The sequence below is a fragment of the Dyadobacter sp. 3J3 genome, assembly GCF_009801115.1.
Taxonomy (GTDB): Bacteria; Bacteroidota; Bacteroidia; order Cytophagales; family Spirosomataceae; genus Dyadobacter.
The window spans coordinates 115,343-170,205 of record NZ_VTOL01000005.1; the positions used below are offsets into that span (position 1 = coordinate 115,343).

45 protein-coding genes, 6 tRNA genes and 1 pseudogene (1 of these 52 cut by a window edge) are annotated in these 54,863 nt (G+C 40.7%); 43 read left to right on the forward strand and 9 right to left on the reverse strand.

Annotated elements, in window-relative coordinates; all coding sequences use genetic code 11:
• The 9 genes from FZF08_RS12395 to FZF08_RS12435 all read left to right on the forward strand — a co-directional run.
• Positions 1–530, forward strand: the 3' portion of a protein-coding gene (locus tag FZF08_RS12395) for a heme A synthase (protein ID WP_159469203.1). It extends 499 nt beyond the left edge of the window; only the last 530 of its 1,029 coding nucleotides appear in the window; its start codon lies off the left edge, out of view; its stop codon occupies positions 528–530.
• Between the two features lie 19 nt (positions 531–549).
• Positions 550–1,437 (forward strand): heme o synthase, encoded by an 888-nt coding sequence (cyoE, locus tag FZF08_RS12400; RefSeq protein WP_159469205.1) that lies wholly within the window; start codon positions 550–552, stop codon positions 1,435–1,437.
• 17 nt (positions 1,438–1,454) lie between these two features.
• Positions 1,455–2,042: a cytochrome c oxidase subunit 3 gene (locus FZF08_RS12405; protein WP_159469207.1), complete on the forward strand. Its 588-nt coding sequence runs from the start codon at positions 1,455–1,457 to the stop codon at positions 2,040–2,042.
• 13 nt (positions 2,043–2,055) lie between these two features.
• A complete protein-coding gene (locus FZF08_RS12410; protein WP_159469209.1) occupies positions 2,056–2,826 on the forward strand; it encodes a cytochrome c oxidase subunit 3 in 771 nt (256 codons plus the stop codon).
• 30 nt (positions 2,827–2,856) lie between these two features.
• Positions 2,857–3,186: a cytochrome C oxidase subunit IV family protein gene (locus tag FZF08_RS12415; RefSeq protein WP_159469211.1), complete on the forward strand. Its 330-nt coding sequence runs from the start codon at positions 2,857–2,859 to the stop codon at positions 3,184–3,186.
• A 10-nt stretch (positions 3,187–3,196) separates the two neighbouring features.
• Entirely contained in the window at positions 3,197–3,847 is a 651-nt protein-coding gene (locus FZF08_RS12420) for a hypothetical protein (protein WP_159469213.1), read from the forward strand.
• 2 nt (positions 3,848–3,849) lie between these two features.
• Positions 3,850–4,389 carry a DUF420 domain-containing protein gene (locus FZF08_RS12425; protein ID WP_159469215.1) on the forward strand — a complete coding sequence of 180 codons (540 nt, stop codon included), beginning with the start codon at positions 3,850–3,852 and terminating at the stop codon, positions 4,387–4,389.
• On the forward strand, positions 4,386–4,673 hold the full coding sequence (locus FZF08_RS12430; protein WP_159469217.1) for a hypothetical protein: 288 nt from the start codon (positions 4,386–4,388) through the stop codon (positions 4,671–4,673). The genes FZF08_RS12425 and FZF08_RS12430 overlap by 4 nt, the downstream gene beginning before the upstream one ends.
• A 159-nt stretch (positions 4,674–4,832) precedes the next feature.
• Positions 4,833–7,358, forward strand: a complete 2,526-nt coding sequence (locus FZF08_RS12435) for a glycosyl hydrolase (protein WP_159469219.1) — start codon at positions 4,833–4,835, stop codon at positions 7,356–7,358.
• Between the two features lie 801 nt (positions 7,359–8,159).
• Here the strand turns inward: FZF08_RS12435 and murI are convergent.
• On the reverse strand, positions 8,160–8,969 hold the full coding sequence (gene murI, locus FZF08_RS12440; protein ID WP_159469221.1) for a glutamate racemase: 810 nt from the start codon (positions 8,967–8,969) through the stop codon (positions 8,160–8,162).
• Positions 8,970–9,234: 265 nt separating this feature from the next.
• Here murI and FZF08_RS12445 point away from each other — a divergent pair, with 265 nt between their 5' ends.
• The 18 genes from FZF08_RS12445 to FZF08_RS12530 all read left to right on the forward strand — a co-directional run bounded on the left by FZF08_RS12445 (position 9,235) and on the right by FZF08_RS12530 (position 27,320).
• Positions 9,235–9,825, forward strand: coding sequence for an RNA polymerase sigma factor (locus FZF08_RS12445; protein WP_159469223.1), 591 nt, complete (start codon positions 9,235–9,237; stop codon positions 9,823–9,825).
• Positions 9,806–10,627 (forward strand): hypothetical protein, encoded by an 822-nt coding sequence (locus FZF08_RS12450; protein WP_159469225.1) that lies wholly within the window; start codon positions 9,806–9,808, stop codon positions 10,625–10,627. Before FZF08_RS12445 ends, FZF08_RS12450 begins: the two co-directional genes overlap by 20 nt.
• 17 nt (positions 10,628–10,644) lie before the next feature.
• The gene (locus FZF08_RS12455) at positions 10,645–11,763 is read left to right on the forward strand and encodes an outer membrane beta-barrel protein (RefSeq protein ID WP_159469227.1); all 1,119 of its coding nucleotides are present in this window, start codon (positions 10,645–10,647) and stop codon (positions 11,761–11,763) included.
• A gap of 164 nt (positions 11,764–11,927) precedes the next feature.
• Positions 11,928–12,010 (forward strand) — tRNA-Tyr (locus tag FZF08_RS12460).
• A gap of 58 nt (positions 12,011–12,068) precedes the next feature.
• A tRNA-Gly gene (locus FZF08_RS12465) sits at positions 12,069–12,141 on the forward strand.
• Positions 12,142–12,282: 141 nt separating this feature from the next.
• A tRNA-Thr gene (locus FZF08_RS12470) sits at positions 12,283–12,354 on the forward strand.
• Positions 12,355–12,533: 179 nt separating this feature from the next.
• On the forward strand, positions 12,534–13,721 hold the full coding sequence (gene tuf, locus FZF08_RS12475) for an elongation factor Tu (protein WP_159469229.1): 1,188 nt from the start codon (positions 12,534–12,536) through the stop codon (positions 13,719–13,721).
• A 106-nt stretch (positions 13,722–13,827) separates the two neighbouring features.
• Positions 13,828–13,898 (forward strand) — tRNA-Trp (locus tag FZF08_RS12480).
• An 18-nt stretch (positions 13,899–13,916) separates the two neighbouring features.
• Positions 13,917–14,108 (forward strand): preprotein translocase subunit SecE, encoded by a 192-nt coding sequence (gene secE, locus FZF08_RS12485; RefSeq protein ID WP_090340809.1) that lies wholly within the window; start codon positions 13,917–13,919, stop codon positions 14,106–14,108.
• Between the two features lie 31 nt (positions 14,109–14,139).
• Entirely contained in the window at positions 14,140–14,694 is a 555-nt protein-coding gene (gene nusG / locus FZF08_RS12490) for a transcription termination/antitermination protein NusG (protein WP_159469231.1), read from the forward strand.
• 79 nt (positions 14,695–14,773) lie between these two features.
• The gene (rplK, locus tag FZF08_RS12495; RefSeq protein ID WP_090339956.1) at positions 14,774–15,223 is read left to right on the forward strand and encodes a 50S ribosomal protein L11; all 450 of its coding nucleotides are present in this window, start codon (positions 14,774–14,776) and stop codon (positions 15,221–15,223) included.
• A gap of 33 nt (positions 15,224–15,256) precedes the next feature.
• Positions 15,257–15,955 (forward strand): 50S ribosomal protein L1, encoded by a 699-nt coding sequence (gene rplA / locus FZF08_RS12500; RefSeq protein ID WP_159469234.1) that lies wholly within the window; start codon positions 15,257–15,259, stop codon positions 15,953–15,955.
• A 1-nt stretch (position 15,956) separates the two neighbouring features.
• Positions 15,957–16,487 (forward strand): 50S ribosomal protein L10, encoded by a 531-nt coding sequence (gene rplJ, locus FZF08_RS12505; protein WP_159469236.1) that lies wholly within the window; start codon positions 15,957–15,959, stop codon positions 16,485–16,487.
• A 95-nt stretch (positions 16,488–16,582) separates the two neighbouring features.
• The gene (gene rplL, locus FZF08_RS12510) at positions 16,583–16,963 is read left to right on the forward strand and encodes a 50S ribosomal protein L7/L12 (protein ID WP_159469238.1); all 381 of its coding nucleotides are present in this window, start codon (positions 16,583–16,585) and stop codon (positions 16,961–16,963) included.
• 334 nt (positions 16,964–17,297) lie between these two features.
• Positions 17,298–21,161 (forward strand): DNA-directed RNA polymerase subunit beta, encoded by a 3,864-nt coding sequence (gene rpoB, locus FZF08_RS12515; RefSeq protein ID WP_159469240.1) that lies wholly within the window; start codon positions 17,298–17,300, stop codon positions 21,159–21,161.
• A gap of 93 nt (positions 21,162–21,254) precedes the next feature.
• Positions 21,255–25,577, forward strand: a complete 4,323-nt coding sequence (gene rpoC, locus FZF08_RS12520) for a DNA-directed RNA polymerase subunit beta' (protein ID WP_159469243.1) — start codon at positions 21,255–21,257, stop codon at positions 25,575–25,577.
• 154 nt (positions 25,578–25,731) lie between these two features.
• On the forward strand, positions 25,732–26,061 hold the full coding sequence (locus FZF08_RS12525) for a DUF3467 domain-containing protein (protein WP_159469245.1): 330 nt from the start codon (positions 25,732–25,734) through the stop codon (positions 26,059–26,061).
• A 176-nt stretch (positions 26,062–26,237) separates the two neighbouring features.
• On the forward strand, positions 26,238–27,320 hold the full coding sequence (locus FZF08_RS12530) for a glutaminyl-peptide cyclotransferase (protein ID WP_159469247.1): 1,083 nt from the start codon (positions 26,238–26,240) through the stop codon (positions 27,318–27,320).
• Here the strand turns inward: FZF08_RS12530 and nfi are convergent.
• A complete protein-coding gene (gene nfi, locus FZF08_RS12535; protein ID WP_200837073.1) occupies positions 27,312–28,028 on the reverse strand; it encodes a deoxyribonuclease V in 717 nt (238 codons plus the stop codon). The genes FZF08_RS12530 and nfi overlap by 9 nt on opposite strands.
• A 207-nt stretch (positions 28,029–28,235) precedes the next feature.
• Between nfi and FZF08_RS12540 the strand changes: the two genes are divergently transcribed.
• The 8 genes from FZF08_RS12540 (at position 28,236) to FZF08_RS12575 (ending at position 36,583) form a co-directional block, all read left to right on the forward strand.
• Entirely contained in the window at positions 28,236–29,801 is a 1,566-nt protein-coding gene (locus FZF08_RS12540; protein WP_159469249.1) for a glycoside hydrolase family 43 protein, read from the forward strand.
• Positions 29,802–30,065: 264 nt separating this feature from the next.
• A complete protein-coding gene (locus FZF08_RS12545) occupies positions 30,066–30,641 on the forward strand; it encodes a TetR/AcrR family transcriptional regulator (RefSeq protein ID WP_159469251.1) in 576 nt (191 codons plus the stop codon).
• Positions 30,642–30,697: 56 nt separating this feature from the next.
• Complete coding sequence (locus tag FZF08_RS12550; protein ID WP_159469252.1) at positions 30,698–31,060, forward strand: DoxX family protein; 363 nt, start codon at positions 30,698–30,700, stop codon at positions 31,058–31,060.
• A gap of 206 nt (positions 31,061–31,266) precedes the next feature.
• Positions 31,267–31,662, forward strand: coding sequence for a DUF2958 domain-containing protein (locus FZF08_RS12555; RefSeq protein WP_229216509.1), 396 nt, complete (start codon positions 31,267–31,269; stop codon positions 31,660–31,662).
• 166 nt (positions 31,663–31,828) lie between these two features.
• Entirely contained in the window at positions 31,829–33,793 is a 1,965-nt protein-coding gene (locus FZF08_RS12560; protein ID WP_159469256.1) for a gliding motility-associated C-terminal domain-containing protein, read from the forward strand.
• Between the two features lie 138 nt (positions 33,794–33,931).
• Positions 33,932–35,278, forward strand: coding sequence for a DNA phosphorothioation system sulfurtransferase DndC (dndC, locus tag FZF08_RS12565; protein ID WP_159469258.1), 1,347 nt, complete (start codon positions 33,932–33,934; stop codon positions 35,276–35,278).
• 43 nt (positions 35,279–35,321) lie between these two features.
• Entirely contained in the window at positions 35,322–36,287 is a 966-nt protein-coding gene (locus tag FZF08_RS12570; RefSeq protein ID WP_159469260.1) for an HNH endonuclease, read from the forward strand.
• A gap of 35 nt (positions 36,288–36,322) precedes the next feature.
• Positions 36,323–36,583: a hypothetical protein gene (locus FZF08_RS12575; protein ID WP_159469262.1), complete on the forward strand. Its 261-nt coding sequence runs from the start codon at positions 36,323–36,325 to the stop codon at positions 36,581–36,583.
• Between the two features lie 5 nt (positions 36,584–36,588).
• Here FZF08_RS12575 and FZF08_RS12580 read toward each other — a convergent pair whose 3' ends face one another.
• From FZF08_RS12580 to FZF08_RS12600, 5 genes are all read right to left on the reverse strand, one after another.
• Positions 36,589–37,734, reverse strand: a complete 1,146-nt coding sequence (locus FZF08_RS12580; protein WP_159469740.1) for a cysteine desulfurase family protein — start codon at positions 37,732–37,734, stop codon at positions 36,589–36,591.
• Between the two features lie 100 nt (positions 37,735–37,834).
• A tRNA-Pro gene (locus FZF08_RS12585) sits at positions 37,835–37,908 on the reverse strand.
• Positions 37,909–37,966: 58 nt separating this feature from the next.
• Positions 37,967–38,040, reverse strand: a tRNA-Arg gene (locus tag FZF08_RS12590).
• 90 nt (positions 38,041–38,130) lie between these two features.
• The gene (locus FZF08_RS12595) at positions 38,131–38,916 is read right to left on the reverse strand and encodes an enoyl-CoA hydratase/isomerase family protein (RefSeq protein WP_159469264.1); all 786 of its coding nucleotides are present in this window, start codon (positions 38,914–38,916) and stop codon (positions 38,131–38,133) included.
• A 253-nt stretch (positions 38,917–39,169) separates the two neighbouring features.
• A complete protein-coding gene (locus tag FZF08_RS12600) occupies positions 39,170–39,829 on the reverse strand; it encodes a hypothetical protein (RefSeq protein WP_229216510.1) in 660 nt (219 codons plus the stop codon).
• Between the two features lie 167 nt (positions 39,830–39,996).
• Here FZF08_RS12600 and asnS point away from each other — a divergent pair, with 167 nt between their 5' ends.
• A complete protein-coding gene (gene asnS, locus FZF08_RS12605) occupies positions 39,997–41,433 on the forward strand; it encodes an asparagine--tRNA ligase (RefSeq protein WP_159469266.1) in 1,437 nt (478 codons plus the stop codon).
• 16 nt (positions 41,434–41,449) lie between these two features.
• Here the strand turns inward: asnS and FZF08_RS12610 are convergent, their stop codons facing one another.
• Positions 41,450–42,172 carry a class I SAM-dependent methyltransferase gene (locus FZF08_RS12610; RefSeq protein WP_159469268.1) on the reverse strand — a complete coding sequence of 241 codons (723 nt, stop codon included), beginning with the start codon at positions 42,170–42,172 and terminating at the stop codon, positions 41,450–41,452.
• 257 nt (positions 42,173–42,429) lie between these two features.
• Here FZF08_RS12610 and FZF08_RS12615 point away from each other — a divergent pair, with 257 nt between their 5' ends.
• The 3 genes from FZF08_RS12615 (at position 42,430) to FZF08_RS12625 (ending at position 47,402) form a co-directional block, all read left to right on the forward strand.
• On the forward strand, positions 42,430–43,650 hold the full coding sequence (locus FZF08_RS12615) for a serine hydrolase (protein WP_159469270.1): 1,221 nt from the start codon (positions 42,430–42,432) through the stop codon (positions 43,648–43,650).
• Positions 43,651–43,711: 61 nt separating this feature from the next.
• Positions 43,712–45,676 carry an NADH-quinone oxidoreductase subunit L gene (nuoL, locus tag FZF08_RS12620; RefSeq protein WP_159469272.1) on the forward strand — a complete coding sequence of 655 codons (1,965 nt, stop codon included), beginning with the start codon at positions 43,712–43,714 and terminating at the stop codon, positions 45,674–45,676.
• A 58-nt stretch (positions 45,677–45,734) separates the two neighbouring features.
• On the forward strand, positions 45,735–47,402 hold the full coding sequence (locus tag FZF08_RS12625; protein ID WP_159469274.1) for a NuoM family protein: 1,668 nt from the start codon (positions 45,735–45,737) through the stop codon (positions 47,400–47,402).
• Positions 47,403–47,488: 86 nt separating this feature from the next.
• Here FZF08_RS12625 and FZF08_RS12630 read toward each other — a convergent pair whose 3' ends face one another.
• Positions 47,489–47,893: a hypothetical protein gene (locus FZF08_RS12630; protein ID WP_159469276.1), complete on the reverse strand. Its 405-nt coding sequence runs from the start codon at positions 47,891–47,893 to the stop codon at positions 47,489–47,491.
• A 275-nt stretch (positions 47,894–48,168) separates the two neighbouring features.
• Here FZF08_RS12630 and FZF08_RS12635 point away from each other — a divergent pair, with 275 nt between their 5' ends.
• The 4 genes and pseudogenes from FZF08_RS12635 to FZF08_RS12650 form a co-directional block, all read left to right on the forward strand.
• Positions 48,169–49,284: an acyltransferase family protein gene (locus FZF08_RS12635; protein ID WP_159469278.1), complete on the forward strand. Its 1,116-nt coding sequence runs from the start codon at positions 48,169–48,171 to the stop codon at positions 49,282–49,284.
• Positions 49,285–49,627: 343 nt separating this feature from the next.
• Positions 49,628–50,335, forward strand: a complete 708-nt coding sequence (locus FZF08_RS12640; RefSeq protein ID WP_159469280.1) for an ATP-binding cassette domain-containing protein — start codon at positions 49,628–49,630, stop codon at positions 50,333–50,335.
• 235 nt (positions 50,336–50,570) lie between these two features.
• On the forward strand, positions 50,571–53,624 hold the full coding sequence (locus tag FZF08_RS12645) for a glycoside hydrolase family 3 N-terminal domain-containing protein (RefSeq protein WP_159469282.1): 3,054 nt from the start codon (positions 50,571–50,573) through the stop codon (positions 53,622–53,624).
• 80 nt (positions 53,625–53,704) lie between these two features.
• Positions 53,705–54,863 (forward strand): annotated as a pseudogene (locus FZF08_RS12650) (hypothetical protein); the annotation flags it as partial.

Here is a 54,863-nt window from a genome sequence, read left to right on the forward strand (position 1 = left end):
TTTTAATCTATCTGTTTATAAGGTCTTCCTATTCGGCAGAAAAAGATGGAAAGAATATTGCAAATAAAGGGCTGATTGATAAAGTAACCATCTTGGTTCTCGTACTGTCTCTAATCCAGATTTTATTAGGAACACAGGTTCGTGAGACAATGGATGAAGTGATTCGCACATTAGGATATTCGGAAAGGGCAGGCTGGATCGGAGCGTTAGGGGTACCTTTTTATATTCATCGTTCTTTCTCCATACTGGTACTTATTTCTAATGTGTTCTGGATAAACAAAATCAATCATTCGATTGCAGGGGAATCCAGAATCAAGCAATTGGGAAAAGGTTGTTTGGCTATCCTGGGACTTGAAATAGTAACAGGAATAGTAATGGCTTACTTAGGAGTTCCGCCATTTGCACAACCTGTCCATTTAACGTTAGCGATTATCATGATAGGATTGCAGTTCATGATGTGGTTATTGATGAATGCAGACCAGTTGGCTTGGAGCAGAGATATTGTTAAATTGAGTAATGATTTAGTGTAGTTGGAAATTGAGCAGCATAATGACATCAGCACAAGAAAGTTTAAATTTGAAAGTAGGAGATAAAGTGAAAGCTTTGTTTGAATTGTTGAAATTCAGACTGGCATTTTTGATCGCTTTTTCAGGTGCGATGGGTTACAGTTTGGGAGCCAGCAGTGTAAGCTGGGTTAAAATCGTTCTTTTCTGTATTGCTTCTATTGGAATTACTGGTGCGGCGAATATCATTAACCAGATTCTTGAAATAGATCTGGATAAAATGATGAAAAGGACAGAAAATCGTCCATTACCAAGTGGCAGGGTTACTGTTGAACAGGCTATTATTTGGGCTGTTTTTCTTGGTGTTTCTTCACTTTTTATTTTCGTTGTTTATTTCAATTTGATAAGTGGATTACTAGCGCTTTTATCGTTAGTATTATATGGTTTTGTTTACACTCCTTTGAAACGGGTCGGTCCGATTGCCGTTTTTGTAGGAGCTTTTCCGGGAGCATTTCCTCCAATGATTGGCTGGGTAGCGGCTACAAATCATTTTGGCCTTGAACCCGGGATTTTATTTGCGATCCAGTTTTTCTGGCAGTTCCCGCATTTTTGGGCTATTGCCTGGGTTTTGGATGACGATTACAAACGTGCAGGTTTTAAGTTATTACCAGCAAACGGTTTGAAAGATGCAGATACAACGATGCAAATTATGATTTACACGTTATTTTTGCTTCCAATAGGTTGGTTGCCTTATCAGTTGGGTATGACTGGAATCAATTCAGCTTTTGTAGCAACAGTCTTCGGTGTTTTGTTCCTTGCCCAGACCTTTCATTTAATGAGAAAGTGTTCTGATAAGACAGCGCGTCAATTGATGTTCGGTTCCTTTGTATATTTGCCTATTGTTCAGATTGCGTTTTTGTTGGATAAATTGTGATATCGTATTAAAGGGAAATGGAAAATATTCAGCAGTTAAAAGTAGATAAAGAGCCTCAGGAGACGCTGGCCATGGATCCAATGAAGTTCATTCTTTGGTTGTTTTTGGTAAGTATTATCATGCTCTTTGCATCACAGACCAGCGCTTACCTCGTTCGTAGAGCAGAAGGTAATTGGTTGGAATTTGAGATGCCTAAGATATTTTGGTACAGTTCAGCTGTTTTGGTCGTAAGTAGTCTCGCTATGCAGTGGGCTTATTTTGCAGCAAAAAAAGATGATTTCAAGACTTTGAAAATAGCAATTTCTGTTACTTTTGCACTTGGAATAGCATTCTTGTATATGCAGTTTGAAGGATGGAAAGATCTGGTTGCTGCGAACGTTTATTTCGTAGGAAACCCTTCTGGTTCGTTTTTTTATGTATTTACAGGATTACACGGATTTCACGTTATTAGCGGGCTTATTGTACTGCTTTTTGCATGGAGAGCAGTATTTCGTTTCAAAGTGCATTCTAAGAGTTTGAGACAAATACAGATTTGTGCTACATATTGGCATTTTCTGGATTTACTATGGTTATACCTTTTTGTTTTTTTATTGACTTTTAATTGATAATTTTTCACCAATGGCTGCACATGTAACAACACCTGGCACGGTACAACCCAAAATGTGGATGGGCGGGATCGAGCCTATGAAAGCGAGTTACGGGAAATTGATGATGTGGTTTTTCCTCATCTCAGATACTTTTACTTTCTCCGCCTTGCTGGTGGCTTATGGAACGGCGCGTTTCAGTTTTCCTTCTTTCGCAGGAAAGGCAGCGGATTTTACTTTCTCTGATCTGTACTGGCCGATACCTGAAAAGGTATATGAATCCGTACCTTTCTTGCACGGTATTTCTTTGCCATTGGTTTTTGTAGGGATTATGACATTTATTCTTATTGCAAGTAGTGTTACCATGGTACTTGCAGTAGAAGCCGGACATCGTATGGACCGTGCAAATGTTGAAAAATATATGCTTTGGACAATTCTGGGAGGATTTACTTTCCTTGGTTGCCAGGCTTGGGAGTGGAGTCACTTTATACATGGAACAGAGGCTGGTTCAATGATGAAGATTTTTGAAAACGGTTCTTATGTCGAGAAAGTAATATATGGAGCAAATCTTACGCAGAACCAGTATGGTCCTCCTGCATTTGCCGATTTCTTCTTCTTCATCACCGGGTTTCACGGAACGCACGTATTTAGTGGAGTTATTTTGAATATTCTTATTTTCTTCCGTTCTGCCACAGGTTTCTATGACAAACGCGGAAGTTATGAAATGGTTGAGAAAGTTGGTCTTTACTGGCACTTTGTAGACCTTGTTTGGGTATTTGTATTTACGTTCTTTTATCTGGTTTAATCAACAGGAGCTTATTTAATTTTAAATCATATGTCAGAAGTACATCATATACACGAGCAGGATCCTCACGCAGGTGCAGAACAGCGTAAAGCAATCTGGAAAACATTCTGGATTCTTCTTGTCCTAACATCTCTTGAATTTATTATTGCCTTTACAGTTCCTCACGGAGTGCTGAAAGTGTCAGTTTTCATTGTAATGACAATTGTCAAGGCATTTTATATTGTAGGTGAATTTATGCACCTTAAACATGAAGCAAAAACGTTGATTTGGACAATACTTGTTCCTATCATTTTTATTGCCTGGTTGATACTGGCACTGCTTCTTGAAGGACATGCTATTTTTGAAGCAGTGTTCAATTAGATAAAACATTATGATAAACTTCCGTAAAGCCGGGTTACTGATAGTCACATTAGTAATTCCGGCTTTGGTCTTTACTTTTTTAAAGTTCTTTGCAACGAATCATTACGATCTTCAGCACTACTTCCCGGTTACAGATTCTTCCGGAAAAGTGGAGGTGAATAATGGTGATACATTGTTTTACAAAGTGCCGGTGATTCATTTGAAGAACACAAGTGGACAATTGGTATCCGAGGAGTTTGGAAACGGGAAAGTAACCGTAGTGGGATATTTACCTGAGAATTGTCTGAACACATGTGAAATCGTCCTCGCACAAGTTGAACGTGTTTTTGCTCTGAAAGAAACAATTCCCTATTTGAATGTGGTAACGCTGTCGGATAAATGGGCCGGTAAAAAGGATACTTATCCGGAAGAAATCAATACAAAAGGATGGAAAGTGTTGACTGGATCAGACGATGAATTGAAAAAGGTCTGGGATTCTGAGTTGAGATTATTAACTGAAATACCAGGTTCTAAAACTAATTCTCTTGAAACGAAGTTAGTACTTATAGACGCTGAAGGATATATTAGAGGGTATTATAATGCGTCAGATTCGGAGGAAACCAACAGGTTGATGGCCGAGATTAAGATTTTGGATTACGAGAAAAAGGAAAATTATAAATAGTTATGGCAACTGTTTTGCTTGAAGAAAATAAGAAATACAGGAAGATAATCAATATCCTGGCTATTGCCATCCCGGTTGCGGTAGCCGTTTTGATCGGTATTCGTCAAAAGATTGATTTGGGTTCCTGGACAAAGATTTTGCCTCATGTCATTGGCATGTTGAACACAGCAACGGCTATTCTTTTGCTGTTAGGGTTCTACTTTATTAAAGTCAATAACCGTAGTGCGCATCGTTTAGTTATGACGTTGGCATTTATTCTGGGCGCAATTTTTCTGGTTTGTTATATTCTCTATCACATTTCAAACGAGTCAACACCGTTTGGGGGTTCAGGATTTATCAGACCGATTTATTATTTCCTCTTGATTTCACATATCGTATTGTCCGTTGTGGTCGTTTGGTTTGTGTTAAGAGCCGTATATTTTGGTTATAGTAATCAGCTCGCAGAACATCGTAAAGCCGTAAAATGGGCATTTCCCATTTGGTTATATGTGAGTGTGAGCGGTGTCATTGTTTATTTACTTATCAGTCCTTATTACACATGAAAAAGTTTCTCGTGATTTTTGGATGTTTTGTAGCTTTTCTTATTCTTACAATTCCTTCTTCAATGGCACAATGTGCAATGTGCAGAGGAACCGTTGAAAGCTCTATGGGAAACGGCAGGAATAATGTTGGTGTAGGGTTAAATACCGGTATTATGTATTTGTTCATGATGCCTTATTTACTGGTTGCAGTGATTGGATATATGTGGTACCGAAACAGCAAAAAGGCTCAGCAGGAACGTCAGTTTATCAATTCAAGAGTGAGTCAGGCGCTAAATCATCAATAAAAGATATTAAATTTAGGAAAGGCGGAATCGTTACTGATTTCGCCTTTTTTTATGAAGTATCGTACCGCAGTTTTGGTTTAAAATAATTTTTTCTGAAAAACCTGCGTAGCGGTAGGTGTAGAAATCAAGGTTATAGTCTTTACAGGTAAACAGACTTTTATGCGGTTATTTATTTTAGGGGGTTTACTTTTTTTTAGCCTGGCAGGTAATGCCCAAAGCATCTCTACGGCCAAGCCCTGGAATTATTGGTGGTGGATGGGAAGTGCGGTTACCAGGGAAGATATTAGTGCCCAACTTGAACAATTTGCCAAATCTGGTTTGGGTGGAGTTCACATTATTCCTATCTATGGAGTAAAAGGATATGAATCTGAATTTATTCCTTTTTTAACAGATCACTGGCTGGATGTAATGCAACATACCGTTTCCGAAGGTAAACGACTTGGACTTGGCGTTGATATGACCACTGGAACGGGTTGGCCATTTGGCGGTCCTAATGTCAGTAAACAAATGGGTGCCAAAACCATAAGTTTCAAGGATAATAAATGGGTGGTGGTACCAACCAAGCAAGAAGTAAAACGACCAGCTCCCGGCGGTGAGGGATTAGTTTTTGATCCATTCCATCCAACAGCTATGTCAAATTATCTTCTGAGATTTGAAGCTGCCTTTGCGCATGCCAAAGAAAAACCGCGGTCTATGTACATGGATTCTTATGAAGCTTATGGCGCTAATTGGACAGACGATTTTTTGAAGGAATTTAAATCCCGCAGAGGTTATGCGCTTCAGGATACTCCGGAGCTTTTAACGGATAGTTCGGGGAAACCGGAATCTGTTTTAGTAAAAATAGATTATCATCAGACTTTAGCTGAATTATTACGTGAGCGTTATGCGCATGTCTGGACACAATGGAGCAAAGAAAAAGGATTTCTTACAAGATATCAGGCCCATGGTTCCCCTGGCAATTTGCTCGACCTCTATGACGAAGCGGATATTCCGGAAACTGAATCTTTTGGTACAAGTCGATTTCCAATTCCCGGATTGAGGATTGATCCGGATTATTCAGTCGCGCAATTTGGTACTCCAAATCCGCTGGCGATGAAATTTGCGTCGTCCGCCGCAGATTTTTCAGGTAAAAAACTTGTAAGTTCTGAAACAGGCACCTGGCTTGCTAACCATTTCAAAGTATCGCTATCGCAGGTAAAACCACAGATTGATGAACTGTTCACGGCCGGAATAAATCATATTTTTTATCATGGAACAACTTATTCACCTACTGCGGAATCTTATCCGGGATGGTTATTTTATGCTTCTACCAACTTTGGGCCTTCCTCACATTTTGCTGAGCACTTTTATTTATTAAATCAATACGTAGAGCGCTGTCAGACTTTGTTGCAGGAAAGCAAACCGGACAATGATATCCTGGTTTATTTTCCCATCCATGATTTGTGGTCGACTCCGGCCAAATCTGCGGGCGGTGTACATTTATTGGAAGTTCACCATGTTGATCGTTGGCTTTTACAATTACCCTTTGGCCAGCTGACTACAAAACTTTGGCAGGAAGGTTACACTTTTGATTATGTTTCAGACAGGCAATTGATGCGTTTAACCGTTGATAAAGATGGAAATCTTACCTCGGGCTCGTCTGTTTATAAAACGATTCTCATTCCTCCATCCACTTACATGCCGGATGAAACACTTTCCCAGCTTTTAAAACTGGCAAAGGATGGCGCTAAAATTGTATTTGATGACCATGTACCAGCCAAAGTAACGGGCTATAATATTAATGAATCAAGACAAAAATCTTTTGATAGCAAACTAGAAGAACTAACAAATCAAAAGCAAAACGTGCTGGTAGATAAAGATTGGGAATCCGCTTTGGCCAAACAAGGTGTTATTCAGGAAAAGTTTGCGAAGCTTGGTTTAACTTTTATTAGAAAATCACAAGGCGGTAAACCCTTATATTTCATCGCTAACGTTGGAAATACATTTCAGGAAGGGTGGATTAGTCTAGGAAAAATAACGGGTATTGTCGAGCAGTATAATCCGGTAACGGATGTGTCTGTTAATGTGCCTTATCGTAACGAAAATAGCGTTAACGAAATTTTTCTATCGTTGAAGCCGGGGCAATCCTGTTTTTTAAGAGAAGCGACAAATAGTATTGAAGCGGTTCCTGTTTTTATTTCAACAAAACAACATCAGGTAACAGGAAGTTGGAAAATTGACTTTTTAAAAGGCCGGCCATCGATTCCGGCTTCGGGAAAACTTCTTAAACCCGCTTCATGGGTTACGCTTTCGGATACTGCGCGTTATTTTTCAGGAACCGCTCGTTACACGGTTTCTTTTGATTTAACAGCTGATATTATCGCTTCAAAAATGATAACGCTTGATTTGGGAGATGTCAGGGAAGTCGCTGCTGTGAAACTGAATGGGAAAGATATTGGGATTGCTTGGTCAATTCCTTTTCAGTTGAAAATTATTCCTGAGTATTTAAGAGAAAAAGGGAATAAGCTTGAAATAGAAGTTACCAATCTTTCAGCAAATTATATGCGATTGCGAGATAAAAAAGCGCCGGACTGGAAGAAGTTTTATGATATTAATATTGTTGATATCACTTATAAAAAATTCGATGCAGCGGGATGGCAGCCAATGCCATCTGGTTTATTAGGACCTGTTCGGTTTCTATATTGAAAATTTTTGAAATAACATGTTTTAGTAATAAATCGGGAGGCTCCTATGGAGCCAGGATTTGGTAAGCATAGTTTCTTGCTATAAACAGGATGCCACGCTGTGGCGGGCATAGAAACACAATAGGCATAAATCAATTTAATTCTGCCTATTGTTTCAAAGCAATAAACCCTGCTCCATCGGAGCATCCTGTTTATAGAAATGGAATTAACAGGGAGACGTTGTGGCGGCCATTGAAGTACAATAGACAGACGTTTAATTTAACATATCAATTGTCTTCAAGCGATAATTCTTGTCCATCGGAGCATCCTGTTTATAGAAATGGACTTCTAAACATTAACGAGGACTCCATCGGAGTCTCCTGAGTTTCTGAAATGATTACTCCCAAAGTGGATAATGTTCGGGTTGAATCCACCAAATAATAAAGCTGAGACTTTTCAAAAGAGATGGTTTGCCAAATCTCGGGAGGCTCCGATGCAGCCAGGATTTGGTAAGCATAGTTTCTTGCTATAAACAGGAAGCCACGCTGTGGCGGGCATATAAACACAATAGGCATAAATCAATTTAATTCTACCCATTGTTTCAAAGCAATAAACCCTGCTCCATCGGAGCATCCTGTTTATAGAAATGGAATTAACAGGAAGACGTTGTGGCGGCCATTGAAGTACAATAGACAGACGTTTAATTTAACATATCAATTGTCTTCAAGCGATAATTCTTGTCCATCGGAGCATCCTGTTTATAGAAATGGACTTCTGAACATTAACGAGGACTCCATCGGAGTCACCTGAGTTTCTGAAATAATTATTCCCAAAGTGGATAATGTTCCAGCTGGATTTTTTGTCCGAAGAATATATTGGTCGACTGTTCGAAGGAAAGGGTATAATCGGAAACATAAAATTGGCGCTTTCCTGTGCCTTTTTCATTTACAAGATAATGTTGTTCCAGCCACGCTCTGAGGGAATGTGCAACAATTTCAGATGTATCCAGAATCTCGACATCATTTTCATAGTATTTACAAATCTGGTTTTTGATCAGAGGATAATGCGTACAACCTAGAATTAAGGCTTCAATACCTTCCAAAGTAGGATCTGAAAGGTAGCTGTCGATAATACTTTCACTGATGTTATTGTCGAAAAATCCTTCTTCGATCATCGGTGCTAATAACGGCGTTGCCAATGATTTTAGATGTATGTTTTTATCCAGGGCATCTACTTTCTTTTTATAAACATTGGACAAAACGGTTTGTTTGGTACCAATAAGTCCAATCGTTTTCCCATCGTAATGTTCTTTGATATAGTCAACAACAGGATCAATTACGTTGAGTACTTTCGCTTTGCTTCCAACATATTCCCTTACAAGTTCAAAAGCTGCGGCAGAGGCAGAGTTACATGCAATGAGAATCAATTTACAATTCTGCTGCAAAAGCATATTGCAGATTTTAATTGAATAGGCCTGAATGGATGCTGTGGATTTGTCCCCATAAGGCAAATGAGCGGTATCTCCGAAATAAATAGTATTTTCATTCGGCAAAAGTCGCGTCACTGCGCTGGCAACAGTCATACCGCCAATACCGCTGTCAAATATTCCTATGGGAGCTGAAGAGTCAAACATTTTGGTTAATCAGATTGGTACTATAATGCCATAAAGCTAAATGAACGGTTTAAATATTCTTCTTGAAATGAAAAAATATTATTTTTTGGAATAAACACCAGAAACTTTAAATATTTAACTACTTGGTTATTAGTCAAATATAATTGTCAGTAATTGAATTGACATACTGAAAACAGAAAATCTGGCAAATATTTGTAGAAACCTTTCAAAGCGATGCAACCTCAGCTATATCTTTTGACATCTTACCATTGAAACAATATTAAGAATGGGTCGAATTTTATCATTTTTCAATCAGGAGGCACAGCTCGTTAAAGCCCTGAGGCATGGGGATGCCAAGGCGCAGAGACAGGTGTACGAAAAATATGGTCCGCGCATGTTGGGCGTATGCTTCCGGTATGTAGGTGATGAAATGACTGCTGAGGATGTGATGGTTGAGGGATTTCTAAAAGTGTTTGGTAAAATTGACCAATTCAACAGCGAAGGAAGTTTTGAGGGGTGGATGAGGAGGATTATGGTGAATGAAGCGTTGGGTTTACTGAGAAAGAAAAGAAAAATGCCGGAGGATATTTTGTCAGATGAAGCTGCCAATATTCCTGATTACAATTATGCAGATCAGTATCTTGATACACAGGAATTACTGGATCTTATCGAGCAGTTGCCGGTTGGTTATCGGACGGTTTTCAATTTATATGCTATTGAGGGTTATGCGCACATTGAAATAGCAGAGGCATTAGGAATAACAGAAAGTACATCAAAATCCCAGCTTCACAGAGCGCGAGCAATGTTGCAGAAGATGGTTGGAGCATGGGAAAATGATTCTAAAAAAAAACTAAATTATGAAAAAACATCCAGTTGATGATCTCTTTAAAAAGAGACTTGCTTCGATCGAAAAAAAGCCTTCGGAGCTAGCGTGGGAACGGATACAGCAAGGACAAAAAAATAAATCGCGCCGTATTGCGGCCTGGGTTTGGTATGCAGCCGCGAGTGTGAGCCTTGCCTTGATTTCCGGATATGTTGTTTGGCAAAATCAAACGGATACTTCGGGTAAGTTGACGAATCAGACTGAAATGGCGAAAGTGGAGAGAAATATTCCTAAAACCATATTGTCGAAAACTCCTCATTTATATGAAAATACTGCTCCAACAGAGGTGAAACCAGAGGTATTATCAAATCCTTCTTCTGTTGAAATCGCACAAAATTCAGAATCGCCGAAGGATAAGAAAATTCGTGACGTAGCGAAGCAGGATTCTTACCGGGAAACAAATGCGTTAATGGAAAAAAATATTAAAGAGGATATCATTCAAGTTGCGATAATTCCATCTGCTAAACCGGAAGAGGTCAATACAAACAAAGTCGATTTACAACAGACAATTTCTGCTGAAAAGGTTAATGCCAAACCTGTCGATCTAGCACGTGTGGAAGACAAAAAAGCTGACAGGACTATTGTAGTCGAAATTGAAGAACCTAAAAACGAATTTAAAGATAAGAAACCATCCCGTTTGGCCAGAGTTTTCCGCCAGCTGAAAAATGTTCGTGAAGCTGAACCGGTGGATTGGGAAGATGTTGGTTTTAATCCAAAAAATATTCTTGCAAGAGTAGATGACCGACCTAACGCTAACGATGAAAAAGTATCAGGTAAACGTGAAAGAAAAAATTAACGGTAACGCTATTAGCCATGAAAATTAATATTATTGCAGTATTTGTAATACTACTGTCGCTCACGCAGGTATGGGCGGGAAACGATGTAAAACCATCCTTAAATAAAGGGACGTTAAATGATTCGATTATTGTACGTTTTGGTAATAAAACCAGGATGGTGATCTACGGGGAAAATAAAAGGGAATTGGAGAAAATCCTGAAATATGATCTTAACACACTTTTGAAAGATTTGAAAGTTAGGCTTGATAGCTCGCAGCAAGACACAACGCTCATTGTGGAGGAATTCAGCGGCAATGATTATCTGAAAAATAAGCCGGATTTAGCTGATGATAAAAACTATGTACGCATTGGCGGAAGAGGGTTGCGGATAAAAAATGGCAATAAAAGTGTAAGTATTGAGCAGGGAACGGTTACTGCCACCGATGAGGATGAAAATGGGAGCTTTGAGAAAATAGGAAGAGCTGCAAAGATGTATGTACCATCCTGGGGTTCCAGTCCGAGAAAGGGATTCAATGTAAGCCTCGGACTAAATACTTACGGCAGTAACACACCGATGATTACTAGTGCCACTCCGTCAGGTGAAAATGCAATGCCGGATTTAAAACCTTGGGGTTCAAGATATGTAAGTCTGGGCTACGTGGCATCTACCACAGTGGCGACAGGACAAAAAGCGAGACTGCATCTGGATTTTGGAATTGATTTTTCATGGTATAATCTGATGTTCCAGGATAATATGAAAATTGTAAAATCAACTGATATGGCTTATTTTGAAAGGGCGACGGACGATAATAATAATCCGGTGAATCTGAAAAAAAGCAAGCTGACAGTTCCCTACGTGAATCTTAGCTTCATGCCCACGCTGAGTTTCCGTAAGTCTTTTATCTCCCATGTGAGTGCTGGTGCCTATGGAGGATATCGGCTGGGAAGCTATTCCAAGACAATCCAGGAAGGAAGTAAGGATAAGAAATTTAACCGTACCAACTTTTTTATCAATGATTTTAGATACGGTCTCGGCTTTGAATTGGGTCTCCGCAGATTTCCGGACCTATTTGTAAATTATGATTTGAACAACCTTTACGAGACAAATCGTGGCCCGGCGGTAAAAATGTTAAGTTTTGGAATAAAATTATTTTAATACTAACCTCTTGATTTAGTGCCTGCTAGAATTGTCTTTCTGGCAGGCACTAAATTTTTTGAAAATATTTTTCCAAATAAGTTGCAGGATATTAAAAAAGGTCATAATTTTGCAGCTCCAAAAGTGAGACAAGAGGTTCTCACGGTTGTATTGAAATGTTGAAGGGGGGTGTACCAGAGTGGCCAAATGGGGCAGACTGTAAATCTGCTGGTGTACGCCTACGGTGGTTCGAATCCATCCGCCCCCACAGTTTAAGCCAGAGTTTTCTTTATGTTTACCAGTATGAAGAAAGGTTTATAACAATTGCGAAAGTAGCTCAGCTGGTAGAGCGATAGCCTTCCAAGCTATAGGTCGCGAGTTCGAACCTCGTCTTTCGCTCATTTTTAAGACACGTCAAGCGACCAGCGAAAACATTCATTTTGAAGCCCTTTCGCTGGTCGCTTTTGGCTGTTGTTTAAATTGGGATTAATTTCTCACGCGAATGTGCTAAACGTAGCATTTCGAAAATGTTGAAATTTTGCTGTTGTAGCTCAGGGGTAGAGCACTTCCTTGGTAAGGAAGAGGTCAGGGGTTCAAATCCCCTCAATAGCTCGGAGGAATGTTTTTACATTCTCATCTTTAATCTGGTAAAAAAAAGATTAAAAGAAAGATTTTGATCCTTGCAATTAGTGTATTGGTTTTGAAGGGCTTGGTAAATGTAAGCTAAACGGGATCAATCAATAGTGTTTAATAAATTCGTAATAACTTCAAATTTTAAGCGTACTTAGGACATGGCAAAAGAGACGTATGACCGCTCGAAACCCCACGTGAATATTGGTACTATCGGGCACGTTGACCACGGTAAAACTACTCTTACAGCGGCAATAACAACTGTATTGGCAAAAAAGGGTTTAGCAGTATTGCGTGATTTCTCATCAATTGATAATGCACCTGAAGAGAAAGAACGTGGTATCACAATTAATACATCGCACGTAGAATATTCCACAGCAAACCGTCACTATGCACACGTTGACTGTCCAGGTCACGCGGATTATGTGAAGAACATGGTTACTGGTGCTGCGCAGATGGACGGAGCTATCATTGTAGTTGCTGCAACTGATGGTCCTATGCCTCAAACTCGTGAGCACATTCTTTTGGCTCGTCAGGTAGGTGTTCCTCAACTAGTAGTATTCATGAACAAAGTGGATATGGTTGATGATCCTGAACTACTTGAACTTGTTGAAATGGAAATTCGTGAGCTTCTTAGCTTCTACGATTACGATGGAGACAACATTCCAGTTATCCAGGGTTCTGCTTTGGGTGGATTGAATGGAGAAGACAAATGGGTTAAAACGATTGAAGAATTGATGGATGCTGTTGATAGCTACATTCCAATTCCTCCACGTATGACTGATCTTCCTTTCCTTATGCCTGTTGAAGACGTATTCTCGATCACTGGTCGTGGTACTGTTGCAACTGGTCGTATCGAACGTGGAGTAATCAACTCTGGTGAAGCTGTAGATATCCTTGGTATGGGTGCAGAAGGTCTTAAATCAACTGTAACAGGTGTTGAGATGTTCCGTAAAATCCTTGACCGTGGTGAAGCAGGTGATAACGTAGGTTTATTGCTACGTGGTATTAACAAAGAAGATATCCGTCGTGGTATGGTAATTTGTAAGCCAGGTTCAGTAAAACCTCACGCATCCTTCAAAGGAGAGGTTTATGTACTTTCGAAAGAAGAAGGTGGACGTCACACTCCATTCTTTAACAAATACCGTCCTCAGTTCTACTTCCGTACCACGGATGTAACTGGAGAAATCACACTTCCAGCTGGTGTTGAAATGGTTATGCCAGGTGATAACATCACAATTGAAGTGAAATTGATCAGCAAGATTGCTATGGAAAAAGGTCTTCGTTTCGCAATTCGTGAAGGTGGACGTACCGTAGGTGCAGGTCAGGTAACTGAAATTCTTGATTAATTTGAGATAAAAAGTTTAAAACAAGTGCATTTCTTTTGAAATGCACTTGTTTTTTATAATAGAAGTTTTGTATCTTTGCAGCCCGAAAGATTGGGAAGCACGAAATACGGGTGTAGTTCAAGGGTAGAATAGCGGTCTCCAAAACCGTTGATGGGAGTTCGAATCTCTCCACCCGTGCATAAGCAAAAAGCAAAAATGGATAAATTTACTTCGTTTCTAAAAGCGTCTTGGGAAGAAATGACCGAGCATGTTACGTGGCCTCCCTTTAACGAGCTTCAGGCGAACACAACATTGGTGCTTGTTGGATCACTTATTTTTGCCTTCGTGGTAGGAATAATGGATTTTGTTTTTGAAAACGCGCTCAGACTGTTTTATCAGTCTTTCTAAGGTTATTTTTTAGCGACACCCCCTGAATGGTATGAGTGGATTAAATTGGTTTGTATTACGTGCTGTATCAGGACAAGAGAAAAAAATCAAGTCCTATATCGAGAATGAAATAACACGGCAGAAACTCACAGAATTCGTTCCGCAGATTCTTATACCTTCTGAGAAGATATATGAAATGCGTAATGGAAAAAAGAGAGTTCGGGAGAAGAACTTTTTCCCGGGGTACATTATCATATCAGCTGATTTATCAAAAGGTGAGGTTTTGCACATTATTACCAGTATTCCGGGAGTAATCGGATTTCTGGGAAATGCTCAGGGAAATTCCAAGGTACCTGTGCCTTTGCGTCAGGCAGAGATTAACAGGATTTTAGGAAGAGTAGACGAAGCCGAACACCACGAAGAAGCACCAAACATGTCTTTCATGAAGGGTGAAACAGTAAAAGTGGTTGATGGTCCTTTCAGTGGATTCATCGGTTTGGTGGAAGAAGTATTTGATGAGAAGAAAAAACTCAATGTAGTTGTAAAAATATTCGGGCGTAATACACCCGTTGAATTAAGTTACGCACAAGTAGAAAAGGATAATTGATCAAGAGAACGGGCAGGGTAAGCTTCCACTTGCATGTAAGCCGTTTAATTAATCAGTGAACCGAACAAATTCCAAAACAATGGCAAAAGAAATAGGTGGATACGTCAAACTACAGGTAAAAGGTGGCTCAGCCAATCCTTCACCTCCAATCGGTCCTGCATTAGGATCGAAAGGTTTGAATATCATGGAGTTTTGTAAGCAATTCAATGGCCGTACTCAGGATAAACCTGGTGTGGTATTGCCGGTAGTTATTACGTACTACAAGGATAAGTCTTTTGACTTCGTCATTAAGACTCCCCCGGCCGCAAATCTTCTTCTGGAAGCATCAAAAGTAAAAGTTGGTTCGGCTCAGCCAAACCGTCTAAAAGTTGGTTCAGTTACTTGGGATCAGGTTCGTACGATCGCTGAGACTAAAATGCCTGATTTAAACTGCTTTACAATTGATTCGGCTATGAAAATGATAGCGGGAACGGCTCGTAGTATGGGTATTACCGTAGCTGGCAAAGCCCCGTGGGAAGAAAACAATTAAGCGTAGTTTAATTACGCTAAAGAAACAAAGAACATGGGAAAACTGACCAAAAAGCAAAAAGAGGCTCTTTCGAAATACGACGCAACTCAGGCTTATACGCTTGAACAAGCTGCGGATGTCCTTAAGACGATTTCTTATACTAAATTTGATTCTTCTGTAGATATTGACGTTCGTTTGGGCGTTGATCCTCGTAAAGCTGATCAAATGGTACGTGGCGTGGTAACATTGCCACACGGAACCGGAAAGGATGTTCGTGTATTGGTTTTGTGTACTCCTGACAAGGAAGCAGAAGCGAAAGAAGCGGGAGCAGATTACGTTGGTCTTGACGAGTATATCACAAAGATAGAACAAGGCTGGACTGACATCGACGTAATAATCACAATGCCTAGTGTAATGGCAAAAGTGGGTAAGTTAGGTAAAGTATTGGGGCCTCGTGGTCTTATGCCAAACCCTAAATCAGGTACAGTTACACCAGATGTAGCTAAAGCTGTGAAAGAAGTTAAAGCAGGTAAGATTGATTTCAAGGTTGACAAATCGGGAATTATTCATGCCAGCGTAGGAAAGGTTTCTTTTGGACCAGACCAACTTGCACAGAACGCGACTGAGGTTATTAACACCTTGATCCGCCTTAAGCCTTCATCGGCAAAAGGTACTTACGTAAAAAGCATTCACTTATCCTCTACGATGAGCCCGGGTGTGACTATTGACAAAAACACGATTCCAGGATTATAATATGACACGGGAAGAGAAAGCAGTAATTATTGACGAGCTAAGTCAGAAATTCTCGAACACGCCATACTTTTATATTACCAGTGCTGCGGGAATGTCCGTAAGTGAGGTTAACATTCTTAGAGGCCTTTGCTTCGAGCGTGGTATTGAGTATCGTGTGGTAAAGAATACACTGATTAAGAAAGCATTAGAAACACTAGATACGGATTATTCTTCTTTCGATACTGTATTGAAAGGATTTTCCGGAGTAATGTTTCACCCGGAGTCAGGTAAAGTTCCTGCACAATTGATAAAAGAATTCAAGAAAAAAGGAGGTAGCGACAAGCTTAAATTTAAAGGAGCTTCTGTTGATTCATCTGTTTTTGTTGGTGAAAGCCAGCTTGACGTTCTGATCGCTCTTAAATCCAAACAAGAAATGGTTGGAGAGATTATCGGATTGTTGCAATCACCTGCCAAAAACGTTATTGGCGCTCTTCAAAGCGGCGGAAACAAATTGGCTGGTATTCTTAAGACTTTATCTGAGAAAGAAGACTAATTTTTTGAATATCTGCCCGTTTGAGCTCCTCGGGTCGGATTAATAGTGAGCTCAAAAATTCATCTATTTGTATAATCACAAAATCAAAAATAAAAATGGCAGATTTGAAAGCTTTCGCGGAACAGCTTGTTAACCTTACGGTTAAAGAAGTGAACGAATTGGCTACAATTCTTAAAGACGAATATGGAATCGAACCAGCTGCTGCAGGTGCAGTTATGGTTGCAGGTCCAGCTGGTGGCGGTGACGCTCCGGTAGTTGAAGAGAAAACGTCTTTTGATGTAATTTTGAAAGCAGCAGGTGCTAGTAAACTAGCTGTTGTGAAATTGGTTAAAGACCTTACAGGTCTTGGACTTAAAGAAGCAAAAGAACTTGTTGACGGTGCACCGAAACCAGTTAAAGAAGGAGTTGCTAAGGACGAAGCAGAAGCTTTGAAAAAACAACTTGAAGAAGCTGGTGCTGAAGTTGAAGTGAAGTAATTTGCTTTATACCAATCATCAATAAAATCTTGGGAACAAGACCTGACTTTCGTCAGGTCTTTTCCTATTTTGCATGTAAACCAAACAAATTTTACTTCTTTTCGTTTGGTATATATGGCCGAAAGTAAATTTTCATTTTCGGTAATCTAATTCTCCTTCCGGATAATTGGTCTGAAACACTTCTTTACTCGTAGAAAAGAAGAAAAGGGATCGTTATCTAAATTTCTCTACGAGGCAAACGATTAAGGTTTTAAACTAATTAGTACGATTGCGTGTTGTAAAGTGTTACATCGTCGCTTTGTTTTCGTTCTACTAACCCAAATCAGACATAGCCTTGGCTACAATTAAAGCAACTCCCAGAAAAAATTTCTCCAGGATTAATCAGATTATTGATTATCCGGATCTGTTGGGAATCCAGGTACAGTCATTCCGGGATTTCTTCAGTCTTGATACATCAGTAGAAGATCGTTCTGACGAAGGATTGTACAAAGTTTTCGCTGAGAACTTTCCTATTGCAGATTCACGCGACAACTTCGTGCTTGAGTTTATTGATTACTTATTAGAGCCGCCAAAGTATTCTGTCGATGAATCTATCGATCGTGGATTGACTTATGCAGTGCCACTAAAAGCAAAATTACGTTTGATATGTAATGATGCTGATCATGAAGAATTTGAAACCATTGAGCAAGAGGTATTTTTAGGAAATATCCCTTATATGACGGATCGCGGTTCGTTTGTAATCAATGGTGCTGAACGTGTTATTGTTTCTCAGTTACACCGTTCGCCGGGTGTGTTCTTCTCCATGAGCAAGCACACAAACGGTTCTAAATTATATTCTGCACGTATTATTCCGTTCAAGGGTTCATGGATTGAATTCTCTACTGACGTGAATAATGTCATGTATGCATATATTGACCGTAAGAAGAAATTTCCGGTTACTACGCTTTTAAGAGCCATCGGTTTTGGTTCTGATAAGGATATCCTTGATCTCTTCGGACTTTCTGAAGAAATCGGAGCGACTCCAACAAACTTGAAAAAAGCTGTTGGACGTCGTTTGGCTGCAAGGGTACTTCGTACCTGGACGGAAGATTTCGTGGATGAAGATACCGGTGAGGTAGTTTCTATCCAACGTAACGAAGTATTATTAGAGCGTGATTCAACAATCACGCCTGAGGATATTGAAGTAATCGTGGAATCTGGTCAGAAGTCAGTGATCCTTCACAAAGAAGACATGAATGTTGCGGATTATAATATCATTTATAATACGCTGCAAAAAGATAGCTCAAACTCCGATAAGGAGGCTGTTGAGCAAATTTACCGCCAGCTTCGTAACGCAGAAGCACCGGATGAACAAACGGCAAGAGATGTAATCCAAAGCTTGTTCTTCAGTGATAAACGTTATGACCTTGGTGATGTTGGTCGTTACCGTATCAACAAAAAATTAGGTTCTGACACAAGTCTTGACGTTCGCGTTCTGACAACTGGTGATATCGTTTCGATCGTTAAGTATCTGATCGGTCTTATCAATGCGAAAGCAGTTGTCGATGATATTGACCACTTGTCAAACCGTCGTGTTCGTACTGTTGGTGAACAACTTTATGCGCAGTTCGGTGTAGGTTTGGCTCGTATGGCTCGTACCATTAAAGAACGTATGAACGTACGTGATAACGAAGATTTCAAGCCTGTTGATTTGATCAACGCGCGTACGCTTTCTTCTGTTATCAACTCCTTCTTCGGTACCAACCAGTTGTCACAGTTTATGGATCAAACAAATCCATTGGCTGAGATTACCCACAAAAGACGTATGTCTGCGCTTGGGCCTGGTGGTCTTTCTCGTGAAAGAGCAGGTTTTGAGGTTCGTGACGTTCACTACACGCACTACGGTCGTCTGTGTACAATCGAAACTCCTGAAGGTCCTAACATTGGTTTGATTTCATCACTTTGCGTTTTTGCCAAAGTTAACGGAATGGGTTTCATCGAAACTCCTTACCGTGTAATTGATAGCGGCGGAAAGCTGACGAACGAACTTATTTACATGACTGCGGAAGAAGAAGATTCCAAATATATCGCTCAGGCCAACGCCTCGGTTGATGCAGAAGGAAACTTTACCGTAGATAAGATCAAGACGCGTTTTGAAGGTGACTTTCCAATGGTTGATCCTTCTCAGGCATCTTATATGGACGTTGCAGCAAACCAGATTGTATCGGTTGCGGCTTCTCTTATTCCTTTCCTTGAACACGATGATGCCAACCGTGCCTTGATGGGATCAAACATGCAGCGCCAAGGTGTTCCATTGTTGCGCCCACAAGCGCCAATCGTTGGAACTGGCCTTGAAAAGCGTGTTGCGATGGATTCACGTGCATTGGTAGTAGCTGAAGGTGACGGTGTGATTGAATATGTGGATGCAACGAAAATTGTTGTTCGCTACGAAAGAACGCCGGAAGAACAACTTGTTAGCTTTATTGAAGACAGCGTTTCTTACGACCTTGTTAAATTCCGTCGTACCAACCAGGACACTTGCTTAAACTTACAACCGATGGTTCTTAAAGGCCAGAAAGTTTCAAAAGGAGAAGCATTATGTCAGGGATATGGTACAGAAGGTGGAGAACTTGCATTGGGTCGTAACCTTTTGGTAGCGTTCATGCCTTGGCAGGGATATAACTTTGAGGATGCGATTGTAATCTCTGAGAAAGTGGTTCGTGACGATATCTTTACCTCTATTCACATTGAAGAATTTGAATTGGAAGTTCGTGATACGAAACGTGGAGAAGAAGAACTTACTGCTGAGATTCCTAACGTAAGCGAGGAAACTGTTAAAAACCTTGATGAAAACGGTATCGTACAAGTTGGTACGGAAGTAAAAGAAGGAGATATTTTAATTGGTAAGATCACTCCAAAAGGTGAATCAGATCCAACTCCGGAAGAAAAACTTCTTCGTGCAATCTTTGGTGACAAAGCCGGTGATGTGAAGGATGCTTCGAAAAAAGCACCACCATCGATGAAAGGTGTTGTTATTGATACTAAACTTTTCTCTCGTCCAACGAAAGAAGAGCGTGCGAAACACAAGGACGAGTTGAAATTGCTTATGAAGAAATATGGCCGTGACTTGACAGCACTTCGCGGGCGTATTATTGAAAAGCTTGTTGCTTTGGTTGATGGAAAAACCAGCCAGGGTGTTAAACATAAATTTGGTGATGAGCTGATCAGCAAAGGAATGAAGTTTAACGTGAGAAATATCTCTGAGAACTTGTTCCCTGCAAACAATCCATACCGTGATGAAAGCCAGTATGCAGTGGTTGAGGAAGTAAACTTGATCGGTGACGTACTTACAGATTCTTGGACTGAGGATACTCATACAAATCGTCAGGTTTCTCTTGCATTGAAGAATTTCCTTAACGCTCGCAGCGAGTTAATGGGCCGTTTCAAACGTGACCGTTTCGCTCTTGAAGTTGGAGATGAACTACCGGCGGGTATCGTGAAACTTGCGAAAGTATATATCGCTAAGAAACGTAAATTGAAAGTTGGAGATAAAATGGCGGGTCGTCACGGTAACAAAGGGGTTGTTGCCCGTATTGTACGTGATGAAGACATGCCATTCCTTGAAGACGGAACACCAATGAACATCGTGCTTAACCCACTTGGGGTACCTTCACGTATGAACATCGGTCAGATTTACGAAACCATTCTTGCATGGGCAGGTTTGAAACTTGGTCGCCGTTATGCTACTCCGATTTTCGATGGAGCTACGGAAGCTGAAGTTGCTGCTGAATTGAAAGAAGCAGGTTTGCCGGATTGGGGACGTACTTATCTTTACAATGGATTGAGCGGTGAACGTTTTGATCAGCCGATTACAGTTGGACTTATGTACATGATGAAACTGGGTCACTTGGTTGATGATAAAATGCACGCGCGTTCGATTGGGCCATACTCTCTTATTACACAACAGCCGTTGGGTGGTAAAGCACAGTTTGGAGGTCAGCGTTTTGGAGAAATGGAAGTGTGGGCACTTGAAGCATTTGGTGCATCTCACATTCTTCAGGAAATCCTTACCGTGAAATCGGATGATGTAGTTGGTCGTGCCAAAGCATACGAAGCTATCGTGAAAGGTGAAAACCTTCCGAAACCAAATATTCCGGAGTCATTCAATGTACTTGTTCACGAACTTCGTGGATTGGCATTGGAAATTACGCTGGACTAATTTTTAGTCGTAAGTAGAGCGGCAGAAATGCTGCTCTGCTTAGAAATGCAATACAAATTGAGTTTCGACTAACAGACAAACGACTCTTTAATTATGTCTTTCAAAAAGAACAAAAAACTAAATAGTGATTTTTCCAGAATGACAATCAGTCTGGCATCACCTGAATCGATACTGGAAAGTTCATTCGGTGAAGTAACCCAGCCTGAAACTATCAACTACCGGACTTATAAGCCGGAAATGGGTGGTTTGTTCTGTGAGCGTATTTTTGGTCCTGTGAAGGACTGGGAATGTCATTGTGGAAAATACAAACGTATCCGTTATAAAGGTATCATCTGCGACCGTTGCGGTGTGGAAGTTACTGAGAAAAAGGTACGTCGTGAGCGTATGGGACACATTGAACTTGTGGTTCCTGTTGCACACATCTGGTACTTCCGTAGCTTACCGAACAAAATCGGTTATTTGCTGGGATTGTCTACCAAAAAACTGGATCAAATCATTTACTACGAGCGATATGCCGTAGTACAAGCTGGTGTTAAAGAAGAAGATGGTATTAGCTATCTTGACTTCCTTACAGAAGACGAATATCTTGACATCATCGACAAACTTCCTCGTGAAAACCAATTGCTTCCGGATACGGATCCAAATAAGTTTATCGCGAAGATGGGTGCTGATGCGCTTGAAATGCTTTTGAACCGTATCAAACTGGATGAGCTTTCATACGAACTTCGTCACCAGGCTGCAACAGATACTTCTCAGCAACGTAAAGCGGAAGCGCTTAAACGTCTGAAAGTTGTTGAAGCTTTCCGTGATGCAAACACACGTGTTGAAAACCGCCCGGAATGGATGGTGATCAAAATGGTTCCGGTAATTCCACCAGAACTTCGTCCGCTTGTACCTCTTGACGGTGGTCGTTTTGCGACTTCTGACTTAAATGACTTGTATCGTCGCGTTATCATTCGTAACAACCGTTTGAAACGTCTGATCGAGATCAAAGCTCCTGAGGTGATCTTGCGTAACGAAAAACGTATGTTGCAGGAAGCGGTTGATTCGCTTTTTGACAATAGCCGTAAAGTGAACGCAGTACGTTCTGAAGGGAACCGTGCTTTGAAATCACTTTCTGATATGCTTAAAGGTAAGCAAGGACGTTTCCGTCAAAACTTACTTGGTAAGCGTGTCGATTATTCTGGTCGTTCTGTAATTGTTGTAGGACCGGAATTGAAATTGCACGAGTGCGGTTTGCCAAAAGATATGGCGGCTGAGCTATTCAAGCCGTTTATTATCCGTAAGCTTATCGAGCGTGGAATTGTTAAAACTGTAAAATCAGCTAAGAAAATCGTAGATCGTAAAGATCCTGTGATTTGGGATATTTTGGAAAACGTTTTGAAAGGACACCCTGTTCTTCTAAACCGTGCTCCAACGCTTCACCGTTTAGGTATTCAGGCGTTCCAACCAAAGTTGATCGAAGGAAAAGCAATCCAGTTGCACCCATTAGTGTGTACTGCATTCAACGCTGACTTTGACGGTGACCAGATGGCCGTTCACGTGCCATTGGGTCAGGAAGCCGTTTTGGAAGCTTCGATGTTGATGCTTTCTTCGCATAACATTCTTAACCCTGCGAATGGTGCACCGATTACGGTACCATCACAAGACATGGTTTTGGGTCTGTATTATGTAACAAAAGGTCGTGTTAGCACTCCTGAGTATCCGATCATCGGAGAGGGAATGATTCTTTACGGTCCTGATGAAGTAATCATCGCGATCAATGAAGGCAAACTTTCGAAACATGCGAATATCAAATGCCGTCTTCGTGTTCGTAATGACGACGGAACATTTGAAATAAAATTAGTCGACACCGTTGCAGGCCGTATCTTGTTCAATCAGGCGGTTCCAGCTGAGGTAGGTTATATCAATGAATTGCTTACCAAGAAAAAATTGCAGCAAATCATTGGTCTGGTATTCAAACTTGCAGGTGTTGCACGTACAGCGCAATTCCTGGATGAGATCAAAGAACTCGGTTTCCAAATGGCCTTTAAAGGTGGTTTGTCAATGGGGCTTAATGATGTAATGGTACCAGACGAAAAAGTAAAACTTATTGAGCAGGCGAAAATAGACGTTGAAAACGTTTGGAGTAACTACTTGATGGGTCTTATCACTGAAAACGAACGTTACAATCAGGTTATCGACATCTGGACACGTGTTAACTCACGTATCACAGAAACGTTGATGAAACAATTGGAAACAGATCAGGGTGGATTCAACTCCATCTATATGATGATGCACTCCGGTGCGCGTGGTTCTCGTGAACAAATTCGTCAGCTTGGTGGAATGAGGGGTCTTATGGCTAAACCTCAGAAAAACATGGCTGGTGGAGCAGGTGAAATTATTGAAAACCCGATTCTTTCTAACTTTAAAGAAGGTCTTGACGTTTTGGAATACTTTATCTCAACACACGGTGCACGTAAAGGTCTTGCGGATACAGCCTTGAAAACAGCGGATGCAGGTTACCTGACCCGTCGTTTACATGACGTGGCACAAGATGTTGTTGTTGTTGAAAATGACTGCGGTTCTCTTCGTGGTATTGCAATCTCTGCTTTGAAAGACAACGAAGATATCGTTGAACCACTTTCTGAGCGTATTTTGGGTCGTGTGAGTGTTCATGATGTATTTGATCCTTTATCGGGTGAAATTATCCTGACTTCCGGACAGGAAATTACAGAAGAGATCGCTTCTTACATCGATGAAACAAGTATCGAAACAGTTGAAATTCGCTCAGTACTTACTTGCGAAACACGTAATGGTGTTTGTGCTAAATGTTACGGACGTTCTCTTGCTTCGGCTTATATGGTAAACATTGGTGAAGCTGTGGGTGTAATTGCATCGCAGTCAATCGGTGAGCCAGGTACGCAGCTTACTCTTCGTACATTCCACGTGGGTGGTACGGCATCCAACATTTCTGTTGATGCCAACATCAAAGCGAAGTTTGACGGAACAATCCAGTTTGAAGAATTACGTCTGGTTGACTCAGTAAATAATGATGGTGATGCGATCACAGTTGTTATGGGTCGTTCAGGTGAGGTGAAAATCGTTAATCTTGAAACAGGTCAGTTATTGATCTCAAACAACGTTCCTTACGGTGCTCAGCTTCTTGTGAAAGATGGCGAAAAAGTTACCAAAGGACAGGAACTTTGTACCTGGGATCCATATCACGCAGTTATCCTTTCTGAATTCACTGGTGTTGTTTCTTTCGACGCTATTGAAGAAGGAATTACATACCGTGAAGAATTTGATGAGCAAACAGGTTTCCAGGAATCAGTTATTATTGAAACACGTGATAAAACCAAAAACCCTGCATTGGTGGTAAAAGGTAAGAGCACGTTGTTGAAAGACATCTCTGAAAAAGGATATAACTTACCCGTTGGAGCTCGTTTGGTTGTGAAGAATGGTTCGCCGATTAAAGCGGGTCAGCCTTTGGCAAAAATCCCTCGTGTAGTTGGAAAAACCCGCGATATTACGGGAGGTTTGCCACGTGTAACGGAATTATTCGAAGCACGTAACCCATCGAACCCTGCAACGGTATCTGAAATTGACGGTGTTGTATCATACGGAGGTGTTAAACGTGGTAACCGCGAGATTCATATCGAATCAAGAGATGGTACGCAACGCCGTTACATGGTTGCTCTTTCGAAACACATTCTTGTACAGGATGGTGACTTCGTTAAAGCAGGTGATCCGTTATCGGATGGAGCGATCACACCAGCCGATATCTTGTCTATCAAAGGACCAACAGCAGTTCAGGAATATCTTGTGAATGAAATTCAGGAGGTATATCGTCTGCAAGGTGTGAAGATCAATGATAAGCATATCGAGTGTATCGTACGCCAGATGATGCAGAAAGTAGAAATACTTGATGCTGGTGATACTAACTTCCTGGAAATGCAAGCGGTTGATCGCGTTGTATTCCGTGAAGAAAATGATAAAATACTTGACATGAAAGTGGTTGAAGAAGCTGGTAGCTCCGAAACACTGAAACCAGGTATGATCATTTCAGTACGTCGTTTACGTGATGAAAATTCAAGCTTGAAACGTCGTGACCTTAAATTGGTTACTGCGCGTGATGCACAGGCTGCTGTGGCGAAACCTACTTTGATGGGTATCACACAAGCTTCCTTAGGTACTGAAAGTTTTGTTTCTGCGGCTTCGTTCCAGGAAACAACCAAAGTACTTTCAGAAGCAGCGGTACGTGGAAAACGCGACGAATTGAAAGGCTTGAAAGAAAACGTAATCGTGGGCCACTTAATCCCGGCAGGTACAGGTATGCGTAAGTATGTTGATATCATCGTTGGTTCGAAAGAAGAATACGATGCATTAGCAGAATCCCGTGAAAAACAATCCCGTAAGAAACGTGAATTAGTTTAGTCGGAATTCAGGTAATATAAAAGAGTCGGTTCTGCGTAAGTGGAACCGACTCTTTGTTTTTAGATACTGTATAATTTTAGTAATTTTCAGTTTCTAAGGAAATTCAATAACCTATTGATATTTCCTGCACTCAATAACTACCGAAATCTTAACGATGGAAGACAACAATAAAGAAAACGAACAGCAAATTAATGTGGAACTTTCGGAAGAAATGGCCGAGGGTGTTTACTCCAATCTTGCTATGATCGCTCATTCCAACAGCGAATTTATATTAGATTTTATTCGTCTGATGCCCGGCGTTCCCCGTGCCAAGGTGAAAGCACGTATCATCATCACACCAGAACATGCGAAACGTTTGGTTGCCGCGTTGCAGGATAATATTGAAAAGTATGAAGATCAGTATGGTCTGATTCAAAGCAACCATGACACCGATCCTTCTTTTAACTTTCCGATTAGTTTCGGAGGGCCGGGGGGAGAGGCTTGATCAGTATTTATTGCCAGGAAAATCCTGCTGCATCCATGCGATTGCATCAGGATTTTTTGTTATAAGCCCACTTAAAATTACTTCCCCATTTATTGTATAATTTTAAATATCTAAAGAAAGAAGAAAGGGTTTTAACGATTTTGCGGATATTGCAGTCAAATTGTAAAACACCTTTTATGAATACGCGTAGCACACATTTTCTTCTTGTAATATTTATAAGCTTGTTTGTTTTTTCTTGTAAACAGGAAAAAAAAACAGAAACAGAAATTGCGCAGAAAATACCTGTCGCTGTGACGGCTAAAAGCAGATTTAAAATCGGCGATTCCATTGCCATCGGTTTTACACAGCCCGTTATGCAATTTGAGGTAAAATGGAACGATGTAGTTATCCAGGGAGTGAAACAGATATCTGATTCTATTTTTGTAAAAGCGGAATCCGAAAAAGCGGGCTGGAGAAAAATTATTGTTACCGGAACTACTAAAACAAAGGAAGTTTTTGCTGATACCTTATCCGTAGAATTAGTATCAGATATTACGCCAAAAGAAATGGCTTTTACCGTTTTATCTTCTTACCCGCACCAGAAAACAAGTTTTACAGAAGGCCTTGAATTTTATAAAGGGGAATTATATGAAAGTACCGGAGAAAATGGAAAATCCCTTTTATTGAAAATTGATTTAAAAACAGGTGCTACCTTAAAATCTATTCCGCTTGCAGATCAGTATTTTGGCGAAGGCTTAACGATTGTTAATGATAAAATTTACCAATTAACCTGGACAACCGGCGTTGGTTTTCGTTATAACATGGACTTTACGCTGGATAAAACTTTCACATATTATACCCAGGGTTGGGGAATGACACACCATGATTCCACAATTATTATGGGTGATGGCTCCAATAAACTTTATTTCTTTAACACGGAATTTCAGAAAACCGGTGAAGTAGAAATTTACGATGACAAAGGCCCGGTTCTGAAAATCAATGAGCTGGAATATGTGGATGGCTATGTATTTGCCAATATTTGGGAGACTGACCGTATTATTCAAATTGATCTGGCAACCGGAAAAGTGGTAGCCAATATGGATATGAAAAAAATTATCCCGGCGGAAGTTGACCAAACAGGATCGAGTGTTCTAAACGGAATTGCATTCCAACCTCTGGAAAATGCGTTTTACGTGACCGGTAAAAACTGGCCGACCTTATTTAAGATCCGGGTTTCAGGTGCCGTTCAGAAAAATAAAAAAGCACTGGCCTCAAAATAGTGTTTGAGGTAGTAATTCATGATATCCTTCTTTCAGTTTTCCTGTACGAAATAAATTTACAAACTCATGCGCCCGGCGTGTGGGCTCGGGTAAACGATAATTTCCAGCGCAACGGATAGCGATATCCAGACTGTCTTTTAAACTCATTCTATTTCCGGGGGAAATGAAAACAGGATTTGTTTTCAATTTTGATCTTAATGCGTATCCAATCATTTCTTCTTTATTCATAATAGGAGAAAAATCGCCCTTTTGAATTCCTGGCTCCTGCCATTTCCCAAACAAAATATTTTTTGCGCAACCCAAAGTAGCCATACCCGTCAATGCACCAAAATGTGTTGCAATGCCCATGCTTCTTGGATGCGCTATGCCATGTCCATCAAGCATCAATACATCGGGTTTTAACGGAATTTGCTCCAATGCCTGAACCAACGCCGGGACTTCCCTGAACGCTAGAAAACCGGGGACATAAGGGAAACGCGTCCGGCTTTCAATCAGCGAGTAACCGATTGGCTGAAGATCAGCATAACGAAGTATTACGATACCGGCAAAAATAATTTCGCTGAATCTGTTTAAAGAAATATCGGCTCCGGCAATGGTTTGAATGGGTACATTTAACGGTACGAGATTTATTTTATCACGTAATTCAGATTGAATAGCCTTGGCTTCTGCCAGGTTTAGCTCGTCATATTTCAAAATATTTTCATTCATAGATTGTAGTATGCTCAGTCTATTTACGATTTATTAACTAATTCTTCAAGGCAGACTTCTTACCTTGATTCGTTTTGTAATTTTATAACAAATCCCATTCCAACTTACGTGGGAAAAGCGTTATGTGTCGATAGCAGCTATCGGCACAAAATTGGTTTCTTACAAATAATTCTCTTTATTCGCCTGATTTATGTAACCAAAGAAAAAATGAAATTGCTTCTCCGTCTGATTTCCCTTTGCCTGATTTTTAATGGTGCTGTTTTTGCTCAAAAAATAAATCTTAAACCAGTAAATACATATCGAAACCCGGTTATTGCCGGAGATTTTGCTGATCCTTCTGTTATTCGGGTGGGAGATATGTATTATGCAGCCGGAACTTCTTCGGAATGGGGACCTGCTTACCCGATTTATACGTCAAAAAATCTTGTTGACTGGGAGTATCTGGGTCCTGTTTTTGCAGAATTGCCATCCTGGACAATGGGAAGCTATTGGGCACCGGAATTGTTTTATCGAAATGGCACTTTCTTCGTTTATTACACTGCCCGCCGCAAATCTGACAAGCAATCTTTTATAGGTGTGGCCAGTACAAAAGATATTAAAAAGGGATTCACCGACCACGGTTTACTTCTCGAATGGACAAAAGAAGCTATTGACGGTTTTGTTGTGGAGGATAATGGGAAATTATTTTTTACCTGGAAAGCATATGGCCTTGATAAAGGCAGGGGTATTGAAATACTTGGTGCAGAACTTTCTGATGATGGTTTAAAGGTAATCGGAAAAGAATTTAGTTTGATAAAAGCGGATGCCGATGACTGGGAAGCTGGCGGAGCGGAAGGCCAGGCAATATTTAAAAAGGGAAAATACTGGTATATGCTTTATTCCGGAAACGCATGTTGTGGTGAAAATTGCAATTACCAGGTTGGTATGGCAAGAGCAGAAAAATTACAAGGCCCGTGGACAAAATTCTCTGGAAATCCGGTTCTTGTCGGTGATGAAACCTGGAAATGTCCAGGGCATGGAACAGTCGTCATAACACCGGATAACCGTTATTTTTACTTACATCACGCTTACAACGGTGCCGATTTTACCTATACAGGGAGACAAGGCGTACTAAGTGAACTTGTTTGGGATGAAGATTCCAAATGGCCGTCGTTCCGTTATGGCAAAACTACACCTGCACAGGCAGAATCACCCTTTGCTGCATCTATAAAAACAAATGAAGATTTAGTAATGAATTTTGAAAATACTAAAAATGAAACTTCGTGGGTTTATGATGTAAGTTTTCCAAAGCCTGAATATAAAATTCAAAATGGCATGTTAGAGATTGAAAACAGCAATTTGACAACGACTGGCAATTTTCTTGGGTTTGTAGTGAAAAATGGTAACTATAATTTTTCAGCAGAAATAATTGCGAAAGATAGAATCCAGCAAAATATTACGGTGTATGGTGACGCCAAAAATGCCATTGGTTACGGAATTTTGAAAGACAAACTTACCTTGTGGCAAATAAAAGACGGCGTTTACAGTATAGTCAATACACAGGAAATTCCTGGACAGTTTGAAAGCATCAACCTGAAATTGCGAAGCCATTTTGGCAGGTTCTATGAATTCAGTTGGGAAGTAAATGGCCAGCAATCCAATTCTCTGGCTCCTGTAAAAATAGAAGGTTCCTGGCTTCCACGCTGGGATCGTGCACTTCGTGTGGGAATTAACGTATCAGGAACTAAACCGGGAAATAGCCAGATCCGATCGGTACAACTCAAATACAATTAGCATGAATGTAATCCTATTGGCATATGCTTGTTACTTAAACATCATTTTTTTAGATTTTATCAATTGCTGCCTTAAAATTTTCTTTGTTTAAAAATGCTTTAAATCAGGCCTATTACGTGATTTGTTGGTTGCGCTTAACCTATAAGTGATTATCTCAGAGTATTTTTACATCTTTCAAAATATATTGCACCAAAATTCAGGAACAATTGTTCCTAAGTAGTAAAGTTATTTTAGAACAATCGTTCAAGATGGTATATTTGTGTTATGGCACGAAAAAAAGAGTTTGATCCCGAAGAAAGAATGGAAAAGGCGCGTGATCTTTTTTGGGAAAAAGGATACAACGCAACTTCTATGGAAGACCTCGTACAGACCATGGGCCTGAACAGGGGAAGTATATATGATACTTATGGCGACAAGCATAGTTTATATTTGCAGTGCCTTGGTAATTATGCAGCTGAAAAGTTAAAAGAGCATAAGGAAGCCGCTTCGGGGACTTCTCCGATGGAGCGTGTTGAAAATATGATCCGCAGTGCAGTAGAGGCGACGGTCAATACCGGCAAGTGTTGCATGGCGGTCAATTCAACTTTTGAACTGGCAGCTGTGGACCAAAGCGTTCATTCCATCATTAAAAATAACTGGAAGGATATCGTTGACTTTTTTGAGCAACTTTTAACGGATGCCAAAGCACAGGGAGAAATTTCTGCCGATAAAGATCCGAAGCTTATGGCAGAATTTATAGCTGCAAATTTCACAGGATTGTGGCAGACTTTTATTTTATCAAAAGACAAAAAACAGGTTGAAAAATTGGCGCAGTTTTTAATCGATATGGTTAAGCATTAATTTTTTGTAAGGATAGGAGTGTAAATAGAGAGGGTATTTCAATCGTATTGCCTTAAATGAAAATATCGCAAAGAACCTCCAGTAGGCAGGCTGCAATTTGGGTGACATCCATTTTGATCACCTGCTTTTTTGTTGATAATGCAGTCAATAAAGTAATTTCTCCGAATGAACAATTAAAAGGCGGATTGAATGATGTCGAAATAGTTATTGTCGGTATCCTGCTCTTGTTATTTGTTGTACTATTCTTAATACGGAAAACCGGAGTTTGGGGTGCTTTTTTTTTGACCTTCTACATGGTAGTTACACTTACCCAGCATATAAGACATAATAAGCCTTTCGCTGGCACAGTAGGTATTATTGTACTTATTGTTGTTTCTGTTTTATTACGCTTTCCTAAGTTGATTTCGCGACAGAAATAGGAGCTATATTAAAAGATTCTCACCTTTTTTTATACATCCAGGAAAACTATTATTCCTGAGTACTGCTTAAATGCAATGTTAAAATTACGATGCTTCGAATGGATAGTTGAAATCAGTTTTTTTAGTCATAAAAAACTTTGACCGGATTGTAATGAATATTAATTGTCAAATAATGCTTCAGCTGTTATATTTGGAGTATGTCAAAAATGATTTCAGAAGATCTAAGAGCGATCATGATTCAGAATGCTTTCGAAGTTCAGAACGAGCTCGGAAAAGATCATGCGCCGGTAGTTAAGTTATATTCACAATATGGAAAGGCCATCTGGCTTTTATCAGAGCTGGATCCAGCCAATAATATTGCATTCGGACTTTGTGATTTAGGCCAGGGCCATACCGAACTAAGTTACGTCTCGATCGAACATCTCGAAAGTATAAAGCACGCCCGGCTAAAAGTACCGATGGTAGAAATGGATAAAGATTTTGTACCTCAATATGCCATGAGTGTGTATGCCGAAGCTGCTAAAATGGTAAAAAGGATCACGGAAGACAAAGAGATTCTTGAAAGAGCCGTAAAAGTGATAGCAGAAAGAGAATTTAAGTAGCCTGAACCTCACTCCGGTATATTTTATAATTTGAATTTGTGCCTTGATCGCTTTAAATTGTAAACTTCAAGTGATTTTGTATTTAAAATTATTTGAAGTTTAATATTACATCTACTCAACGTTAACTTGTAATCATGCCCATGGCGTTGTCGATATGAAGTCGGGATTGTTACAAACTATAATTTTTCTATTCCTGGATATCGTTTGCCTGGGGCAAAATGTAGAAAATTCATATCGTTTTATTAATAATTTCACTGTTGCTCAACCCGCCTGCGCATCTGATTTGATACAGACGAATGCCCTTGGCAGCTGCACATTGGGTGCTTCACCTGGGTCTTTTATCATAGACAATCCGGATTGTCAGATATCCCGGACCGTTTATCACACCAATCTGAATTATGGGCTTATGTATGCCAATACAGAAGGAACTATTTCAGAAACCTACACCATTCAAATGTATATCAAGAATACGAACTGGGGTAAAACCTTAGCGCGGATTATTGATTTTTCAAACGGACAACTGGATGAGGGGATTTATTTCAAGAATCCTGGCGGATCTGCTGATCGCTGTTTAGATTTTTATCCAACGGGAATTGCCGGTGAATGCCCTTATTTTAAGTTGGATAAATATTACTTACTCACATTCACCCGAAATGGACAAACAGATGTTATGGACGTTTATGTGAATGACAAACTTTTTGTTTCTTACAACGACAGTGGCAAAAGGTTTGTAGGTAAAACAGGCGTTCCGATTTATATTTTTCGTGATGATGATCAAATTTCCTGTGAGTCTGGTGAAGCTAACTTTGCTTATTTATCTTTTACAAATTACTATTCTTCCCAATCTGCCGTAACAAAAGTTTATGAGAATATTTGCAGTGTTGCCAATGTTAATGTAAGTGCGGACTTCTCAATTGACCCGAGCTTGACATGTAGTAACAAAAATATTAAAGTGGCTTACACGGGTGTATTGCCGTCACAAACGGGATATTCGTTTCAATGGGATTTTGATGGTGCCAAGGTTATCAGTGGATCAGGAAAGGGGCCTTATCTCATACATTGGAATTCCGAAGGAAGTAAGAAGGTAACACTTACCATAAAAAATGATATTTGCGGTAAGGAAATTGTCAATACCAAGGTTACGCATGTTTCATTCATGGATCTGGCGATGATTATAGATGACAAAAAATGTGATGGTAATGCTACATTGACTGTGAATCCGATTGGGGGAATTTCTCCTTTTCAGTATTCTATTGATTCGGTGAATTTCCAGGCCTCAAACATTTTTAACGTTACGGCAAAAGACTACAAAGTTTTTGTGAAAGATTATAACGGCTGTATCAATGACACGCTGGTAAAAGTTAAACTTAATGGTACAATTCTGCTGAAAACGTTCTCGGATACAACAATTTGTATCGGTGAGCAAATACAGTTGCTGACTACGGCAAATGTTACCAATTATTCCTGGTCGCCTGCTGTGGGTCTTGACAACGCATCGTCACTTGAACCATTTGCATCACCTACGCAAACAACCAGCTACATCATTACTGCAACGGATAAAAATTGCTCTTCCAAAGATACCGTGATAGTGTCTGTTATTCCGGAAATCCAGGTGTTGGTAACACCGGATGCGGAAATAACGGCAAATAAGCCTTTTCCCCTTACTTCTTCTTCTCCACAGCTCGCAGGTGTGTCTGGCGTGAATTATACCTGGTCACCGCCCTATGCTCTAAGTAATCCAACGATCCCGAATCCAGTCGCAAAGCTAAATACCAGCCAGGTGTATACGGTGACTTTAACCACGCTACAAGGGTGCACCGGAACCGGGAAAGTAACATTGACTGTAATTCCTCCCGCATTCATTACACTTCCGGATATATTTACACCTGACGGTGATGGTAAAAATGATGTGCTGATTCCTATTGCCAGCAGCATTGCTTCGCTTACCTATTTAAGAATTTATGATCGTTGGGGAGAAGTGATTTATTTTTCCAAACAGCTGACTGATGGCTGGGATGGGAAAGTGAAAGGAACAAAATCAGACGGTGGTGTATATGTATGGAAAATGCAGGCGGTGACTAATGGTGGAGATATTTTGAATAAGAACGGAACGGTTTTGCTGGTTAGGTGATTGATAATGTAGCAACAGAAATTTTCTCTCGGCTTTTATTTTCCGCACTAAGATCCAGTAAGTCTCCCAAAGGATGCTGTTCCTTGTGCTTTGCACATTAAATTTCACTAATTTGCAAATTATTAAATTGCCGAATTCATGTCGCTTAAAGTACCATTTATAGAAAGTGAAATCCTTGATCAATACCTGTACGACGAAAATCCTCGTCCTTGGGTTATAGGTTTTAGTGGTGGAAAGGATTCTACGCTTCTTTTACAATTAATCTGGAATGCATTAAAAAAGGCCCCTGAGCAAATGAGAACCAGGGAGATATATGTTGTTTGTAACGATACACTGGTAGAGAATCCAAGGATTGTTAAGTTTATTGAATCCACGCTTAAAAGAATTGAAGCTGCTGCTGTTGAACAAGGTTTGCCGATTCGGGTACAACGGACAACGCCCAGATTAGAAGATACATTTTGGGTGAATTTGATAGGTAAGGGGTATCCGGCTCCTAATAATTCTTTTCGATGGTGCACGGAAAGATTAAAAATTAATCCGACAACCCAATTCATCAAAAGTAAAATTGACGAACGTGGAGAAGTAATTATTTTACTTGGTACCAGAACGGACGAAAGCTCAACCCGTTCCCGATCCATGAAAAAACATGCGCTCAAAGGACAACGGTTGCGCAAGCACATGTTACCGAATGCATTTGTCTATGCGCCGATCAGCGATATGGAAACCAGCGAACTTTGGCAATATTTAATGCAGGTTTCGCCTCCATGGGGAGGAACCCATAAAGAGCTGGTTACACTTTATAAAAATGCAAACTCTGGCGACTGTCCCCTAGTAATTGACGAAAGTACACCAAGTTGTGGTAACAGTCGTTTCGGTTGTTGGGTCTGCACTGTGGTGAAGCGGGATAAATCCATGGAAGGGCTTATCGGAAACGGAGAAGAATGGATGCTCCCATTAGTCGAGTTTAGGGACTATCTGATGGAGTCCAGAGATATACGGGAAAACCGCGAAAAACGTCGTCGTTTTGAAGCGAAGAATGTGGAGGATGAAGATACCTGGGGGCCTTATGTAGAAAATGTGCGCGCAACGATGCTGAGAAAACTTTTGGATGCGCAATACGAAATTCAGCAGGAGCAGGGGGAAACCTTGCAGCTTATCTCTCATCAGGAACTCATTGCAATACAAGTAATTTGGTACAGAGAAGGACTTTTCCGAAATAGCGTAGCTGATATTTATAATAGCATATTCAATACACATATCGATATGAGTAAACGTGTTTTGAAAATGCGGGAAGAAGAACAGTTATTAAAAGAAATTTGTATTGATGAACCGGAGCATTTTGATTTAATTCAACAAGCACTTAAATTGGTGAAAAGTAAATCCATTATGGTCAAGAAACGAGGTATGCAAAATGACATTGAAAAGTTGTTGGACGACTATCTTGATAAGAAAGTGCTAATGGATCAAAAGCTTGCCCTCGCTTAATCCAATAATATCACAAATCGAAAAACTTCCACTCTTCGTTAAATTGACTTCTCAACTACAAAAGTACATTCTGGCATTTAGGAAGTTGAGAATTGACCGGTCACATGGGCCAGCTCCTCATAAGCCTATTCTGTTACTTTCGATTTTGCAAGCTGTTCAAAATTCGTTAATTGATCAGAATAGGATTTATATTACTCCAGAAATTGTATCATTGTTTTCTGCGAATTGGAGTTCTCTGGTTGTGACTAATCATTACTGCCGATTTTTTCTTCCATTTTACCATCTTTCTTCTGAATCCTTCTGGAAACTCGTTCCTAAACCAGGATATGAAAGTTTGCTTTCTTTGAAATCAGGTATCAAGAGCTTCTCTGGCCTAAATGCCGCTGTCGAATACGCCCTGATTGATGAAGAACTGTTTCTCCTGATGAAGAATCCTGTGAGCCATGCGATCCTGAAAGAATTCTTGTTGGATGAATATTTCCCAAATACGAAGGCCATGCTCGTAGGGCAAAGGGAATATCTGAACGACAAGTATTCCGAGATTGAAAACAAAATCCTGCATGAACCGCCAACAGAATACAGAAGTGAGATTCAAGCGCTTATGAATCAGCAAAATGAAGAAGAAATATTCATTCGTGGAGGTATTTTTAAACGCGAAATTCCTAAAATTTACAATTATACTTGCTGTATCTCAGGAATGAGAATAAATGCAACAGTTCAGGTTTCTCTAATCGATGCATGTCATATCGTACCGTTTTCAGAAAGTTACAATGACACGATTTCAAATGGGATCGCCCTGTGCCCGAATTTACATCGTGCGTTTGATCGTGGGTTAATTTCTGTGGATGAAGATTATAGGGTAATTGTGTCCGGTACGTTCACTGAGGGAGAAAGTGATTATTCGATCAGGATGTTTAATGGCAAACGGATTGATTTACCTAATAATCGATCTTTCTGGCCTGAATCTCAGAATTTTATTTGGCACCGTAGTAATGTTTTTAAACTTTAATTTATTTGCGCAGGTTTATCTCAAATTTGGAATATATGAGTACTAACATCCATCAATCCGATATTGAATGGCTTAACACCTCTGTTGAGCCAACTCTTCCCAGACTTGTCAACAGTATAAATCTTCGAATTGAAAAACACAGAGAACACATTAAAAGGGACAGACAACTTATAGTTGATAATCTCCTTTTTATGAACATTGTAAATGATGCCCACGAAAGAATTAAAGAGAGATTGGCCAAAATTGAAGAAGCTCAGGAGATTTTGACATTGTTCAGTTTAGACAAAGCTTCTTAACCGCCTCACCTCACCATGGCCCGCAACCCCTCCACCACTAACCTCACCTTCCCAACCACACCCTCAACTTCATCAACCCTACTAAACCGCCCCAAACTAAACCTTAAACAAGAAAACGCCTCCATCTCAGAAAGCCCATGCGCTAAAAGAACATGAGAAGGATCAATAGATGCAGAAGTACAAGCAGAACCATTTGAAACCGAAATGTCGGTCAAGCCCATAATAAGCGCGTCAGAATCGCAGCCCTCAAAAAGAATATTGGTGACATTGTATAACCGGCTCTCCCGGTTTCCATTGATTCGGGTACCATCGATTTGGAGAAGGCTATTTTCAAGCATATCGCGCATGGCACCAATCCTGGCAGTATCTTCCTTCATTTCTTTTTTTGCCAGTTCAGCCGCGATGCCGAGACCTACAATTCCAGCTACATTTAAAGTGCCTGAGCGCTTGCCACCTTCGTGTCCACCTCCATGCAACAGCGCTTCCAGTTTGATACGCCAAGGACGTCTTTGGCGGACAAATAATGCGCCGACACCTTTTGGACCATAAAATTTATGAGCAGATAGTGGCATCAGATCAATACCCAGTGCATCGACATCAACAGGTAACTTACCCACTGCCTGGGTGGCATCCGTCATAAACAAAGCACCGGCTTGATGTACAATCTCTGCTATTTTTTTTATATCCTGGATTACTCCGGTTTCATTGTTAACCAGCATAACGGATACCAAAATCGTGTCTGGCCTTAATGATGCTTTTAGGACTTTAATATCCAGTAATCCGTCTGATTGTACCGGGAGATAGGATACTTCAAAACCTTTGGTTTCAAGATAACGGCAAACATCAAGAACAGCAGAATGCTCAGTTTGTACCGTAATAATATGTTTTCCTTTTGTCTGGTAATTTTCTGCTACACCTTTTATAGCCAGATTAATTCCTTCTGTGGAACCTGAGGTGAATACGATTTCCTCCGTTCTTGAGTTAATCAAATCTGCAACTTGCTGACGAGCTATTTTTACCGCATCGCTTGCCCCTAATCCAAAGGCATGTGTGGAGGCAGCATTAGCAAAATTATCCGTCAGGTATGGCATCATCTTTTCCAGAACTCTCGGATCGATGCGGGTCGTAGCGTTATTGTCGAGGTAAATCATTGTCAGAAATGCGTTTTCCAAGGTACTGAAATCTTGTTACTGCAATTTACGGATAAAAGCAAAAAACACCTGACAAATTAATTGTCAGGTGTTTCAGTTGTCGGGGAGACAGGATTCGAACCTGCGACCCTCTGGTCCCAAACCAGATGCGCTACCGGGCTGCGCCACTCCCCGAATCAAGAACTTTTCTTTTCAGTAAAAAGCACTTATCGTAATGATAAGTGCTTTTTTGTGGACTTGTAGGGATTCGAACCCCAAACCTCCTCATCCGTAGTGAGGTGCTCTATCCAATTGAGCTACAAATCCGTCCCTTGAATTGGACTGCAAAGGTAACAGATGACTTTGGTTTATACAACTATTGGAGAGAAAAAATAATAAATTATTTTACTTGAATTTTTATTTGCCCTGATAATCAGGTTTTTTCTTTTGTAAAAAAGATGAAATTCCTTCGTTAGCATCCTGCGTTTTATGTAACAAATCCTGATTTTTCATTTCAAGATTTAATATATCACTCAAACTGGATTCAAAAGACTGGTTGAAAACTTTTTTGATCGCTCCGATCGCTTTGGTAGGAGCGTGGCGGTAATAGGACACTGCTTCTTCAATTGCAGCATCCAGTTTTTCTTTCGGAACTGATTTATTAATTAAGCCAATTTGAACTGCTTCCGGCGCATAAACTTTCCGTCCGGTTGAGGCCAATTCAAAAGCTCTGGCCATTCCTATCAGTCTTGGTAAAAAGAAGGAAGCGCCTGCATCCGGCATTAACCCAATATGTACAAACATTTGGCTCAGATAGGAATCTTCACTGGCAATAATCAGATCACAGGCAAGTGCAAGTGAACATCCGGCTCCAACGGCCAACCCATTTAATTTGCAAATGACCGGTTTGGGGATATTTCTTATAGCCTCGATCATCGGATTATAGCCGTCACGAAGCATTTCTCCCGCACTTTCGCCTGATTCCATGGCTGCTTTTAAATCAGCTCCGGAGCAAAATGCTTTTTCACCTTCACCCGTTAAAACAATAACCCTGACAGAGGAATCTTCTCCTGCTTCCTGAACTGCTTCTGTAATTTCACGGATTAATTCGAGTGTCAGCGCGTTATGAACTGCTTGTCTGTTCAGACTGATTTTGACGACGCCGTCGTTGTTCGTGAAAAGAAGATTTTCATAATGTGCCATAGTTTAGGTCCGTTCGTTTAAGAATAAAGTATATGCCACCACTTTGTGGTTAATATACAACGTAGACAAATTTTTTCTGCAATAACAATAATCCTTCCGGTGTACTTGATTTATTTGCGAAGTAACAATCCTGAAAGGATGATATTATTATAGAGATGAGGCGGCATAACTGGAATCAAACCCTGAAAGGGTGAAATAGTTTATCGATGGTTTTACCTCACATTCATTTTGTTAAAACTTATCGGAGATGTTTTCAAAACAAAAAATAAATAGTAGCACTACTCACAGTAAGTCCACATGCAAGGCCAGCTATGATTTGTGCCGGGGTATGGGCATTTAAGTAAAGTCTGGCACTTAATAAAATGCCGCTTATTAAGACAACGATCAGTAAGGGTGTCAATAACAAATGCTCTTCAAAACGGATTACCAACCCGGCCAGAATGCCGATTGCTCCGCCCATTCCGGTAGCGTGGGCACTTATTTTCCAGGAAAGGCTTACAATCGCCACGATAATCAAAGAAACCGTAACACTTCCCAAAAGAATTGATATCTGCGGTGCAAGTTCTGCTATGGGCTGCAATTTCCATCCGAATAAATAGGTCGCGATCGCATAAATAATCCCGGTTGCCAGGTAGGGCAGGCGTCTTTCACGCAGAGAATCTACATGCAAAGTGCTTACGATTCCTAAACGGAAGAAATAATATATGACGATTGTAGGTGCTACAAAGGTGTTTAAAAAGATCAAAAGCAAAAGGCTGCCCAGTCCCGGAAGTTCCAAAGCACTCACACCGGCAAGCTCAGGAGTGATCAGAAAAAGGACAGCAAAAAGATATGTAGTAATGATCAGAGGATGAAATACTACGGACAAAAATGTGGCGATGCGGGTATTCAAAATTGGATATGCGTTAGTCATAGTTTGCTAAGAACAAAATTAAGCCATAAACCGCTTTGGTCAATACCCTTTTTGAACATAAAAGTAAGTTGGGTTATAAGAATAGGTTTTCGTAGGGTATTTTGTAATTTTGCGCCTCATAAAAATTGGAAGTTTGAGTTTTATATAAAGATTGAATTTATAGTAAGATGGGACCTTTGCAGATCAAAGAATTATTACAACAGACTCCGGATGCACAATCCGTTACCCTGAAAGGTTGGGTACGTACGAAACGTGAAAGTAAAAACGCGATTTTCATAGCGCTTAATGACGGATCAACGATTCATAATATCCAGGCGGTTGCCGCTCCGGGACAATTCTCTGCTGAACTTTTGCTGACGGTCACCACCGGTTCTTGTCTGAAAATAACGGGCCAGCTTGTGGCATCTCAGGGTTCTGGCCAGGCTGTGGAAGTAAAAATCGATGATATTTTTGTTTATGGAACAGCTGATGTGGATTCTTATCCATTGCAGCCCAAAAGACATTCGCTGGAATTTTTACGTGAAATAGCACATTTACGTCCACGTACCAATACGTTCAGTGCCATTCTTCGTATTCGCCATGCACTGGCTTTTGCAGTTCATAAATATTATAACGACAGAGGGTTTTTCTATCTTCATACGCCGATCATCACAGCTTCTGATGCAGAAGGTGCTGGTGAAATGTTCCGTGTTACGACGCTGGATCTTGAAAAACTGCCAAGAACAGACGAAGGAGATATTAATTTCAAAGAAGACTTTTTCGGAAGAGAAGCGAATCTGACGGTTTCCGGACAATTGGAAGGTGAGCTAGGAGCGATGGCGCTTTCAAAAATATATACTTTCGGTCCAACGTTCCGTGCTGAAAATTCAAACACGACACGCCATTTGGCCGAGTTTTGGATGATTGAGCCTGAAATGGCTTTCTTTGAGCTGGAAGATAACATGGACCTTGCAGAGGATTTCATCAAGACTGTTATCAGTTATGCGCTGGAAAACTGCAAAGATGATCTTGCTTTCCTTGAAAACCGTTTGGCAGAAGAAGATAAAAACAAACCGCAAAATGAACGTTCGATTCCGCTTTTGGAAAAACTGAATTTTGTTGTTGAAAATGCTTTTGAACGTCTTACTTATACCGAAGCGATCGATATTCTTTTGAAATCGAAACCGCATAAAGAAAAGAAATTCCAGTATCCTGTGGGCTGGGGAATTGATTTGTCCAGCGAACACGAACGTTATCTGGTTGAAAAACATTTCAAAAAACCGGTTATCCTGACCAACTATCCGCGTGAGATCAAATCGTTCTACATGAAACTGGATGACGATGGAAAAACAGTGCGTGCAATGGACGTTCTTTTTCCTGGAATCGGAGAAATTATTGGAGGAAGTCAGCGTGAAGACAATTACGAGAAATTACTGGAACGTGTTCACGAAGTGGGAATTGATCCTGAAACGATCTGGTGGTATCTGGAAACACGTAAATTCGGAACTGCGCCGCACTCCGGTTTCGGTTTAGGTTTTGAGCGTCTGGTATTGTTCGTAACCGGAATGGCCAACATCCGTGATGTGATTCCTTTTCCAAGATATCCAAAAAGCGCTGAGTTTTAATCAGCGCTTTCTGAAATTATTTTTCACCGTAATAGCACGCAAAAACGCTGTTGCGGTGAAGAATATCATAATGAGAAAAGCCGGAATAACGCAGCAAACCAAGCTGAAACGGCAAAGAACGCGGAGAGTCTTCCTTATCAATGTAAGCGAAGACTTTTTCTTTATATTCCGTTCCGCCAATCGATTCCAGATAATCTCCATAACGTTTCCACATCAGCTTATGAACGCCTGGTTCATCAAAGGAAACAAGATCAGAAACATAAATCCTTCCGCCCGGTTTTAACCAGATATATAATTTTTCAAAGGTTTCCTGCCAGTCTTCATCATCGCGAAGGTGATGTAAAACAGCTCCCGCCAAAATACAGTCAAAAGAATTTTCTTCAAAATCAAGATCACGAAGATCCGATTGATATGTTTGGACATAATTCACGCCTGAAGCTTCAATACGTTCGCTGGCTCTTTTCAGCATTGGCTGACTGAGATCTACCAAATGACAAGCTAACGGATGAATTTCCTGCAAAACCCTTAGTGTAAAATTCCCGGCGCCGCAGCCAAGATCAAGAATTGTATCGTTTGGTTTTAAATGCAAAGCAGCTGTTTGTGCCACCAGATCCAAAACCAAAGGTGCGTCAATAGTCGCCTGCTGTCCCGTTTCAAGCTTGCTGAAACGTTCAACGTCATTGTCAAAACGGTCCTGGATTTCCTCAATTGTTGATTTTTGTTCTAATGGAGTCGTCATTTATTTTGCCGGGTTTGTCTGTGGTGTTAACTTATTTTGGAATCAATCTAAATCGGAGTCAGGTTCTTTACTTTCTAATATATATCTTTGTAAGCTCGGTAAATTTTAATTTCTATGTATTTGGATTTGTAATGTTATACGAAGATAACGCATAACCGGGTTGCTATCATATTGAAATAGATTAGATAAAATATAGAAAATGCTAACTGTTCATCGTTAGTATTTAACGTTTAAAAAACTTAATTGGCCAAAAGCCTATGTTGAAAAAAGTGCAGCCGAAAATGTGGTGGGCGGCGTTATTTGCCGTATTTGTAATAGTGCTTTCCTGGGGATGGGTGAGGAACAGCAGATCGCACGATCTGGTGAATTTCAAAAGAAACGCCAAGTCGAATCCCAATTTAGATCCTGTTGAGATCAAGGATCCTGATGCGAAAACATTAGCTAAAATTGAACAAATTCAAGATATTTTCAGGAGGAAAAGGAATGCTGGTTTCAACGGAAACGTACTGATTGTTCAAAAAGGAAAGGTACTGTATCAGAATTCTTTTGGATATGCGCATTTGAGGGATAAGGATTCGCTGCAAAGTCATTCCAAGTTTCAACTGGCTTCTTTGTCAAAACCTTTTACGGCAGTTGCTGTTCTGAAATTGATTCAGGAAGGGAAAGTCAGTCTGGATGATTCCGTACAACGGTTTTTTCCTGATTTCCCATACCATGGAGTGAAAGTGGATATGCTGTTAAGTCACAGAAGTGGTTTGCCAAATTATATTTATTCTTTCCCGGATAGCGTTCGCCACGGTAAAAAATTTCCTGTCAATATGACGATCATGGATTGGTATGCCAAGGTGGTGCCAACACCGCAGCCATATAATAGGCCAGGTCGCTCTTTCAATTATTGTAATACAAACTATTGTGTACTAGCAGCCATTGTTGAAAAGGTAAGTGGCGGTTCTTTTGACAATTTTGTGCATAATGAAATTTTCACGCCGCTCGGAATGAATAATACCGTTTTGGTAACAGATACTTCAAAAAGCGCGATGATGTATCGCACCGTCGGGCATCAATACGGGCGAATGCTTGCCAAAGACTATTATGATGATGTCGTTGGAGATAAAGGTTTGTATTCCACCACTGGTGATATTTATCGTTTTTATGCAGGGTTGACTTCGGGACTGTTAATCGATAAAAAGCTTCTGACGGAAGCCTGGACACCGAGAAGTTTTGAACGCGACGGAATCAGAAATTATGGTTACGGATTCCGTATGCATGTAAAACCGGATCATTCCACACGGTTTATTTATCATGGCGGATGGTGGAAAGGATATAATTCCATGTTCTGGATTTGTCCGGAAGATGAGGCTGTTATTATTATTTTAGGAAATTCATACAACAAAAATATTTACGATATCAAAGAGTTATTGACTGTGCTGCACGGCAGCGAAAGTGAAAAGCTGGAAGATATCGAGAAAGACCTTTAGTCTAGTTTGAAATCGGCGAGTAATTCAGGATATTTGCCGGACTTAACGAATACTCACCTCAATGTCAGAAACTGCTTATACCGTACCTGCGTCCTTGCTTCTGGGTTTACCGATTCTGGCATTTTTTGTTTTGTGGCTTGGCGGAAAAAACCTGAACAAACCAGCAGGATGGATTGGCGCTTTTATTACGGCGATTGGCCTTGCTATCAGTATTTTTTATGCTGATATTGATACGCTTCACACGGTTAAAATGAACTGGGCCCTTATCGGCCAAACCAATATTGAACTTTCTTTCCGATTCGATGAACTGACGCTGATTATGCTGATCATTGTTCATTTTGTCGCTTTTCTGGTTCAAATTTATTCCATGTCTTATTTGCATGGCGACAACAGTCTTCACCGGTATTTTGCTTTTATTCAGCTTTTCCTTTTTTCCATGGTTGGGATTGTACTTGCCGGAAATCTTCTGGTGATGTACATTTTCTGGGAATTGGTGGGTCTTTCCTCTTATTTGTTAATTGGTTTCTGGTATTTTAAACCACGCGCGGTTTGGGCAGCACAGAAAGCATTCGTTTTAAACAGAATTGGAGATGCAGCTTTCCTGACCGGAATTTTAATGCTGTTTTACTATATTGGCTCTACCGACTTTGAGGTGCTTGCCACTTCGATTCAATCGCTTGATCCGGGAATTTTAACGGGAATCGGTTTATGCCTTTTCGGAGGTTGTATGGGTAAATCGGCTCAGTTCCCATTGTCCGGCTGGTTGCCGGATGCGATGGAAGGCCCAACACCTGTTTCTGCATTAATCCACGCAGCGACGATGGTTGCAGCCGGGATATTTTTACTAGCCAGAATTTCATTTTTATTAACACCCGAAGCACAAATTGTCATCGCTTGCATAGGAACTATTACAATGGTGATCGGTGCGGTAAAAGCAACGCAGGTTTGGGATATTAAAAGAGTGCTGGCTTATTCAACCATGTCTCAGTTGGGTCTGATGGTGATCGCTGTCGGACTTGGTAGCTGGCGGACTGCCCTTTTTCATTTGGCAACGCACGCATTTTTCAAAGCCGGATTATTTCTTTCTGCCGGTTCTGTCATTCACGCGGTCACACCTTCGGACATCGACGATACTTTTGATCCGCAGGATATGCGGACCATGGGTGGGCTTCGGAAATATTTACCGATCACTTTTATCTGTTTTGTGATTTGTTCATCCGCTTTGGCCGGACTTCCGTTTTTCTCAGGATTTTTGTCAAAAGACGCGATTATCGTCGAAGCGTTTTTCTGGGCTGAAAAACATGGAGCCTGGGCTTATTTCTTCCCGGTCATCATTATGATTTCTGCCGGAGTGACTGCTTATTATATGACACGCCAGGTTTGGCTGATCTTTTTAGGTGAAAAGCGATACCAGATTTTCAAATCCGTTCATCCGCATGAATCTCCGGTCAGCATGTGGGGGCCGATGGCTTTGTTAGCAGCACTTTCCATTTTTATCTGGTTTTCATGGAATCCCTTTGATGCATCTTACGGCTGGTTTTTAGAACTGGTAGGAGCAGAGGAATTCGGACATATTCTATGGGTGCCTTTCGTTGCAACCGGCATTACGGTTCTGTGTATTTTTCTTGCATTCAGAGAGACAAGGGCGGAAGATCCATTTTCAATGTATTCCGGAAATGCTAAAAACTCAATTCCTGTATTGAAAAAATTAGCTGGATTAAATGAATTTTCCAGAGAGAATTTTTTCATCAAATCCTTTGCTTTTATTTCTGCCGGTTTAATGCAGTTTGAAGTTAAAATTATCAATTCCTTTGTGGATGGCGTGGCAAAATGGAGCGTGGTAATGGCGCATGTGTTAAGTTGGGGCGACAGAAATATTGTTGACGGCGGGGTTAAATTGACTGTTTTTACAATAAAATCGGCCGGGCAGGGAGTTCGTGAATTACAAAACGGGAAAATACAATCCTATTATTTAGTAACGGCGCTAGGAGTAGTTCTTCTGGTTTTGTGGTTAATGATTTTATAAGAAAATAATTCAGGAGCGCGGTTTGCTCTTTATCATATATTCGTTTCAGTTTATCCTAATGATTGATCATATACTTTCCTTACTGATAGCCATTCCATTATTCGGAGCCGCAGCCGTTTCTGTCTGGCCGTCTCAGCGGCCTGGTGATTTCAGATTGATTGCGCTTTCCGTTTTGTTGTTGGAATTGTTAACCGGACTTTCCCTTTTTCTCTTTTTTGATAATCAAAATACTGGTTTTCAATTAAGCGAAACCGCAGACTGGATTACACTTCCAATTGGTTCCCTTGGAACGGTTTCAATTGATTATGCATTGGCAGTTGATGGGATCAGTTTCCCTTTGGTGTTACTAGCTGTTGTTGTTTTGTTTGTCGGAATGATCAGTTCATGGAGTATTGATCAAAAAACGAGAGCGTATTTTGCTTTATATCTTGTTCTGAGTGCCAGTATCATTGGCTGTTTTTTGGCTCAGGATTTCTTCCTTTTCTATCTATTTTTTGAATTCATGCTTCTGCCCATGTATTTCCTCATTGGTTTATGGGGCGGACCAAGAAGAGAATATGCAGCGCTTAAATTCTTTGTCTATACATTTTTCGGATCTTTATTGATCCTGATCGTGATGATCGGATTATATCTTTCCGTAATTGATCCGGTAGAAACTGCGCGAGCGGTAGGGATTTTAGGACCGGAAGATCTCGTGCAAACGGACATCATTTTACAAATTCAGCAATGGCTTGCGGATGGCAGAATCGGTGCAGATCAACTGGTACATACGTTTCGCTTTTCATATTTGTCGGATGCCGGAAATTATATCCCGGGCTCCATTTTAAGTCCTGAAACTGAATTTATTCTATTCGGAATTCCGGTTCGTTTACTGGCTTTCTGGTTTTTGTTTATCGGTTTTGCGGTGAAATTACCCGTTGTTCCTGTCCATACCTGGTTGCCGGATGCCCACGTAGAAGCGCCAACACCTATTTCGGTAGTGTTGGCAGGAATACTTTTGAAAATAGGAGGATATGGTTTTATAAGAATTGTTGACGGATTTTTCCCTGTTGAAGCACAATACAGCATGGTTCCGCTGGCAATTTTGGGAATGATTTCAATTGTTTACGGTGGATTTAATGCCTTGGGACAAAGTGACCTGAAAAAGATGATCGCTTATTCTTCCGTCTCTCACATGGGTTTTGTTTTACTCGGTATTGCCGCCTTCACAGCCGAAGGTATCAATGGAGCCATATATCAAATGGTGAGTCACGGTGTACTTTCGTCGATGTTATTCCTCTTGGCGGGTGTTATCTACGATCGTACACACGACCGTAAAATTGATAATTACCGTGGATTGATCGGCCCGATGCCTCGCTATACCGTTTTAACCGGAATCGCATTTTTTGCTTCGTTAGGCTTACCGGGCTTCTCAGGTTTTGTTGGAGAGTTATTTACTTTGATGGGAGCATTTCAAGCTAACGCTATGCCTGTCTGGATACCTGCACTTTCTACTTTGGGAATTGTACTGGCAGCAGCTTACTTTTTGTGGACGTATCAGCGTATGTTTTTTGGCTCGTTTTGGTATAAAAATGACAGCTCAATCATACTAACTGATTTAACAATTCGTGAAACGGCGCTTTTAGTGCCGCTTGCTATTCTTTCGGTTTTACTTGGGATTTTGCCTGGGTTGTTATTTAATATGACGGGACCTACGGTTCAGGCCTGGCTGGAAAGGCTGCAATAGTTTTTTGCCACGAATGCACTAATTTTTCACGAATTGGTTTTAAAATATTTGTGAAAATTCGTGCATTTGTGGCGGTATAAATATTTCTATTTCCCAAAAATCCGATCAAAACTAAACCGATTTTTCTTTGACAATGCTTCCAGTTTTTGCTGTTGTTCGTTTGTCAGAACATACAAAATCTCTTCTCTTTTTGCTTCTGCCAGTTGTTTATGATCACGGCGTTTTGCATCGTCATTTTTGGACAGCTTCCTGTCTTTACGCGCGTAACGTTTTTCAATTTTTTTGATCTGTTTTACCTGTCTTTTGGAAAGGTCAAGATCAGCTGCGAATTTTTCGAGATTTTTTTCAAGTCTTTTGTTATTCAGCTTTGGGTTAATTGTCGTTGTTTCCTGATAATCTTCTGAATCGCTTGAAGATGAATTACCGGAAGTCGCGCAGCCTGTAAATAGTAATCCGCTTAAAGCCAGAAATAAAAAGATGAGTTTTTTCATGGACGGCATTTTGTTGAAATGAATATTGATGGTACTAACGAAGATCGGCTTGGAAAGAATATAAACCCCGGATGAAAAATCTGTCCGCCAAACTTCTTTCACTATCCTTTACACAAATAGGCTTATTTAAATAAAATTACTTATGCGCATTCCCGCCGATAGTATTTTTCAGTAAGAATCCAGTAATTGTAGTTGTGTTTATGAACCTACGCCATAAAAGTTTTTCATAAGTACTACTTATACCAAATTTTATTTCCTTTTCCCTAATTTTTCTAATGAAAGAAAATTCTACTTCGCACCGGTTGCTGTCTTTGGATACGCTGCGCGGGTTTGACATGTTTTGGATTTCCGGTGGCGAAGATATCTTTGCTGTTTTAGCCAAAGTTACCGGCTGGTCCTGGGCAGTACTTATTGCACACCAGCTTACGCATCCTGACTGGAATGGTTTTCGTGCCTATGATTTAATCTTCCCGACTTTTCTTTTTATGGCTGGCGTATCAACTCCTTTTTCATTGGGAAGCCGTTTGGAAAAAGGGGTGCCAGCATCAGATTTGATCCGTAAAGTAATCCAAAGAGGTCTGATTCTTGTGTTTTTGGGGGTCATTTATAACAACGGAATTTTTCATACAGAGTGGCATAATATGCGCTATCCAAGTGTGTTGGGCCGTATTGGCTTGGCGGGAATGTTTGCGCAGATTATTTATTTATACACCGGAAAAACAAGTCGCTGGATCTGGTTTGCAGGATTATTATTAGGCTATTGGGCTTTTATGATGTATTTCCCGGTTCCCGGATGCGAAGCCGGATTGATGACGATGGAGTGTAATCCTGCCAGTTATTTTGACCGTATGATTCTTCCGGGACGTTTACACTTGAAAATTCATGATCCGGAAGGTTTGGTTTCTACAATTCCTGCTATTGCAACAGGTTTGATGGGAATATTTTCCGGTGAAATTTTACGGACAGATCCTACGAAACTCTCTCAAAACAAAAAAGTACTTTATCTGATAGCTGGCGGTGTTGTAAGTTTAATTATCTCTCAACTTTGGGATATTGTATTTCCAATCAATAAGAATTTGTGGACGAGTTCGTTTGTGCTGTGCGCGGGCGGATGTAGTGTATTGTTGCTCGCATTTTTCTACTGGATCGTAGATGTGTTGAATTATCGTCGCTGGACATTCTTTTTCGTAGTAATTGGAATGAACTCGATCGTGATTTATATGGTCGGCCGTTATATTGATTTTGAATATACAGCAGAAGCACTATTCGGTGGACTATTGGATTTCTTCCCCGAACCTGTACAAGCCGTTGGTGGTGTTCTTGCATTTATAGGCGTACAATGGGCGTTCATGTATTTGTTATGGAGAAATAAATTATTTTTAAAGGTGTAGGGGCGACCCTCGTGGTCGCCCAAAGAACTATCCGGAAATTCGCCCAAAAACTATCCGGGAATTCGACAGAAAACTATCCGGAAATTCGACAGAATTTCCGGATAGTTAAAAAGAATTCCAGATATTTACCGAAAAGTAAAAGGAGATCAGGCTTATAGCGTGAAGGAGATCGGGATTATAAGCTTGAAGAAGATCGGGGGGAAAAGGGTAACCACAAGGGATTACCCCAACGATTACCCCAACGATTAATCTAACGATTACCCCAACGATTACTCTAACGATTACCCCCGATGATCGCCCGAACGATTATCCGGAAGTTCCCCGAACGAAAAAAAACTAAGAAATGTCAATTCAGGTAACGAATCTTACAAAAGTATACGGAACGCAGCGAGCGGTGGACGGGATTTCCTTTTCCCTGAAGCCCGGAGAAATTGTTGGTTTTCTTGGTCCAAACGGCGCAGGAAAATCTACAACCATGAAGATTCTTACGGGTTATTTGAACTCCACTTCGGGAACAGCAACCGTTGCAGACTTTGATGTTCAACAACAAGCTATGCCCGCACGCCGTGCTATAGGGTATTTACCAGAGCACAATCCATTATACCTTGATATGTACGTTCGCGAATTTCTTCTTTTTTCGGGAAAACTATATGGAATGCGTGGTTCAGTTTTAAAATCACGTGTGGATGAAATGATCAATCTTTGTGGTTTAGAAGTTGAAAAACGGAAAAAAATCGGTCAGCTTTCCAAAGGATATCGTCAGCGTGTCGGCTTAGCCCAATCTTTCCTGCACGATCCGGCGGTACTTATTCTGGATGAACCTACAACAGGTCTTGATCCAAACCAGATCCAGGAAATCAGAGAATTGATCCGCACAGCCGGACACAATAAAACCGTCCTTTTTTCAACGCATATTATGCAGGAAGTGGAAGCACTATGCGACCGCGTGATTATCATAAACAAAGGCCGTGTAGTAAGTGACAGCTCGCTTGAAGTATTAAGGCAATCAGGAAAGTCACTGGAAGAGACTTTTAGAAATTTGACCGTCTAATGTTTTTGTTATTAATTTTTAATAGTGAAATTAGCAACAGTCTGATAATGAGCCACCAGCTAAAAGCCAACGGCCATAAGCTAACAGCTAAACATTAGAATTGCCTTAAAACTATGAAAAAGCGGATTTTTTGCGGTTCATAATTGTTGTTGATATAAATAAAGAAAGAAAAATTTGACTCAACGACCTTAAATATTTTGAATAATACTTCCTTATAAAGATTGGGATAATAGAGATGGAAAAAAGGTTGGGAAGCCGTATTCGGGTAGTTGCAGGTATTTTAATTTTGGTCTTTTTTGGTTCTGTATCCGTTGCCTGGAAGTTAATCCAGACCAGGGAAACCTATGCCGAAATCGAAAAACCTGTTGTAGAAAAGAAACTGTTTAGAGCTCCGAAAAGGCGTGCTGAGCCGGTAATAGTTTTGCCTGAAAATCAGTGGGTCGACAGTACATTGAAATCGCTTTCGCTTGAAGAAAAAATTGGACAGCTTTTTATGGTTGCTACTTTTTCGAACAGGGAAGAGGCAAATACGCGCTATATTGATAAACTCATTGACGATTTTCATTTAGGCGGATTGATCTTTTTTCAGGGCGGTCCGGTTCGTCAGGCTCAGTTGACAAATCATTATCAGGCACATTCAAAAGTTCCTCTTTTTATCGGGATTGATGGTGAATGGGGTTTGGGGATGCGTTTGGATAGTACCATTTCTTTTCCAAAACAAATGGTTTTAGGAGCGATTCAGGATGATGAGCTGGTTTATCGAATGGGTAGTGACATTGCCCAACAGTGCCGTCGTCTGGGAATTCAGATAAATTTTGCGCCTGTTTCTGATATTAATAGTAATCCTAAAAATCCTGTCATCGGGATACGTTCTTTTGGTGAGGACCGTGAAAATGTAACGCGGAAAGCGGTTGCCTATATGAAAGGGTTGCAGCATAATGGCATTATCGCCACAGCCAAGCATTTTCCGGGGCATGGTGATACTGATGCTGATTCGCATTTTACGCTGCCGGTTTTAACACATTCGGCAGACCAGTTAGATAATATTGACCTGTATCCTTACAAACAACTTATAGCGGATAGTTTGATGGGTGTTTTGAGCGGGCACTTATTTATTCCGGCTTTGGATAATTCGCCACAGCTTGCCAGTTCATTGTCTGAAAAAGTTATTACCGGTTTATTGAAAAACCAGATGGGTTTTCGTGGACTTGTTTTTACGGATGCGATGAATATGCGCGGCGTTTTGAAAACTGGTCGTGCTGCTGAGGTAAATCTGAAAGCACTCATTGCGGGGAATGATGTTTTATTATATCCTGAAAATGTAGCAGAAACGATTACTAAAATAAAAGATGCGCTTAATCAGGGAACGATCACTCAGAAGTTTCTGGATGATAAGGTTAAACGGATTTTACAAGCCAAATACTGGTCAGGTTTAGGTCAATATAAACCTGTTGATATCAATAATTTGTATTCAGACCTTAACAAAGAAGAAAGCAAGGAATTGTACCGCGAATTATCAGAAGCCTCCGTTACGGTTGTTCGGAATGACAATAATATTTTACCGATCACGTCCATTACCGCACAGACCATGGCGTCTGTTCTAATCGGTGAGGGAAGCACTTCTGTTTTCCAGAAAATGCTGTCAACGTATAAGCCTATCAGGCCTTATGCCTTCCTGTCGGATCCGTCTCAGGAGGAAATTTTGCAAATGCTTAGTTACCTGCAAACGTATGAAACGGTTGTGGTTGGAGTAACCGGGATTTCATCAAATCCAAAGTATAATTATGGGATTTCAACGGGTACTGCCGAGTTTGTAAAACAATTAAAACAAAGTGGTAAAAAAGTTATTTTATGTTTGTTCGGCAGTCCATACAGTATTCAGTTTTTCCCTGAAACAGATGCATTGATCTGTGCAAACCAGGATGGTTTGGATCAGCAGGAAATTGTTCCGCAGATTATTTTTGGCGCGCTGGCTTCAAAAGGAAAGTTGCCGGTTTCTGTTCTTTCCTACAAAGCCGGAGATGGAATTGAAACTGAGGCTTTGAACCGGATCAGCTTCGGCACACCCGAAAGTGTTGGAATGAATGCGGGTATGTTACAAAAAATTGACGGCATTGCGAATGCGGCTATAACGGATCATGTATTTCCGGGTTGTCAGGTTGTGGTGGCGCGAAGAGGAAAAATTATATATGATAAATCTTTTGGAGGATTAAACTACCGTACGCCGGAACGTGTAACTTCTGAAACGATTTACGATGTCGCTTCTGTGACAAAAGTAGCCGCGACTTTGCAGTCTTTAATGTTACTTTATGATCGTAAACTCATTGATCTGGATGAAAGAGCTTCTCATTACTTACCAGAATTGATTGGTACCAATAAACAAAATTTCACCATTCGTGATTTGTTGATGCACCGTTCCGGATTGGTTTCTTTTTATCCGACGCTATGGGACAGGACAAAAACAAGTGCCGGAGGTTTACTACCTGAATATTATAGTTCGAAACCGGATAGTGTTTATAATCTTCAGGTGGCTCCAAAACTTTTCGCAAAACCTGCTTTGCGGGATTCTGTCTGGAAATGGGTTGTGAAATCTCCCATGAATAATTCAAAAGATAAAACGGGCAAATACGGTTATGTATACAGTGACCTGGGTTTTCTGACTTTGCAAAAAGTGATTGAGAAAATAACCGGACAGCCGCTAAACATTTTCGTGGCTGCCAATATCTATGAACCGCTGGGATTGCCTTACACAGGCTTTGATCCACTGCATCATTTTTCGGAAAAACAAATTGCACCTACAGAACAGGATTACCGTTTCCGGAGCCAGTTGATTCAGGGAACGGTTCATGACCAGATGGGAGCGGTGCAAGGTGGGGTTTCCGGACATGCGGGCCTGTTTTCTACCGCGACTGATCTGGCGGTGTTGATGCAAATGAATTTATGGAAAGGTAATTACGGCGGCAGACAGTTTTTTGCTCCGGGTACCGTTCCGCTTTTTTCCAGAATGTATGATGAAGCGCATCACAGAGGTTTAGGATGGGATAAAGCACCATCGGATGGAAACAGCGCTTATGTTTCTGCTCAGGCGTCGGTAAATTCGTTTGGACATACAGGTTTTACAGGAGCGATTGTCTGGATGGATCCGGATGAAGATCTGCTTTTTGTCTTTTTGTCAAACCGTATTCACCCCGATGCTGAAAACAACAGTATTACCACGCAGCGCACCCGCAGGAAAATTCACGATGTAGTATATATGTCACTTCTGGAACGTAAAAGCATTCTTCGTTAATTCATAAGAAATGTATTTGAAAAATATCTCTAACTTTACCTTTCATTAAGGGGTAAGTAGAAAGATATTAAGATAGATACATGAAAAAAACATTTATTAGAAAAGGAATTTTTGCATGCATTGCCGCTATTGTAGGGATAGCTTCTTCATTTGCGCAGACTGCCATTACTACCGGTGCTATTAATCCAGCCTCAGTTTGCGTTGGCGCATCTGTAACAGTCGCTTATACTGCAACTGGTACCGTTACGGCCGGGACTATTTTTTCGGCTGAATTGTCTGATGAAACTGGTGTATTTCCTGCAACGCCAAATGTTATTGGAACTGGAACAACTTCCCCATTGAATGGAGTTATCCCAGTAGCTTCTACTGCCGGGAGTGCATATAAAATCAGAGTCACAACAAGTATACCGGCTGTCGTTGGTGATCCAAGTTCGGCTTTTACTGTTAATGCAATTCCAGGAGCTCCGGTAGTAGCTAGTCCTGTCAATTATTCGGTTGGCGATGCAGCAACTGCTTTACCATCCGCAGCTGGTTATTTATGGTATAATGCAGCTTCTGGTGGAACTGGATCTGCAACTGCACCAACACCAAGTACTGCTACTGCTGGAACGAAATCATATTTTGTAAGTCGGAAAGTGGGTGATTGTGAAGGTCCTCGTTCAGAGATAGTTGTAAATGTAGTTTGCGTAGCACCTGCAACTCCTGTTGTGGTTTCTCCTGTTAGTTATATTCAAAATGCGGCACCGGTAGCTCTATCAGCAACGGCATTATCGGGTGCTACTTTAAACTGGTATGGAACCAGCGCAACGGGTGGAACAGCTTCTGCAACCGCACCTGTACCTTCCACTTCCGCTGTCGGAACAACAACTTATTATGTAAGCCAAAGTGTAGGAACTTGTGAAAGTCCCCGTTCAGCGATAGTTGTAAATGTGGCTGCTGCACCATGTACAACACCCGCCGCTCCGGTTGTAACAACGCCTGTAAATGTAACAGTCGGTCAGAGTGCAACTTTAACAGCAACCGCTATTTCCGGCGCCACTTTAAACTGGTATGGAACAAGTATAACAGGCGGAACAGCATCTGCCACCGCACCAGCAGTTTCGACTGCGACGGTTGGTAGTACAACTTATTATGTTAGCCAAAGTGTAGGAACTTGTGAAAGTCCCCGTTCAGCGATAGTCGTAAATGTGGCTGCTGCACCATGTACAACACCCGCCGCTCCGGTTGTAACAACGCCTG

Coding starts and splice junctions, on each gene's coding strand:
- cyoE (WP_159469205.1), top strand. CDS start 550: ATGACATCAGCACAAGAAAGTTTAAATTTGAAAGTAGGAGATAAAGTG.
- FZF08_RS12405 (WP_159469207.1), top strand. CDS start 1,455: ATGGAAAATATTCAGCAGTTAAAAGTAGATAAAGAGCCTCAGGAGACG.
- FZF08_RS12410 (WP_159469209.1), top strand. CDS start 2,056: ATGGCTGCACATGTAACAACACCTGGCACGGTACAACCCAAAATGTGG.
- FZF08_RS12415 (WP_159469211.1), top strand. CDS start 2,857: ATGTCAGAAGTACATCATATACACGAGCAGGATCCTCACGCAGGTGCA.
- FZF08_RS12420 (WP_159469213.1), top strand. CDS start 3,197: ATGATAAACTTCCGTAAAGCCGGGTTACTGATAGTCACATTAGTAATT.
- FZF08_RS12425 (WP_159469215.1), top strand. CDS start 3,850: ATGGCAACTGTTTTGCTTGAAGAAAATAAGAAATACAGGAAGATAATC.
- FZF08_RS12430 (WP_159469217.1), top strand. CDS start 4,386: ATGAAAAAGTTTCTCGTGATTTTTGGATGTTTTGTAGCTTTTCTTATT.
- FZF08_RS12435 (WP_159469219.1), top strand. CDS start 4,833: ATGCGGTTATTTATTTTAGGGGGTTTACTTTTTTTTAGCCTGGCAGGT.
- murI (WP_159469221.1), bottom strand. CDS start 8,969: ATGTTTGACTCTTCAGCTCCCATAGGAATATTTGACAGCGGTATTGGC.
- FZF08_RS12445 (WP_159469223.1), top strand. CDS start 9,235: ATGGGTCGAATTTTATCATTTTTCAATCAGGAGGCACAGCTCGTTAAA.
- FZF08_RS12450 (WP_159469225.1), top strand. CDS start 9,806: ATGAAAAAACATCCAGTTGATGATCTCTTTAAAAAGAGACTTGCTTCG.
- FZF08_RS12455 (WP_159469227.1), top strand. CDS start 10,645: ATGAAAATTAATATTATTGCAGTATTTGTAATACTACTGTCGCTCACG.
- tuf (WP_159469229.1), top strand. CDS start 12,534: ATGGCAAAAGAGACGTATGACCGCTCGAAACCCCACGTGAATATTGGT.
- secE (WP_090340809.1), top strand. CDS start 13,917: ATGGATAAATTTACTTCGTTTCTAAAAGCGTCTTGGGAAGAAATGACC.
- nusG (WP_159469231.1), top strand. CDS start 14,140: ATGAGTGGATTAAATTGGTTTGTATTACGTGCTGTATCAGGACAAGAG.
- rplK (WP_090339956.1), top strand. CDS start 14,774: ATGGCAAAAGAAATAGGTGGATACGTCAAACTACAGGTAAAAGGTGGC.
- rplA (WP_159469234.1), top strand. CDS start 15,257: ATGGGAAAACTGACCAAAAAGCAAAAAGAGGCTCTTTCGAAATACGAC.
- rplJ (WP_159469236.1), top strand. CDS start 15,957: ATGACACGGGAAGAGAAAGCAGTAATTATTGACGAGCTAAGTCAGAAA.
- rplL (WP_159469238.1), top strand. CDS start 16,583: ATGGCAGATTTGAAAGCTTTCGCGGAACAGCTTGTTAACCTTACGGTT.
- rpoC (WP_159469243.1), top strand. CDS start 21,255: ATGTCTTTCAAAAAGAACAAAAAACTAAATAGTGATTTTTCCAGAATG.
- FZF08_RS12525 (WP_159469245.1), top strand. CDS start 25,732: ATGGAAGACAACAATAAAGAAAACGAACAGCAAATTAATGTGGAACTT.
- FZF08_RS12530 (WP_159469247.1), top strand. CDS start 26,238: ATGAATACGCGTAGCACACATTTTCTTCTTGTAATATTTATAAGCTTG.
- nfi (WP_200837073.1), bottom strand. CDS start 28,028: ATGAATGAAAATATTTTGAAATATGACGAGCTAAACCTGGCAGAAGCC.
- FZF08_RS12540 (WP_159469249.1), top strand. CDS start 28,236: ATGAAATTGCTTCTCCGTCTGATTTCCCTTTGCCTGATTTTTAATGGT.
- FZF08_RS12545 (WP_159469251.1), top strand. CDS start 30,066: ATGGCACGAAAAAAAGAGTTTGATCCCGAAGAAAGAATGGAAAAGGCG.
- FZF08_RS12550 (WP_159469252.1), top strand. CDS start 30,698: ATGAAAATATCGCAAAGAACCTCCAGTAGGCAGGCTGCAATTTGGGTG.
- FZF08_RS12555 (WP_229216509.1), top strand. CDS start 31,267: ATGATTTCAGAAGATCTAAGAGCGATCATGATTCAGAATGCTTTCGAA.
- dndC (WP_159469258.1), top strand. CDS start 33,932: ATGTCGCTTAAAGTACCATTTATAGAAAGTGAAATCCTTGATCAATAC.
- FZF08_RS12575 (WP_159469262.1), top strand. CDS start 36,323: ATGAGTACTAACATCCATCAATCCGATATTGAATGGCTTAACACCTCT.
- FZF08_RS12580 (WP_159469740.1), bottom strand. CDS start 37,734: ATGATTTACCTCGACAATAACGCTACGACCCGCATCGATCCGAGAGTT.
- FZF08_RS12595 (WP_159469264.1), bottom strand. CDS start 38,916: ATGGCACATTATGAAAATCTTCTTTTCACGAACAACGACGGCGTCGTC.
- FZF08_RS12600 (WP_229216510.1), bottom strand. CDS start 39,829: ATGACTAACGCATATCCAATTTTGAATACCCGCATCGCCACATTTTTG.
- asnS (WP_159469266.1), top strand. CDS start 39,997: ATGGGACCTTTGCAGATCAAAGAATTATTACAACAGACTCCGGATGCA.
- FZF08_RS12610 (WP_159469268.1), bottom strand. CDS start 42,172: ATGACGACTCCATTAGAACAAAAATCAACAATTGAGGAAATCCAGGAC.
- FZF08_RS12615 (WP_159469270.1), top strand. CDS start 42,430: ATGTTGAAAAAAGTGCAGCCGAAAATGTGGTGGGCGGCGTTATTTGCC.
- nuoL (WP_159469272.1), top strand. CDS start 43,712: ATGTCAGAAACTGCTTATACCGTACCTGCGTCCTTGCTTCTGGGTTTA.
- FZF08_RS12625 (WP_159469274.1), top strand. CDS start 45,735: ATGATTGATCATATACTTTCCTTACTGATAGCCATTCCATTATTCGGA.
- FZF08_RS12630 (WP_159469276.1), bottom strand. CDS start 47,893: ATGAAAAAACTCATCTTTTTATTTCTGGCTTTAAGCGGATTACTATTT.
- FZF08_RS12635 (WP_159469278.1), top strand. CDS start 48,169: ATGAAAGAAAATTCTACTTCGCACCGGTTGCTGTCTTTGGATACGCTG.
- FZF08_RS12640 (WP_159469280.1), top strand. CDS start 49,628: ATGTCAATTCAGGTAACGAATCTTACAAAAGTATACGGAACGCAGCGA.
- FZF08_RS12645 (WP_159469282.1), top strand. CDS start 50,571: ATGGAAAAAAGGTTGGGAAGCCGTATTCGGGTAGTTGCAGGTATTTTA.